Below are 56,174 nucleotides of genomic sequence, written 5' to 3'. Positions count from 1 at the left end.
CTGCAAGCTGGCCGGGCAGACCGGCGTGGAGATGGAGGCGCTGACCGCCGCCAGCGTGGCCGCGCTGACGATCTATGACATGTGCAAGGCTGTGGATAAAGGTATGGTCATCGAGCAAGTGCGCCTGCTGGAAAAACTTGGCGGCAAGAGCGGCCACTACAAGGTGGAGGCGTGATGAAGGTCAAAGTGATGTACTTCGCCCGTTACCGCGAACTGTTGGGCGTGGATGCCGAGCGGGTGGAGGGCGTGTTCAAGGTGCTCGATGATGTGCGCCAGGCCTTGGTGGCCAAGGGCGGGCAGTACGAAGTGCTGGCCGAGCAGAACCTGATGTGTGCGCGCAACGAAGAGCTGTGCAAGCTCGATGAGCCACTGGAAGAGGGCGATGAAATTGCGTTCTTCCCGCCGGTGACCGGAGGCTGAACATGGCTGTGCGAGTACAGGAAGGCGCGTTCGACCCGGGGGCCGAGACCAATGCCATGCATGCGGCCAATGTCGGCGTGGGCGCGGTGGTCGGTTTTGTTGGCTATGTGCGGGATTTCAACGATGGCCGTGAAGTGGCGGGGATGTTCCTCGAGCACTATCCGGGCATGACCGAAAAGGCCCTGGCCAAGATCGTGGTCGAGGCCGAGCAGCGCTGGCCGTTGCTCAAGGTGGAGGTGCTGCACCGCATCGGTGCACTGGGGCCGGGCGAGCCGATCGTGTTCGTTGGCGTGGCCAGTGCCCATCGACAGGCGGCGTTCGATGCCTGCAACTTCATCATGGACTACCTGAAGACCCGGGCGCCGTTCTGGAAGAAGGAAAATACCCAGGAAGGGGCAAGGTGGGTGGAAGGGAAGCAGAGTGACCAGGACGCCGCCGAGCGCTGGTAGATCCTTGTTTGATGGCCGGGGCGGAGCCCCGGTTCGCGGGTGAACCCGCTCCCACAGGGTCCCTGCTAATTCAATGAGTTATGTGCAGTTCTGTGGGAGCGGGTTTACCCGCGAAGAGGCCGGCACAGGTCAATGATGCTTGCGCGGCACCGGCTTCAGTAGTTCATCCGGCGGCATTTCGCATTTGATCTTGCGCCCCAGCAGCTCTTCGATCGCCGGCAGCTGGTACGAGTCATCCTCACCGGCAAAGCTGATCGACACACCACTGGTGCCCGCACGACCGGTCCGGCCAATGCGGTGCACGTAGTCGTCCGGGTCTTCCGGCAGGGTGAAGTTGATCACGTGGCTGATGCCATCGATGTGAATGCCGCGCCCGGCCACGTCGGTGGCCACCAGCACGGTGATTCGCCCTTCGCGGAAGTTTTCCAGGGTACGGATACGCTTGTGCTGCGGCACGTCGCCCGACAACTGCGCGGCATTGATGCCGTCGCGCACCAGTTTTTCCTCGATGCGCCGCACTTCGTCCTTGCGGTTGGCGAACACCATCACCCGTTCCCACTTGTTCTGGGTCACCAGGTTGTACAGCAGCTTGTACTTGTCACTGCCGGCCACCGCATACACGTGCTGCTCCACCGTTTCGCTGGCAACGTTTTCCGGCTCGATCTCGACGATGGCCGGGTTGGTGGTCCACTGCTTGGCCAGGTTCATCACGTCGTCGGTGAAGGTGGCGGAGAACAGCAAGGTCTGGCGCTCGCTTTTCGGCGGCGTTTGGCGAATGATCTGGCGCACCTGGGGAATGAAGCCCATGTCGAGCATGCGGTCGGCTTCGTCCAGCACCATCACCTCGACCATGTCCAGGTGCACCTCACCGCGCTGGTTGAAGTCCAGCAGGCGCCCCGGAGTGGCCACCAGGATGTCGCAGTGGCGCGCTTCCAGGGCCTTGAGTTGCTTGTCGAAGTCCATGCCACCGACGAAGCTCATCACGTTCAGGCCGGTGTACTTGGTCAGGGCGATGGCGTCCTTGGCGATCTGCACCACCAGCTCGCGGGTGGGCGCGATGATCAGTGCGCGTGGCTCGCCCATGTAGCGTTCCTTCGGCGGCGGTGTCTGCTGCAGTTGGGAAATGATCGAGATCAGGAACGCCGCAGTCTTGCCGGTACCGGTCTGGGCCCGGCCGATGGCGTCCTGGCCACGCAGGGTGTAACCCAGCACCTGTGCCTGGATTGGCGTGCAGTACGGGAAGCCCAGGTCGTGAATGGCGTGCATCAGCTCGTTGGACAGCTTGAAGTCGTGGAAGCGGGTCTTGCCTTCCTGCGGCTCGACCACGAAGTCTTCCGGTTTCCACAGGCTGGCCTGCGGTTTGGGCTTGCGTTCCCGACGCGGTTTGTCCTTGGCCGCCTTGTCGGCGGCTGGCGAAACGGCGGCAGGCTGTTCAGCCTGGGGGGCGGGGGTGGTGCGTGGGGCGGCCGGTTTTGCCGCAGGCCGGGCCTCGCTGGCGGGCGCGGGCGCAGGTGGCGTCACGCTGGCAGCAGGAGCGACGGCCTGTGGCGCGGCGTCTCCCTTGCCGAATATTTTCTTGAGTGCCTTGAGCACGATCGTCTCATCAACTGGTTAAGGAATGTACGCCGGGCAGTGTAATGCAAGATTCAGGTGCGGCGTAGTGGAATAGCCTTACAACTACAGGCGGCACTGGCTTATTGCAATTGCTTGCCAAGCCAGTCTTGGATGTCGTTCAACTCTTCCACCGCCACTTCATGCTCCATCGGGTATTCGTGCCAGCGGGCGGCGACACCCCAGGTATTCAGGTACTCGAAGGCGGTGCGGCCCATGGCAGGTATCACCACCGGGTCGTGCACGCCGTGCAGGCACAGGGCCGGGGTGCGTTGCTGGCAAGCGCTCAACTGATGTTGGTCATTGAAGGTGGGGGCGTAGGTGGACAGGGCGATCACGCCACCCAGCGCTTCTTGCCACTTTATATAGGCAGTGTGCAGCACTACCGCGCCACCCTGGGAGAAACCGGCCAGGAAGATCCGCGACAGGCTGATGCCTTTGGCCTGCTCGGCCTTGATCAGGGCAATGAGCTGCTCGGCCGATTCTTCCAGCTGCGCTTCGTCGATGGCGCGGGCCGGGGTCATGGCCTTGATGTCATACCAGCTGGGCATGGCGTAGCCGCCGTTGATGGTTACCGGGCGGGTGGGCGCCTGGGGCATGACGAAACGGGTGCTGAGCAGGCGCTCCTGCATGAATTCGGCCACTGGTAGGAAGTCGTAACGGTCGGCCCCCAGACCGTGCAACCAGATCACACAGGCGTCTGCGGTTTTCTGCGGTTCGAGAATCAGCGGGTTGGTCATGACTGCTCCGAAATTGTGCGGGTCTTGTTCTGACGTGCGTAAAAAGAAGGCGCTGGAAATGATTGTCTGAAAAAGAATGTCGCAACGATACAACTTTCCCTACTTGACGAGCGCTTAAACGCTACAGCCAGAAATTTTGGTACGCGCTTTGCAATTCAACCTGTGATGCAAAGGGCAGGCCGTGACGGTAACACCCTTTGCACGCGAAGGCTGTCACAGAACAGCCCATTGCGCCATTGACCCAATAACAAGCCAATACGGGTCGGACACGCCTCAAAAGGGTGCGGTGCAATTCCGGCTCGATACAACAAGAGCGATTTGGAGGTTGTGAATGAAGATGTTGAAAACCACCCTGGCAGTCCTGACCGCTGCCGCCGCGCTAGGCGCCGTGAGCAACGCCCAGGCCGGCGCCACCCTTGATGCGGTAAAGAAGAAGGGCTTCGTCCAGTGTGGCGTGAGCGACGGTCTTCCAGGCTTCTCGGTACCTGATGCGCAGGGCAAGATCGTTGGCATCGACGCCGACGTGTGTCGCGCTGTGGCCGCCGCCGTGTTCGGCGACGCCACCAAGGTCAAGTTCAGCCAGCTCAACGCCAAGGAACGTTTCACCGCCCTGCAGTCGGGCGAAGTCGACGTGCTGTCGCGCAACACCACCTGGACCAGCTCGCGTGATGCCGGCATGGGCCTGGTATTCGCCGGTGTTACCTACTACGACGGCGTTGGCTTCCTGGCCAACAAAAAGCTGGGTGTATCCAGCGCCAAGGAACTCGATGGCGCGACCATCTGCATCCAGGCCGGTACCACCACCGAGCTGAACGTGTCGGACTACTTCCGCGCCAATGGCCTGAAGTACACCCCGATCACCTTCGACACCTCGGATGAAAGTGCCAAGTCGCTGGAATCGGGCCGTTGCGACGTGCTGACCTCCGACAAGTCGCAGTTGTTCGCCCAGCGCTCCAAGCTGGCCGCGCCGACCGAGTACGTGGTACTGCCGGAAACCATCTCCAAGGAACCGCTGGGCCCGGTGGTGCGTAAAGGCGACGAAGAATGGTTCAGCATCGTCAAGTGGACCCTGTTCGCCATGCTTAACGCCGAAGAGGCGGGCATCACCTCGAAGAACGTCGAGGCAGAGGCCAAAGGTACCAAGAACCCGGACGTCGCCCGCCTGCTGGGTGCGGATGGCGAGTACGGCAAGGACCTCAAGCTGCCCAAGGACTGGGTAGTACAGATCGTCAAGCAAGTCGGCAACTACGGCGAAGTGTTCGAGAAGAACCTGGGCCAGAGCACCGACCTGAAGATCGACCGTGGCATGAATGCCCTGTGGAACAACGGCGGCATCCAGTACGCGCCACCTGTGCGCTGATGGCTGCACCCTGCGGCGGCATCCCGCCGCCGCAGGCTGTTCGGAACCCTACTGTCCGGGGCACTTCATGCAAAATCGAATCGGCGCACAAAAGGGGTTATCCCTGAGCGATCCACGTGTGCGCGCGTGGCTGTTCCAGATTCTCACGATAGTCTTCGTGGTCGGTCTGGGCTGGTATCTGTTCCACAATACGCAAACCAACCTGCAACACCGGGGTATCACCTCGGGCTTTGACTTCCTCGACCGCAGTGCCGGCTTCGGCATCGCCCAGCATCTGATCCCCTATGTGGAATCCGACAGCTATGCGCGGGTGTTCGTCATCGGCCTGCTCAACACCCTGTTGGTGACCTTCATCGGCGTGGTGCTGGCGACCATCCTCGGCTTCATCATCGGTGTGGCGCGACTGTCACCGAACTGGATGATCAGCAAGCTGGCGACCGTGTATGTGGAAACCTTCCGCAACATCCCGCCATTGTTGCAGATCCTGTTCTGGTACTTCGCTGTGTTCCTGACCCTGCCGGGACCGCGGGGCAGTATCAATATCGACGACACCTTCTTCATCAGCAACCGTGGCCTGAACATGCCCGGCGCGTCCATGGCCGAAGGCTTCTGGCCGTTCGTCGTTGCCGTGGTCCTGGCGCTGCTGGCCATCGTGGTAATGGTGCGCTATGCCAACAAGCGCTTCGACGAGACGGGCGTGCCGTTCCACAAGTTCTGGGTGGGGCTGGCGCTGTTCATCGCGATTCCGGGCGTTTGCGTATTGCTGTTTGGCAGCCCGGTGCACTGGGAAGTGCCGCAATTGAAAGGATTCAACTTCGTCGGCGGCTGGGTGCTGATCCCCGAGCTGCTGGCGCTGACCCTGGCGTTGACCATCTACACCGCTGCGTTCATCGCCGAGATCGTGCGCTCCGGTATCCGTTCGGTCAGCCATGGCCAGACCGAGGCCGCGCGCTCGCTGGGCCTGCGCGAGGGGCCGACCCTGCGCAAGGTGATCATCCCCCAGGCACTGCGGGTGATCATTCCGCCGCTGACCAGCCAGTACCTGAACCTGGCGAAGAACTCGTCGCTGGCGGCCGGTATCGGCTACCCGGAGATGGTCTCGCTGTTCGCCGGTACCGTGCTCAACCAGACCGGCCAGGCCATCGAGGTGATTGCCATCACCATGAGTGTCTATCTCGCCATCAGCATCAGCATTTCGTTGCTGATGAACTGGTATAACAAGCGCATTGCGCTGATCGAGCGGTGAGGATACGCCCGTGAATGCCCATGTTTTCAAACCCGACATGCCGCCACCGGTGAAAACCGTCGGCGTGCTCGCATGGATGCGTGCCAATCTGTTCTCCAGCTGGCTCAACACGCTGCTGACCCTGTTCGCCATCTACCTGGTGTGGCTGATCGTGCCACCATTGCTGCAGTGGGCGTTGCTTGACGCCAACTGGGTCGGCACCACCCGCGCCGACTGCACCAAGGAAGGCGCCTGCTGGGTGTTCGTGCAGCAGCGCTTCGGCCAGTTCATGTACGGCTACTACCCGGCGGAGTTGCGCTGGCGCGTGGACCTGACCGTATGGCTTGCCGTGCTCGGCGCCGCGCCACTGTTCATCAAGCGCTTCCCGCGCAAGGCCTTCTACGGCCTGGGCTTCCTGGTGCTGTACCCGGTGCTGGCCTACACCCTGCTGCATGGGGGGGTACTGGGCCTGGAAAACGTAGCGACCAGCCAGTGGGGCGGGCTGATGCTGACCTTGGTGATTGCCACCGTGGGTATCGTCGGCGCCTTGCCACTGGGCATCCTGCTGGCCCTTGGCCGGCGTTCACGGATGCCGGCGGTGAAGGTGGTGTGCGTGACCTTCATCGAGTTCTGGCGCGGCGTGCCGTTGATCACCGTGCTGTTCATGTCGTCGGTGATGCTGCCGTTGTTCCTGCCCGAGGGCATGAGCTTCGACAAGCTGCTGCGGGCGATGATCGGCGTGATCCTGTTCCAGTCGGCGTACATCGCCGAGGTGGTGCGTGGCGGTCTGCAGGCCATCCCCAAGGGCCAGTACGAAGCCGCCGCGGCCATGGGCCTGGGCTACTGGCGGGCGATGGGCCTGGTGATTCTGCCGCAGGCTCTCAAGCTGGTGATCCCCGGCATCGTCAACACCTTCATTGCCCTGTTCAAGGACACCAGCCTGGTGATCATCATCGGCCTGTTCGACCTGCTGAACAGCGTCAAGCAAGCCGCTGCCGACCCGGCCTGGCTGGGCATGGCTACCGAGGGCTACGTGTTCGCCGCCCTGGTGTTCTGGATTTTCTGTTTCGGTATGTCCCGCTACTCCATGCATCTGGAGCGCAAGCTGGACACTGGCCACAAGCGTTAGGAGTTTCGAAATGAGTGAAGCGATCAAGCAGCCTGCCGGCCCCGAAGGCATCATCCAGATGCAGGGCGTGAACAAGTGGTACGGCCAGTTCCATGTGCTCAAGGACATCAACCTGAATGTGCGTCAGGGCGAACGCATCGTGCTTTGTGGGCCGTCCGGTTCGGGCAAGTCCACCACCATCCGTTGCCTCAACCGCCTGGAAGAGCACCAGCAGGGGCGCATCGTGGTCGATGGTGTGGAGCTGACCAACGACCTCAAGCAGATCGAGGCCATCCGCCGCGAGGTGGGCATGGTGTTCCAGCACTTCAACCTGTTCCCGCACCTGAGCATCCTGGAAAACTGCACTCTGGCGCCGATGTGGGTGCGCAAGATGCCACGGCGCAAGGCCGAGGAAATCGCCATGCACTACCTGGAGCGGGTGCGTATTCCGGAGCAGGCGCACAAATACCCGGGGCAGTTGTCCGGTGGCCAGCAGCAGCGTGTGGCGATTGCCCGCGCATTGTGCATGAAGCCCAAGATCATGCTGTTCGACGAACCGACCTCGGCGCTGGACCCGGAAATGGTCAAGGAAGTGCTCGATACCATGGTGGGCCTGGCCGAGGATGGCATGACCATGCTCTGCGTGACCCACGAGATGGGCTTTGCCCGGACCGTGGCGAACCGGGTGATCTTCATGGACAAGGGCGAGATCGTCGAGCAGGCGGCACCGGATGACTTCTTCGACCGGCCGCGCAGTGACCGGACCAAGTTGTTCCTGAGCCAGATCCTGCATTGATGTAGCCGGGGGCCGCTTTGCGGCCCATTCGCAGCACAAGGCTGCTCCTACAAGGGAAATGCGATCTCCTGTAGGAGCAGCCTTGTGCTGCGAATGGGCTGCGAAGCAGCCCCAGACACCCGATCGCGGCCTTACTTCTCTTCCGTGGCGACTGCCGGCGCCGGTGGCGGCCGCAGTCCCACCTCGGCAATCAGCTTCAACTGCTGCCCATTGCGCATCACCTCGATGGTGATCTTCTCGTTGGGCTTGATCCGCGCCACCTGGTTCATCGACTTGCGCCCGTCACCGGCTGGCTCGCCGTTGATGCTCAGGATCACGTCACCCAGCTGCAGCCCGGCCTTCGCCGCCGGCCCTTCGCGGAAAATACCCGCTACCACGATGCCCGGGCGGTCCTTCATGCCGAACGATTCGGCCAGTTCCTGGCTCAGCGGTTGCACTTCGATGCCCAGCCAGCCACGGATCACCTGGCCATGCTCGACGATCGACTTCATCACCTCCAGCGCCAGTTTTACCGGAATGGCAAAACCGATGCCCTGCGAACCGCCCGACTTGGAGAAGATCGCGGTGTTGATGCCGATCAGGTTGCCGTTGGCATCCACCAGCGCACCACCGGAGTTGCCCGGGTTGATCGCCGCGTCGGTCTGGATGAAGTCTTCGTAGTTGTTCAGGCCCAGTTGGTTGCGGCCCGTGGCGCTGATGATGCCCATGGTCACGGTCTGGCCGACCCCGAACGGGTTGCCGATGGCCAGCGACACATCGCCGATGTGAATGTTGTCGGAACGGCCGATAGTGATCGCCGGCAGGTTCTTCAGGTCGATCTTCAGCACCGCCAGGTCGGTTTCCGGGTCGCTACCAATCACCCGGGCCAAGGTTTCGCGGCCATCCTTCAGGGCTACGACGATCTGGTCGGCGCCACTGGTGACGTGGTTGTTGGTCAGCAGGTAGCCCTCGGGGCTCATGATCACCGCCGAACCCAGGCTCGACTCCCAGCGGCGCTGCTTGGGCAGGTTGTCACCGAAGAAACGGCGGAATTGCGGGTCTTCGAACAGCGGGTGGGCGCTCTTGTTCACCACCTTGGTGGTGTACAGGTTGACCACCGCCGGGGCGGCCAGGGTCACGGCATCGGCGTAGGACACCGGGCCCTGCATGATCCGCGAGGTCTGCGGTGCCTGCTGCAGGTTGACGTCCTGGCTGGGCAGGCCGACCCATTGCGGGAAGCGCTGGATGATCAGCATGGCGATCAGTAGGCCGGTAAGCAGGGGCCAGCCAAAGTAACGCAAAGCCTTGAACATGAATGAATCCTGGAAAGAGCGGGGGACGTTGGCCGCGCGGTGGGGCTTGAGCGCGCGCGATCATACACCGGTTCCCCCAGTGCCGGCGACGGCTCATAATGGCCGGCATTATACGGGCGTTGCATGGGCGTTGTGCCCGAGAAAAACGCAGATTTCGAGGAGATTTTCATGGCCGTCGCTCTGAACACCCTGGTCGAGGAAGCCGAGCGTTACCTGGGCAGCGCGAGGATCCAGGATTATTGCCCCAACGGTTTGCAGGTAGAAGGCCGGCCGCAGGTCAGCCGCATCGTCAGCGGTGTCACCGCCAGCCAGGCGTTGCTGGATGCAGCGGTCGAAGCCGAGGCCGACCTGGTGCTGGTGCACCATGGTTATTTCTGGAAAGGTGAAAATCCGTGCGTCACCGGCATCCGGCAACGGCGGCTTAAGACCCTGTTGAGCAACGATATCAGCCTGCTGGCGTTCCACCTGCCGCTGGACGTGCACCCGGACGTGGGCAATAACGTGCAGCTGGCGCGGCAGCTGGACATCACCGTCGAAGGGCCGCTGGATCCGGAGAATCCCAAGGTGGTCGGGCTGGTCGGCTCGCTGGCCGAGCCAGTGACCGCGCGCGACTTCGCCCGACGGGTACGGGAGGTGCTGGGGCGTGAGCCGTTGCTGGTCGAAGGCGAGCAGATGATCCGCCGGGTCGGTTGGTGCACCGGCGGCGGGCAGGGCTACATCGACACGGCGATCGCGGCCGGGGTGGACCTGTACCTGACGGGCGAGGCATCGGAGCAGACCTACCATAGTGCCCGCGAGAATGGCGTCAGCTTCATTGCCGCCGGGCACCATGCCACCGAGCGCTATGGGGTGCAGGCGCTGGGTGATTACCTGGCGCGGCGGTTTGCCGTGGAGCACCTGTTCATCGATTGCCCGAACCCGATCTGAGATCGGCGTCAGCTTCTTCGCGGGCGCGCCCGCTCCCACAGGGGCAGTGTTGTTTCCAGGCCTGCGGGATCCCTGTGGGAGCGGGTTTACCCGCGAAGAGGCCAGGCCTGCTGGCCCAAACCCGCAGTCATATCGTTAGACTTTTTCGATCTAGCCGGCCTCCTAAATAGAAGCAGCCGCTGTGATAAAGTGGCTCGCTCGAACACGGCCCGCAGGCCGTCCATAAGATCGTTTTTCGTGAGTAGCCATGGTCGACAAACTGACGCACTTGAAACAGCTGGAGGCGGAGAGCATCCATATCATCCGCGAGGTGGCCGCCGAGTTCGACAACCCGGTGATGCTGTACTCGATCGGCAAGGATTCCGCCGTGATGCTGCACCTGGCGCGCAAGGCCTTCTTCCCGGGCAAGCTGCCGTTCCCGGTGATGCACGTCGACACCCAGTGGAAATTCCAGGAGATGTACAGCTTCCGCGACAAGATGGTCGAGGAGATGGGCCTGGAGCTGATCACCCACGTCAACCCCGAGGGTGTGGCGCAGGGCATCAACCCGTTCACCCATGGCAGCTCCAAGCACACCGACATCATGAAGACCCAGGGCCTGAAGCAGGCGCTGGACAAGCATGGTTTCGACGCCGCCTTCGGTGGCGCGCGCCGCGACGAAGAGAAGTCGCGGGCCAAGGAACGCGTCTACTCGTTCCGTGACAGCAAGCACCGCTGGGACCCGAAGAACCAGCGTCCCGAGCTGTGGAACGTGTACAACGGCAAGGTCAACAAGGGCGAGTCGATCCGTGTCTTCCCGCTGTCGAACTGGACCGAGCTGGACATCTGGCAGTACATCTACCTCGAAGGCATCCCGATCGTGCCGCTGTATTTCGCCGCCGAGCGTGAAGTGATCGAGAAGAACGGCACCCTGATCATGATCGACGACGAGCGCATCCTCGAACATCTCACCGATGAAGAAAAAGCGCGCATCGTCAAGAAGAAGGTGCGTTTCCGTACCCTCGGCTGCTACCCGCTGACGGGCGCCGTCGAATCGGAAGCCGAAACGCTCACCGACATCATTCAGGAAATGCTCCTGACGCGCACGTCCGAGCGCCAGGGCCGAGTCATCGACCACGATGGCGCCGGTTCCATGGAAGACAAGAAACGTCAGGGCTACTTCTAATTTTCAGGGTTACTCCATGTCGCACCAATCCGATTTGATCAGCGAAGACATCCTCGCTTATCTGGCTCAGCACGAGCGTAAAGAACTGCTGCGTTTCCTCACCTGCGGCAACGTCGACGACGGCAAGAGCACCCTGATCGGGCGCCTGCTGCACGACTCGAAGATGATCTACGAGGACCACCTCGAGGCCATCACCCGCGACTCGAAGAAGGTCGGCACCACCGGCGAGGAAGTCGACCTGGCGCTGCTGGTCGACGGCCTGCAGGCCGAGCGCGAGCAGGGCATCACCATCGATGTCGCCTACCGCTACTTCTCCACCGCCAAACGCAAGTTCATCATCGCCGACACCCCGGGCCACGAGCAGTACACCCGCAACATGGCCACCGGCGCGTCCACCTGCGACCTGGCGATCATTCTGGTCGATGCCCGCTACGGCGTGCAGACCCAGACTCGCCGCCACAGCTACATCGCCTCGCTGCTGGGCATCAAGCACATCGTGGTCGCGGTCAACAAGATGGACCTCAAAGGCTTCGACCAGGACGTCTTCGAGTCGATCAAGGCCGACTACCTGAAGTTTGCCGAAGCCATCAACCTGACCCCGAGCAGCCTGCATTTCGTGCCGATGTCGGCGCTCAAGGGCGACAACGTGGTCAACCACAGCGAGCGTTCGCCGTGGTACGCCGGCCCGACGCTGATGGAAATCCTCGAAACCGTCGAAGTGTCGGCCGACCGCAACTTCACCGACCTGCGGTTCCCGGTGCAGTACGTCAACCGTCCGAACCTGAACTTCCGTGGCTTCGCCGGTACCATCGCCAGCGGCGTGGTGCACAAGGGCGACGAAATCGTCGTGTTGCCGTCGGGCAAGAGCAGCCGCGTCAAGTCCATCGTCACCTACGAAGGTGAACTGGAAAACGCAGGCCCTGGCCAGGCCGTGACCCTGACCATGGAAGACGAGATCGACATCTCCCGTGGCGACCTGCTGGTGCATGCCGACAACGTCCCACCGGTAACCGACCAGTTCGACGCCATGTTGGTGTGGATGGCCGAGGAGCCGATGCTCCCGGGCAAGAAATACGACATCAAGCGCGCCACCAGCTACGTGCCGGGCTCGATTGCCAGCATCACCCATAAGGTCGATGTGAACACCCTGGAACAAGGTGCTGCCAGCGCGCTGCAGCTGAACGAGATCGGCCGCGTCAAGGTCTCCCTGGACGCCTCGATCGCCCTGGACGGTTACGACAGCAACCGCACCACCGGTGCGTTCATTGTCATCGACCGCCTGACCAACGGTACCGTCGGCGCCGGCATGATCATCGCCCCGCCAGTGCTGCCGCACGGCAGCACCGGCCATCATGGCAAGCTGTGCCATGTGGCCACCGAAGAGCGCGCCCTGCGCTTCGGCCAGCAGCCAGCCACCGTGCTTTTCAGTGGCCTGTCCGGCGCTGGCAAGAGCACCCTGGCCTACGCCGTGGAGCGCAAGCTGTTCGACATGGGCCGCGCGGTATACGTGCTCGACGGCCAGAACCTGCGCCACGACCTGAACAAGGGGCTGCCGCAGGATCGCGCCGGCCGCACCGAGAACTGGCGCCGCGCTGCCCATGTGGCGCGCCAGTTCAACGAAGCCGGCCTGCTGACCCTGGCTGCGTTCGTGGCCCCGGACGCCGAAGGCCGCGAACAGGCCAAGGCCTTGATCGGCAAGGAGCGGCTGGTGACTGTTTACGTTCAGGCCTCGCCGCTGGCCTGCCGCGAGCGTGATCCGCAAGGACTGTACGCTGCCGGTGGCGACAACATCCCGGGTGAAAGCTTCCCGTACGATGTGCCGCTGGACGCGGACCTTGTGATCGACACCCAGGCCACCAGCGTGGACGAGGGCGTGAAGCAGGTGCTGGATGTGCTGCGTCAGCGTGGCGCGATCTAAGCGCTAGCCTGCAAGAAAAAACCCGCTTCGGCGGGTTTTTCTCGTTCCCACAGGCCTGCATGGTCCCTTGCAGGAGCGCAAGTCGTTCAGATGTGTTTTTCCGATACCGGAATCACTCGCCGTTCCTTCACTGCCTTGTAGGAAAAACTCGAGTAGATCTCCTTCACCCCCGGCAACCGCTGCAGCACCTCACGGGTGAACTCCCCAAACGACTCCAGATCCCGCGCCAGGATCTCCAGCAAAAAATCATACCTGCCGGAAATATTGTGGCAGGCGACGATCTCGGGAATCTCCATCAGCCGCCGCTCGAACGCCAGTGCCATGTCCTTGGTATGTGAATCCATCATGATGCTGACGAACGCAGTCACGCCGAACCCCAGCGACTTGGGCGAGAGGATGGCCTGGTAGCCGGTGATGTAGCCGTTGTCCTCCAGCAGCTTCACCCGCCGCCAGCAGGGCGAGGTGGTCAGTGCTACCTGGTCGGCAAGTTCGGCAACGGTGAGGCGGGCGTTGTCCTGCAGGGCAGCGAGCAGGGCGCGGTCGGTGCGGTCGAGGCTTGAAGGCATTTTTTGCCCTCCTGGTCCGGGAATTATTGTTTTTGTTCCAGCAAGCACGCGGATGCGTGGGCAACTTTGGAAAAAATCGGGCAGCTCGTTGGCATAAGCTTATAGCAAACCACAAGAGGCTGTTGCCATGCGCGACTCCCATAACAACACCGGTTTTTCCACACGCGCCATTCACCATGGCTACGACCCGCTTTCCCACGGTGGCGCCCTTGTGCCGCCGGTGTATCAGACCGCTACCTATGCCTTCCCCACCGTGGAATACGGCGCTGCCTGCTTCGCCGGGGAGGAGCCGGGGCATTTCTACAGCCGCATCTCCAACCCTACCCTGGCCCTGCTGGAACAGCGCATGGCCTCGCTGGAGGGCGGCGAGGCGGGGTTGGCACTGGCGTCGGGCATGGGGGCAATTACCTCGACGATATGGACCCTGCTGCGGCCCGGTGACGAGCTGATCGTCGGGCGTACTCTGTACGGCTGCACCTTTGCCTTCCTGCATCATGGCATTGGCGAATTCGGGGTGAAGATCCGCCATGTCGACCTGAACGATGCCAAGGCTCTGAAGGCGGCGATCAACAGCAAAACGCGGATGATCTACTTCGAAACGCCAGCCAATCCCAACATGCAACTGGTGGATATCGCCGCAGTGGCCGAGGCGGTACGCGGGCATGATGTGCATGTGGTGGTCGACAACACCTACTGCACACCCTACCTGCAACGGCCGCTGGAGCTTGGGGCGGACTTGGTGGTGCATTCGGCAACCAAGTACCTTAGTGGCCACGGTGATATCACTGCGGGCCTGGTGGTGGGGCGCAAGGTGCTGATCGACCGCATTCGCCTGGAAGGGTTGAAGGACATGACCGGTGCGGTGCTTTCACCACACGACGCGGCGCTGCTGATGCGCGGGATCAAGACCTTGGCCCTGCGCATGGACCGCCATTGCGCCAATGCCCAGCAGGTGGCGGAGTTTCTGGCCCGGCAACCGCAGGTGGAGCTGATTCACTACCCAGGGTTGCCGTCCTTTGCCCAGTACGAGCTGGCGCAGCAGCAGATGCGTTTGCCGGGCGGGATGATCGCCTTCGAGCTCAAGGGGGGGATCGAGGCCGGGCGCAGGTTCATGAATGCCCTGCAACTGTTTGCCCGGGCGGTGAGCCTGGGCGATGCCGAGTCGCTGGCGCAGCACCCCGCGAGCATGACCCATTCCAGCTATACGGCGAAGGAGCGGGCGCATCACGGGATATCGGAGGGGTTGGTGCGCTTGTCGGTGGGGCTGGAGGATGTGGACGACCTGCTGGCGGATGTCGAGCAGGCATTGCAGGCTTGCAGCTAGGTTATCTGGGCTGCCCTCTTCGCGGGTAAACCCGCTCCCACAGCGCCAACCCTGTGGGAGCGGGTTCACCCGCGAAGAGGGCAGTGAATCCAGCGCACAAAAAAGGCCTCTTGCGAGGCCTTTGTCATGTTCGGCAGATCAACGCTTGAGCCCGTAGCTCTCGTCGAGCATGCCCGGCGAGTTCGGTGCTTTCGGCGCATAGTCGCGCGGCACTTCGGCGGTGTCCTTCGGCGGGGTCAACCGGTCACGTGGGCCCTGGCCGCCTTCGGAATGCAGGGCGGCAAGCAGGCGCTGACGAGTAACCTCATCAAGGGCCAGGCTGTTGGCGCCTTCGGCCAGGTGGTCCTGCACGTCCTGGTAGCTCTGGGTCAGCTTCTTGACCAGTACCGCAGTGCTGTTGAAGTGGGTGACCACTTCGTTCTGATAGCTATCGAAGCGCTTCTGGATGTCATCCAGCTGGCGCTGGGTACTGCTTGGCGCGGCATTAGGCAGCAGGCGAGCCACGACGAAACCAACCACCACACCGATGACCAGGGCCAGGGTCGGCAACAACCAAACAAGGAGCGAGAGTTCCACGAGTCCTTCCTCTATAAACGGCTTTGCTTTACGTTAACGGCTCAGACCTGCGCTGTATACCGCGAGCGATCGCAAATCAGAACAGAATTCCTCACCTAGACGAATCGACCCCTCCCGAGGTCACGGAGTAGTGCCTTGCTTGTCCGCGAAACCCCCTTGTTCATCGATGGCCCCAGCGGCCAGCTGGAAGCCTTGTACCTGGACGTGGCCGAACCCCGCGGCGCGGTACTGATCTGCCACCCCAACCCGGTCCAGGGTGGCACCATGCTCAACAAGGTGGTCTCTACCCTGCAACGCACCGCTCGCGACGCCGGTTATGTGACCTTGCGGTTCAACTACCGTGGCGTCGGCCAGAGCGCCGGTAACCATGACATGGGCGCTGGCGAGGTGGCCGATGCCGAGGCCGCCGCAGCCTGGCTGCGCGAAAAACACCCGGGCCTGCCCCTGGTGCTGATGGGCTTCTCGTTCGGCGGCTTCGTCGCCATCAGCCTTGCCGGCCGCCTGGAGGCCGCCGGAGTAGAGCTGCAGCAGCTGTTCATGATCGCCCCGGCGGTCATGCGCCTGACGGCGGAATTCCCGCTGCCGCAGCTCTGCCCGATAACTGTGGTGCAGCCGGACGCCGATGAAGTCGTCGCGCCGCAGCTGGTTTACGATTGGTCCCACAGCCTGTCGCGCCCCCATGAGCTACTGAAAGTGGCAGAATGCGGACACTTCTTCCATGGCAAGCTGACCGATCTGAAGGATCTGCTGCTGCCGCGCCTTTCGAACTGAGCCAAGCCTGAATAAGCGAACACCCATGACCACGCGCATTCTTACCGGTATCACCACCACCGGCACTCCGCACCTGGGCAACTACGCCGGCGCCATCCGCCCGGCGATCCGTGCCAGCCAGCAACCCGGTGTCGACTCGTTCTATTTCCTGGCCGACTACCACGCCCTGATCAAGTGCGACGACCCGCTGCGCATCCAGCGTTCGCGCCTGGAAATCGCCGCCACCTGGCTGGCCGGTGGCCTCGACCCGGACAAGGTGACCTTCTACCGCCAGTCCGACATCCCGGAAATCCCCGAGCTGACCTGGCTGCTGACCTGTGTCAGTGCCAAGGGCCTGCTCAACCGCGCACACGCCTACAAGGCCTCGGTGGACAAGAACCTGGAAAACGGCGAAGACCCGGATGCCGGCGTGACCATGGGCCTGTACAGCTACCCGGTGCTGATGGCCGCGGACATCCTGATGTTCAACGCCAACAAGGTGCCGGTCGGCCGTGACCAGATCCAGCACGTGGAAATGGCCCGCGACATCGGCCAGCGCTTCAATCACCTGTTCGGCCAAGGCAAGGACTTCTTCGCCCTGCCGGAAGCGGTGATCGAGGAGAGCGTGGCGACCCTGCCGGGCCTGGACGGGCGCAAGATGTCCAAGAGCTACGACAACACCATCCCGCTGTTCACCAGCGCCAAGGACATGAAAGACGCCATCTCGCGCATCGTCACCGACTCGCGCGCGCCTGGCGAAGCGAAAGACCCGGACAACGCGCACCTGTTCACCCTTTACCAGGCCTTCTCGACGCCGGAGCAATGCGCCGGGTTCCGTGAAGAACTGCTGCAGGGCCTGGGTTGGGGCGAGGCCAAGCAGCGGCTGTTCCAGCTGCTGGACGGCCAGTTGGCCGAGAAGCGAGAGTACTATCATCAGCTGATCGCCCGCCCGGCAGACCTGGAAGACATCCTGCTGGCTGGCGCCGCCAAGGCCCGCAAGATCGCCACACCGTTCCTCGAGCAACTGCGCGAGGCCGTTGGCCTGCGTTCGTTCCGTAGCAGCGTGCAGGCGAGCACCGAAGTGAAGAAGAAGGCCGCCAAGACCGCGCGTTTCGTCAGTTTCCGCGATGAAGACGGCAGCTTCCGCTTCCGCCTGCTGGCCGCCGACGGCGAACAACTGCTGCTGTCGCGCAGCTTTGCCGACGGCAAGAGCGCTGGGGCCGTGAGCAAGCAGTTGCAGCAAGGTGGTGAGGCGGATGTGCGTGTCGAAGGCCTGGGCTTCGGCCTGTGGCTGAACGGCGAGCAGGTTGCCGACGGGCCGCAGTTCGACAGCACCGAAGCCCGTGATGCGGCCATCGAAAGCCTGCGTGTAGCCCTGGCACCACAGCAGGACTGAAATATCGCACCCGCCTGTACTGGCCTATTCGCGGGTGAACCCGCTCCTACAGGTATTTCTCCTGTGGGAGCGGGTTCACCCGCGAACACCGGCAACGCCGGTGCCATACAGCGTAAATGAGGCATATTGACGCAAGTCGCATTGCCATTAAGCGGGCCTGTCGCTACAGTGACGGCCCGTTTTTTGTTGCCTCGCTAACGAATCATGACGCCCCTAGAACGATATCAAGCAGATCTGAAACGTCCCGACTTCTTCCATGACGCGGCGCAGGAAACTGCGGTGCGTCACCTGCAGCGCCTGTACGACGACCTAGTACACGCGCAGAACAACAAGCCGGGCGTGTTCGGCAAGCTGTTCGGCAAGAAGGAGCAGGCCCCGGTCAAGGGCCTTTACTTCTGGGGTGGGGTAGGGCGCGGCAAGACCTACCTGGTCGACACCTTCTTCGAGGCGCTGCCGTTCAAGCAGAAGATGCGCACGCACTTCCACCGCTTCATGAAGCGTGTGCACGAGGAAATGAAAACCCTCAAGGGCGAGAAGAACCCGCTGACCATCATTGCCAAGCGCTTCAGCGATGAAGCCAAGGTGATCTGCTTCGACGAATTCTTCGTGTCGGACATTACCGACGCGATGATCCTCGGCACTCTGATGGAAGAGTTGTTCAAGAACGGCGTATCGCTGGTGGCTACCTCCAACATCGTGCCGGACGGCCTGTACAAGGACGGCCTGCAGCGCGCGCGCTTCCTGCCAGCCATCGCCATGATCAAGCAGTACACCGAAGTGGTTAACGTCGACAGCGGGGTCGACTACCGCCTGCGTCACCTGGAGCAGGCCGAGCTGTACCACTACCCGCTCGATGACGCGGCGCATCAGAGCCTGCGCGCCAGCTTCAAGGCGCTGACCCCCGAGTGCACTCAGGCGGTCGAGAATGACGTGCTGATGATCGAGAATCGCCCGATCAATGCCCTGCGTACCTGTGACGACGTGGCCTGGTTCGACTTCCGCGCCCTGTGCGACGGCCCTCGCAGCCAGAACGACTACATCGAACTGGGCAAAATCTTCCATGCCGTGTTGTTGAGCAATGTGGAGCAGATGGGCGTCACCACCGACGACATCGCCCGTCGCTTCATCAACATGGTGGACGAGTTCTACGACCGCAACGTCAAGCTGATCATCTCGGCCGAGGTGGAGCTGAAGGACCTGTATACCGGTGGGCGCCTGGCCTTCGAGTTCCAGCGCACCCTGAGCCGGTTGCTGGAGATGCAGTCGCACGAATTCCTGGCGCGGGCGCACAAGCCGTAAGTTTTTTGGGGCCGCTTTGCGGCCCCATTGGCCTCAAGCCTCCTGCATGAACTGCTGCCGGTACTGGTTCGGCGACAACTCCGTATGCTGGCGGAACAGCCGCGCAAAGAAACTGGCATCGTCATAACCGACCTCGTAGCTGATGGTCTTGATGCTCTTGCGCGTGCTCGACAACAACCCTTTTGCCGTCTCGATCCTTAACCGTTGCAGGTAGTGCAGCGGTTTGTCACCCGTCGCGCCCTGGAAGCGGCGCATGAAGTTGCGGATGCTCATGCCGTGGTTGCGAGCCACGTCCTCGAAGCGGAACTTGTCGGCGAAGTGCTCCTCCAGCCAGTGCTGGATCTGCAGGATGATAAGGTCCTGGTGCAGCTTCTGCCCACCGAAGCCCATGCGCCCTGGGGTGTAGTTGCGCTGCACTTCGTAGAGGATGTCACGGGACACGGCGCGGGCCACGTTGGCGCCGCAGAAACGTTCGATCAGGTAGATGTACAGATCGCAGGCTGAAGTGGCACCGCCAGCACAATAGATATTGTCGGCATCGGTCAGGTGCTTGTCCTGGTTCAGGCGTATCTTCGGGAAGCGTTCGGCAAAGCTGGTGAAGAAGCGCCAGTAGGTGGTCGCTTCCTTGCCGTCGAGCAGGCCGGACTCGGCCAGCCAGAACACGCCACTGGCCTCGGCGCACAGCACCGCGCCACGGGCATGCTGTTCACGCAGCCACGGCAGCACCTGTGGATAACGTTGCAGCAGGTTGTCGAAGTCGTCCCAGAAGGCCGGGAGGATGATCACATCGGCGTCGTCCAGGCCGCCGTCGACCGGCAACTGCACATTGCTGAAGCTGTCCACGGGCTGGCCGTCCGGGCTCACCAGGCGGATCTCGAACATGGGCTGCAGGCCCAGGCCCAGCTGTTTGCTGTAGCGCAAGCTGGCGAGGTGGAAGAAGTCCTTGGCCTGCATCAAGGTCGAAGCGAACACCTTGTCAATGGCCAGGATGCTGACGCGCCGCAGCGACGCGGGGGATTGGGTAAACATCATTGTCATTGTTCTTATAGGGTAGAGTGGTCAATCACCGGCTGGATCGTCTTATTTTTTGGCGATTGTGTCTAGCCCGTGAAGCAGGGGCTGCAAAGCAGCCCCTTTCGGCTCAAGGCGCCGGGTTCGGCTGCTCCTGGTGAATCGCCTCGATCGCCGCCAGCAGTTCATCACTCAGGCTCAGCTCGAGGCTGGCCAGGTTGCTGTCCAGTTGCTCGAGGCTGGTCGCACCAATGATGTTGCTGGTCACGAACGGTTGCCGGGTGACGAAAGCCAGGGCCATCTGTGCCGGGTCCAGGCCATGCTCGCGGGCCAGTTGCACATAGCGGCTGCAAGCCGCCACGGTCTGTGGGTTTGAGTAGCGGGCAAAGCGGCTGAACAGGCTAAGGCGTGCCTTTTCCGGGCGTGCGCCGTTCTCGTACTTGCCGGAAAGCATGCCGAACGCCAACGGCGAATAGGCCAGCAGACCGCACTGCTCACGGATGGCCACTTCCGCCAGGCCCACTTCGAAGCTGCGGTTGAGCAGGTTGTACGGGTTCTGGATCGACACCGCTCGCGGCCAGCCGCGGCTTTCGGCCAGTTGCAGGAACTTCATGGTGCCCCACGGCGTTTCGTTGGACAGGCCGATGTGGCGGATCTTGCCCGCACGCACCTGTTCATCGAGCACTTCCAGGGTTTCTTCCAGCGGGGTGAAGTGGTCCTGTGGCAGGTGCTGGTAGCCCAGCTTGCCGAAGAAGTTGGTGCTGCGCTCGGGCCAGTGCAGCTGGTACAGGTCGATGCGGTCGGTCTGCAGGCGCTTGAGGCTCTCGTCCAGCGCCGCGACGATGTGCTGGCGGTTGTGCTTGAGCTGGCCGTCGCGGATGTGGCTGATGCCGTTGCCGGGGCCGGCGACCTTGCTGGCCAGCACCCAGTCGTCGCGATCGCCATTGTCACGGAACCAGTTGCCGATGATGCGCTCGGTGGCGGCGTAGGTTTCGGGGCGGGGCGGCACCGGGTACATCTCGGCGGTGTCGATGAAGTTGACCCCCGCGGCCTTGGCCCGGGCAATCTGCGCGAAGGCTTCGGCCTGGACGTTCTGCTCGCCCCAGGTCATGGTGCCCAGGCACAGGGCGCTGACAGTGAGGTCGGTACGGCCGAGCTGGCGGTATTCCATCGGGTAGACACTCCTTAGGCAAAGAAGCCCATCAAAGCAGGTTGAAATTTTTCGTGCAATCTGGATAATTCGGCACCTCTCCGTGTGGCGGAAGTGATGCACCGCCACGCAGGAAGAACCCCGTCGAACATTGGCGTGCCTGACCCGAGCCCCCAAAGCGTCAGCGTTCGGCTGCGCGCTTGCCCTTGGCAAGCTGTGCACTATCCAGTAAGATTCGCCGTCTATTTTTCGCTGGGCGGCCTCTGAGGCTTTAGAGAATGAAAACTTTTACTGCTAAACCGGAAACAGTAAAGCGCGAGTGGTTCGTAGTCGACGCCGCTGGCCAGACCCTGGGTCGTCTGGCTACCGAAATCGCTAGCCGTCTGCGTGGCAAACACAAACCAGAATACACCCCTCACGTTGACACCGGCGACTACATCGTCGTTATCAACGCTGAACAGGTTCGTGTGACTGGTGCCAAGTCTTCCGACAAGATGTACTACTCCCACTCCGGTTTCCCGGGCGGCATCAAGGAAATCAACTTCGAGAAGTTGATCGCCAAGGCCCCTGAGCGTGTTATCGAAACTGCGGTCAAAGGCATGCTGCCGAAGAACCCGCTGGGTCGCGACATGTACCGCAAGCTGAAAGTGTACGCGGGTGCTGCTCACCCACACACTGCTCAGCAGCCTCAAGAACTGAAGATCTAACGGGATAGTTCATTATGTCGGCGACTCAAAACTACGGCACTGGCCGTCGCAAGACCGCAACCGCTCGCGTATTCCTGCGTCCGGGTACTGGTAACATTTCCATCAACAACCGTTCTCTGGACGTGTTCTTCGGTCGCGAAACCGCTCGCATGGTTGTTCGTCAGCCGCTCGAGCTGACCGAAACCGTCGAGAAGTTCGACATCTACGTCACCGTTTCCGGTGGTGGTGTCAGCGGTCAAGCCGGTGCGATCCGTCACGGTATCACCCGCGCTCTGATGGAATACGACGAAACCCTGCGTGGCGCTCTGCGTCGTGCTGGCTACGTCACCCGCGACGCTCGTGAAGTCGAGCGTAAGAAAGTGGGTCTGCGTAAAGCGCGTAAGCGTCCTCAGTACTCCAAGCGTTAATACCGCTTCGGCAGTCGAAAAAAGCCCGGTTCCCTGGAACCGGGCTTTTTTTATGTCTTGAACTAACCTGTCAGCATGTCAGTGCCCACTTGTCGCATAGACGCAGATCAAGCAAAGCGCGGGTAGTCGCCCCTGTCCGGGGTAATCACCTTGTCAGTGTGTGGATTTGTTTCTTACCATGGCGGCCAATTTTTAGTGCCACTGACACAACCTAAGTACAGGGTCTGGTTCAACAGGCCAAGCAAGCTGATGGGAGAGGACTGAATGAGCAATGACGGCGTCAACGCAGGCCGGCGCCGCTTCCTCGTAGCCGCGACATCTGTTGTCGGGGCAGCGGGGGCAGTGGGGGCTGCGGTACCGTTCGTGGGGTCATGGTTTCCCAGTGCCAAGGCGAAAGCCGCGGGTGCACCGGTGAAGGTCAATATCGCCAAGGTCGAGGCCGGGCAGCAGATGGTGGCTGAGTGGCGTGGCCAGCCTGTGTTCATCGTGCGGCGAACGGACGAGATCCTCGGTAACCTGAAAAAAGTCGTCGGTGACCTGGCTGACCCTGAGTCCAAGGCCTCGGTACAGCCGAACTACGTCGATCCGCAGGTTCGTTCGATCAAGCCGGAAATCCTCATCCTCGTCGGCCTGTGCACGCACTTGGGCTGCTCGCCCACTTTCCGTCCGGAAGTCGCACCCGCCGACCTCGGCCCGAAATGGGTCGGTGGCTATTTCTGCCCATGCCACGGCTCTCACTACGACCTGGCTGGGCGTGTCTACAAGTCGCAGCCGGCGCCTCTCAACCTGCCCGTGCCACCGCACTCTTACGAGTCGGACGAGATCGTCGTCATCGGCGTTGACCAGGAGAACGCATGATGAGCAAGTTCATGGACTGGATTGATGCTCGCTTCCCCGCCACCAAGATGTGGGAAGACCACCTGAGTAAGTATTACGCGCCCAAGAACTTCAATTTCCTGTACTTCTTCGGCTCCCTGGCGCTGCTGGTGCTGGTCAACCAGATCGTCACCGGTGTATGGCTGACCATGAGTTTCACGCCCTCGGCGGAAGAGGCGTTCGCCTCGGTCGAGTACATCATGCGTGACGTGGAATACGGCTGGATCCTGCGCTATCTGCACTCCACCGGTGCATCGGCGTTCTTCATCGTTGTCTACCTGCACATGTTCCGCGGCCTGCTTTACGGCTCCTACCAGAAGCCGCGTGAGCTGGTGTGGCTGTTCGGCATGCTGATCTACCTGGCGTTGATGGCTGAAGCCTTCATGGGCTATCTGCTGCCGTGGGGCCAGATGTCGTACTGGGGTGCCCAGGTGATCATCTCGCTGTTTGGTGCCATCCCGGTGATCGGTGGCGACCTTACCCAGTGGATCCGCGGTGACTATCTGATCTCGGGTATCACCCTGAACCGCTTCTTCGCCCTGCACGTAGTCGCCCTGCCAATCGTGATTCTCGGCCTGGTGGTGCTGCACATCCTCGCCCTTCACGAAGTGGGTTCGAACAACCCCGATGGCGTCGATATCAAGAAGAAAAAGGACGAAAACGGTATCCCGCTGGACGGTATCCCGTTCCACCCGTACTACACCGTCAAGGACATTGTCGGTGTGGTTGTGTTCCTGTTCGTGTTCTGCGCCGTAGTGTTCTTCTTCCCGGAAATGGGCGGTTACTTCCTGGAGAAGCCGAACTTCGAGCAGGCCAACGCCTTCAAGACCCCCGAGCACATTGCGCCTGTGTGGTACTTCACGCCGTTCTACGCGATCCTGCGTGCGGTGCCTGACAAGCTGATGGGTGTCATCGCCATGGGGGCTGCCATTGCCGTGCTGTTCGTGCTGCCCTGGCTTGACCGCAGCCCGGTGCGTTCCATGCGCTACAAGGGCTGGATCAGCAAGCTCTTCCTGCTGGTGTTCTGCGTGGCCTTCGTCATTCTCGGCGTGCTGGGCGTACTGGCGCCGACACCTGGGCGTACCTTGCTGTCGCAGGTGTGCACGGTGTTGTACTTCGCCTACTTCCTGCTGATGCCGTTCTACACAAGGCTCGAGAAGACCAAACCGGTTCCGGAAAGGGTGACTGGCTGATGAAAAAGTTGATTGCAGTATTTTTGCTGGCAGTGATGCCTGCCTTTTCCTTCGCGGCCGAAACAGGTCTGGAGCTGGACAAGGTTGATATCGACCTGACTGACAAGGCCGCCATGCAGGACGGTGCGCGTACGTTTGCCAACTATTGCATGGGTTGCCACAGTGCCAAGTTCCAGCGTTACGAGCGGGTGGCTGATGACCTGGGTATCCCCCACGAGCTGATGCTCGAGAAGCTGGTGTTCACGGGTGCCAAGATCGGTGACCACATGCAGATCGGCATGAAGCCCAGTGATGCCAAGACCTGGTTCGGCGCTGCACCGCCCGACCTGACCCTGGTGGCCCGGGTGCGCGGTACCGACTGGTTGTACACTTACCTGCGCAGCTTCTATGAGGACCCGTCGCGGCCTTATGGGGTTAACAACAAGGTGTTCCCGAACGTTGGCATGCCTAACGTGCTGGTCGGCCTGCAAGGCAACCAGGTGGTCGGCTGCAAACAGGTGCAGACCGTGACCGATGGCAAGAAGCAATTCGACCCGTTGACCGGCACCCCGATCACCCATGAAGCCTGCGACCAGCTGACCATTACGCCGAATTCCGGTACCCTGACGACCGAGCAGTTCGACGAGAAGGTCAAGAACCTGGTGACCTTCCTGGCCTATTCGGCCAACCCGGTCAAACTGGAAAGCCAGCGCATCGGTACCTACGTGTTGCTGTACCTGGCTTTCTTCTTCGTATTCGCCTACTTGCTCAAGCGTGAATACTGGAAGGACGTGCACTGATCACGCAGTAGTTTCTGGTTGTTGAACGCGCCCGTGGTGGCCTGGCAGATCTGCCAGGTCGCCACGGGCGCGTTTTCATTTACAGTTGCACAAGCATCTCGTGCGAGGAGCCGCTACATGGGCGCAACCAACAGGTTAGCCTGCTATTCCGATCCCGCTGATCACTATTCTCATCGGGTACGCCTAGTGCTGGCCGAGAAGGGGGTCAGCGTGCAGGTCATCGATGTCGACCCCGCCCGCCTGCCGCTGAAACTGGCTGAGGTCAACCCATACGGCAGTGTGCCGACCCTGGTCGACCGTGACTTGGCGTTGTATGAATCGACCGTGGTGATGGAATACCTCGAAGAGCGTTACCCGCACCCGCCGCTGATGCCGGTTTACCCGGTTGCGCGCGGCAACAGCCGTCTGCTGATGCACCGCATTCAGCGCGACTGGTGTGCCCTGGCCGATACCGTGCTCGATTCGCGCAGCAGCGAGGCTGCCCGCACCGAGGCGCGCAAGGCCCTGCGCGAAAGCCTGACCGGCGTTTCGCCGCTGTTCAATGAATTCGCCTGCTTCATGAGCGATGAGCAAAGCCTGGTGGATTGTTGTCTACTGCCCATACTCTGGCGTTTGCCGGTGTTGGGCATCGAGTTGCCGCGGCAAGCCAAGCCGCTGCTGGATTACATGGAGCGGCAGTTCGCCCGCGAGCCTTTCCTGGCGAGCCTGTCCTCCGTAGAACGTGAAATGCGCAAGCTTTAAGGAGCCGTTGATGAACTCCAGTCGCCCCTATCTGGTTCGAGCACTGTACGAGTGGATCGTCGACAACGATTGCACGCCCCATATGCTGGTCAATGCCGAATTCCCTAAGGTCCAGGTGCCGGATGGTTTCGCCAGTGATGGCCAGATTGTGCTGAACATCTCGCCAAGCGCTGTGCGCAGCCTGCACATGGACAACGACGCGGTCAGCTTCGAGGGCCGCTTCGGTGGCGTGGCTCATTCGCTGTTCGTGCCGGTTGGCGCCATCCTGGGTATCTACGCCCGAGAAAATGGCCAGGGTATGGTCTTCGAGTTGGAGCCGCCCCTGGATGACGATGAGCAGCAGGACGATGATGTGCAGCCGGATGACGATGGTCCGCCAGAGGGTGGTGGCCAGCCGCCACGTCCGACTGGCCGACCAAGCTTGAAAGTGGTCAAGTAACAAAAAAGGCGATCCAACCGGATCGCCTTTTTCTTTACTGCCAACCCTGGCTTACAGGTCGCTGATGGTGCGAACCTGGTCCTTGTTGATGCGGGTACGTTTGCCGTCGAGTTGCTGGAACTCGTAGAAACCGGAGTCGGCGTCGAATTCCGGTACGTCGACCGTCTGGATTTCACGGCCGTCGTTGAGGATGATCTGGCTAGGGGTGGAGCAGCCGGCCAGGGTGGCGACGGTGCCGAACAGCAGGGCTGGCAGCAGAAGCTTTTTCATGCGGTGTTTCCTGGGTTTACGAAAGGTGGGGCAGTGTTTTTGCCTGTGCTGGCCTCTTCGCGGGTAAACCCGCTCCCACAGGAATATAACGAGCCTCGAGAGCTGTGAAATCCCTGTGGGGGCGGGTTTACCCGCGAAGAGGCCGGCACAGGCAATCAGTGAATCAGTCGATGTACTCGAACAGCTTGACGATCTTCTGTACGCCCGAAACGCCCTGTACCACGGCAGTGGCCGAGTTGGCCTCCTGCTGGGTTACCAGGCCGAGCAGGTAGACGATGCCATTCTCGGTAATTACCTTGATGCGCGAGCTGGGCACGGCATTGTCGGTCAGCATCTGGGCCTTGATCTTGGTGGTCAGCCAGGCGTCGTTGTTGCGCGCCAGGATGGAGGAGGGCTGCATAACCTGCAGCTCGTTGTGCACTTTCTTGACCCGCTGCACCTGGCTGGCGGTTTGCTCGGCGAGGCTCTTGAGGTCGGCGCGCGGGGTCTGGCCGGCCAGCAGGACGATGCCGTTATAGCTGCTGACAACGATGTGCGAACCTTTGTCCAGGTCAGGGCTGGCCTTGGCGATATTGACCGAGGCCTTGGTTTCGATCAGCGAATCGTCGATCTTGCTGCCGATGGTGCGCGTGCCGCGATCATCTTCGATCGGTGAATTGCGGGTAGAGGTCAGTACCGAGCTGCAACCAGTGACGCTCAGGCACAGGGTCAGGGCCATAAGGCCGAGGCGCATAGGGGTCATTCTTCACTCCCGAACAGTTGGCTGTCGATCAGATCACACAGGCAGTGGATCGCCAGCAGGTGGACTTCCTGGATGCGTGCGGTAACCGCCGAAGGTACGCGTATTTCCACGTCTTCGGGCAGCAGCAGCGAAGCCATGCCGCCGCCATCGCGCCCAGTCAATGCTACGACAATCATTTCGCGGTCATGTGCGGCCTGGATCGCCTGGATCACGTTGGCCGAATTGCCGCTGGTGGAGATCGCCAGCAGAACGTCGCCAGGCTGGCCCAGGGCGCGGATCTGCTTGGAAAAGACTTCGTTGTAGCTGTAGTCGTTGGCGATCGAGGTCAGGGTCGAGCTGTCGGTGGTCAGCGCGATGGCCGGCAGGCTCGGGCGTTCACGCTCGAAGCGGTTGAGCAGCTCCGAGGAAAAGTGCTGGGCATCACCGGCCGAGCCGCCGTTGCCGCAGGCGAGCATCTTGCCCTCGTTGAGTAGCGCGTTGACCATGACCAGGCTGGCCTGCTCGATGTGCGGTGCCAGGATGTCCATTGCCTGTTGCTTGGTATCGATGCTGGCCTGGAACAGCCGGCGAATTCGGGTTTGCATGTCCATCTGGTGACCTTAAGTGGGGCGGTGGCCGGCGCTACGCGCAACAATGACCAGCCCGCAAACATAGAGCAAAAAAATCGGAGTGGGTTCAGCATTCGAAGGCGTTTTTCAGCCATTGAAGCGGTCTGCCTGCATGGTGGCTGCCCTGCAGGGCGACTACGTCGAAGCGGCAGGGGTGGTTGCCCCAGTGGGGTTCCTTCTGCAGGAACAGGCTGGCGGCTAGCACCAACCGTTTCTGCTTGCGCCCGTCGATACTGCCGAGGGCGCCACCGAAGCCCGCGTGTAACCGGTAGCGGACCTCGACGAATACTACTGTATCGGCGTCGAGCATGACCAGATCAAGCTCGCCGCCTTTGCATCGCCAGTTGCGTGCCAGCAGCTGCAGGCCCTGCCCTTGAAGGTACTCAAGGGCCTGGGTTTCTGCTGCCTGCCCGGCGCTGGTGGGCGACGCTGCTGCCATCAGCGGACGGTGTCAGGCAGGCGCCGGACCTGGCCGCCGGCGAACTCAGCCCAGGGCAACTGGCGCTCGACACGCTGGTTGGCGTTCATGCTCAGGCTGCCCGAAAGGCCCAGCACGCGGTTGTCCGGCAGCGCTTTCAGCTGGCCCAGACGCGGCGCCAGGCTGTAGGCATCGATGCCCATGGCATACAGGCGGCCCAGGCTGCCGGCGGCTTGCGGCCACTGCTGCACGACCTGCTGGCGCAAGCTGTTGCTGGTGTCGAGCAGCCAGGGCGTTTCGCAGAAGCGGATGCCATTCATGTCGTTGTACTGGTTGACGTCACCACTGGCGCTGTACAGGTTCGAGGTGGCGTAGACCGGTACGTCACCGGCGTACTGGAAGTTCAGGGTCGGTTTGATCTGCTGGGCCTGTTGCGGGGTCGAGGCGAGGAAGATGAAGTCGATGTCCTGGCGGCGCGACGGCTGTGCAGCAATGCTGCCGCCGACGGTGCTCTGCAGGCTCTTCGCGCGGCCTTCGCTCTGGCGTAGCTGGAACAGGTCGGCGATCTGCTGGGCCAGGGCTACCGGCTGGGCGATGCGCTCGGCAGCGAGCAGGGTGCCACCGTTGCCTTCCCATTCCTGGCGGAAGGCGGCAAGCACGCGGTCGCCCCATTCGCCGCTCGGCACCAGGGCCACGGCGCGGACCATGCCATCGGCGCGCGCGCGACGGGCCACTTCACGGGCTTCGTCTTCGGCAGCCAGGCCGAACTGGAACAGCTGTGGCGGAGCCTTCTGGCCGGCGTCGGCGTAGTTCAGGGCCAGGGTAGTGATCGGCAGTTGTGGCTTGGCGGCCAGCTGCTTGACCAGTGGTTTTTCCAACGGGCCGATGACCAGCTGTACGCCAGCGGCCTGGGCCTGGCGATAGAAGTCATCGAGCGAGCCGATGCGCGAGCTGTCGAATACCTGTACGGCTGGCGCCTGCTGGCCGGCTTGCTGGGCCTGGAAGTGCGCAGCCATGAAACCGTCACGCAGGGCGCGGGCAACACCGGCCAGCGGGCCTTCCTGAGGCAGCAGCAGGGCAATCTTGGTCAGCGGCTGGCTGGCCAGCTCCTTGAGCTTGGTCAGCGCCAGCGGCAGCTGCTGGGCGGCCGGGTGGTCCGGGTGCTGCTTGATCCAGGCCTCGATAGCCGCTTGCTGTTGCTCCAGGGTGCCGGCGCTTTTTACCGCGAAGGCCAGGCTGGTCCAGCCGGCCAGGGTCAGGTCGTTGCCTGGCCGCTGCAGTTGCTCTGCCGGCAGCGAGGCGACCAGGGCCCAGATGGCGTCATTGTTGGCGCTTGCGGCCTGACCGCTGAGCAGCGGGGCCAGCAGCACGCGCTGTTGCGCAGCGGCCAGGGCCTGGCCATCGGCTTCGAGAGCGGCTGCATGCACGCTGTAGGTGCGCACTTGCTGTTCTTCCGGCAGTTCGGCGACGCGCTGCAGGCTGGGGTGGGCCAGGGCGGTCAGGGCAGCCTTGGGCTGGTTGCGGCTCATCGCAAGCTCGGCACCGAGGGTGCTGGCGAATACTTGCTGGGCCGGTTTGAGCGTGTCCAGCGGCACCTGCTCGAGGATGCGTGCGGCGCGCGGGAAGTCCTTCTGCTTGTAGGCCAGGTCGGCTGCGCTCAGGCGCAGCAGGGCGGCGTCTTCCGCGGACTTGCTGGAAGCAGCCTTTTCGAGCAGTTGCTCGATGCTGGCGTCCGGGGTGCGTGGCAGTTCGCCCAGGCTGGATGAGGGCGAGCTGGCGCAGGCTGCCAGCAGGGCAGCAAGGCAGAGGGCTGTGAACAGCCGCAGGCAAGCGATCATGTAAAGGTCCTGTTACTCGATCAAGGTGGCCGGCAATTGTACCCAAGCGCTGGCCGGGGCGCGATGTTGCCGTGTCGATCCTTCACTATAGGTTGCCTGCCATCGGTCGCAGGCGAACTTCTTTGCGCCCTGTTGCAGGCGCTCGGGCTACAATGGCGCCTTTGATCCGAATGACAGGTGTGCGCAGTGACTGATGTGGCAGGGGCTTCGAAATCCACCGTGGGGACGCTGTATGTGGTCGCAACCCCCATCGGCAACCTCGACGACATGAGCGCTCGGGCGCTGAAGGTGCTGGCGGACGTGGCCCTGATTGCGGCGGAAGATACTCGTCATTCGATCCGCCTGCTGCAGCACTTTGGCATCGACACGCCGCTGGCGGCCTGCCATGAGCACAACGAGCGTGACGAGGGCGGGCGTTTTCTCACCAAATTGCTGGCGGGTGAGAACGTGGCGTTGGTCTCCGATGCCGGCACGCCGCTGATTTCCGATCCGGGCTACCACCTAGTGCGCCAGGCACGGGCTGCGGGGGTGAACGTGGTGCCGGTGCCAGGGGCCTGCGCTCTGATCGCCGCACTGTCGGCGGCCGGCCTGCCGTCGGACCGCTTCATCTTCGAAGGTTTCCTGCCGGCCAAGGCGGCAGGGCGCCGGGCACGCCTGGAGCAGGTAAAGGAAGAGCCGCGTACGCTGATCTTCTATGAGGCCCCGCACCGTATCCTGGAATGCCTTGAAGACATGGAGGCGGTATTTGGTGGCGAGCGCCCGGCGCTGTTGGCGCGCGAGCTGACCAAGACCTTCGAGACCCTGAAGGGTCTGCCCCTGGCCGAGCTGCGGGCGTTCGTTGCCGGTGACAGCAACCAGCAGCGCGGTGAATGCGTGGTGCTGGTCGGTGGCTGGAGCGCGCCGGAGGGCGAGCAGGCGATCAGTGCCGAGGCTCAGCGGGTGCTCGACCTGCTGCTGGCCGAGCTGCCGCTCAAGCGGGCGGCGGCGCTGGCTGCGGAAATTACCGGAGTGCGCAAGAACCTGCTGTACCAACTTGCCCTGGAAAAGCAGAAAGCCGAGTAGTGGCAAATTGATATAAATACCGGTATTGCTTGTTCTCCGGCGCCTGTGTCGTTAATCTTGGCGGCGGAGAGTCGATCGGACAGTCGCTGCCTGCTTTTGTTCCACAACAGCAGGGGGAGGAAAGTCCGGGCTCCATAGGGCAGAGTGCCAGGTAACGCCTGGGAGGCGCGAGCCTACGGAAAGTGCCACAGAAAATAACCGCCTAAGCACTTCGGTGCCGGTAAGGGTGAAAAGGTGCGGTAAGAGCGCACCGCACGGCTGGCAACAGTTCGTGGCTAGGTAAACCCCACTCGGAGCAAGACCAAATAGGGTTCCATCAGGCGTGGCCCGCGTCGGAACCGGGTAGGTTGCTAGAGGCGTCCAGTGATGGCCGTCGTAGAGGAATGACTGTCCTCGACAAAACCCGGCTTACAGATCGACTCTCCACCTTTCCTTCCCTGCTTGATTCGATAGCAGATGCTCTCTGGTAATACCGAAAAAATCTTACTCTTGATAAATCACTTTAACTTCGAACTCCATTCGCTTGAGTGGATTTGATTTTTCTCGTGTTTTTTTCTCCCTGGTAGTCCTTCCGCATTCCTTTATTGCGCTAAATCTCGGTCCTGTAAGGCTTTTCCTTCCGAACGTGCCTTGACGGTGCTGCGGGCGGATTCCTATAGTGTGCGCAAGTGGCAGAAAGTGGGATGAAGTGGGTTTTCTGGCACAAAAAAGCTAACATTGTGGGGAATCGCAGCCGTGTTCCGCGGAGCCAACGCCGTCAGCCTCGATGCCAAGGGCCGTCTCGCCATGCCGAGCCGGTACCGTGACGAGCTCGATTCGCGTTGCAATGGTCAGCTGATCGTGACCATCGACGCCGTAGACCCCTGCTTGTGTGTTTATCCCCTCGATGAGTGGGAACAGATAGAAGCCAAGTTGCGTGCCTTGCCATCGTTGCGTGAGGAAAACCGCCGCCTGCAGCGTTTGCTGATCGGTAATGCGGTTGACCTGGAGCTCGATGGCAGTGGGCGTTTCCTGGTGCCGCCCCGCCTGCGCGAGTACGCCAAGCTCGACAAGAAGGCGATGCTGGTGGGGCAACTGAACAAATTCCAGCTGTGGGATGAAGATGCCTGGAACGCGGTTTCGGCAGCCGACCTTGCAGCTATTCAACAACCGGGCGCCATGCCCGACGAATTGCGTGACCTGATCCTGTGACCATAGATAGCGGCTTCAACCACATTACCGTTCTGCTCGACGAAGCTGTCGAGGCATTGGCCCTGCGCGCCGACGGTTGCTATCTGGACGGCACCTTCGGCCGTGGCGGGCACAGCCGGCTGATTCTCAGCAAACTCGGGCCGCAAGGGCGGCTGCTGGGTTTCGACAAAGATCCACAGGCGATTGCCACGGGGCAAGCGCTGGCGGCCGAAGACGGCCGCTTTGTCATTGTGCAGCGCAGCTTTGCCGAGCTGGGCGCGGAAGTGGCCGAGCGCGGCCTGGATGGCAAGGTCAGCGGCGTATTGCTGGACCTGGGCGTGTCCTCGCCGCAACTGGATGACCCTGAGCGGGGCTTCAGCTTCCTCAACGATGGCCCGCTGGACATGCGCATGAACCCGGACCAGGGCATCAGTGCCGCCGAGTTCATCGCCACTGCGCCTGAAGAAGAAATCGCCCGCGTGTTCAAGGAGTACGGCGAAGAGCGTTTCGCCAAGCGCATGGCCCGCGCCGTGGTGCAGCGCCGCGAACAGCAACCGTTCACTCGCACCGGCGACCTCGCCGAGGTGCTGAAGGTGGCCAACCCGGCCTGGGAGAAAGGCAAGAACCCGGCGACCCGCGCCTTCCAGGGGCTGCGTATTCACGTCAACAACGAACTGGGTGACCTCGAGGCGGGCCTCGAAGCCGCGATCGATGCGCTGGAAGTGGGTGGCCGCCTGGCGGTGATCAGCTTCCACTCGCTGGAAGACCGCATCGTCAAACTGTTCATGCGCAAACTGGCCAAGGGCGAGGCTGACAACCTGCCGCGCAACCTGCCGGTACAGCACAAGGTCTTCGAGCCGAAAATCAAGCTCATCGGCAAGGCTCAGTTCGCCTCCGACGAAGAGCTCAAGGCCAACCCGCGGGCGCGCAGCGCCGTGATGCGGGTGGCGGAGAAGCTGCGGTGAGCAGGCTGTTTGCCAAACCCTTGCCAGGCGGGAGCTTCCTGATGCTTCTGCTGTTCGTTGCCGTGCTGATTTCGGCCATCGCGGTGTCCTACAGCGCGCACTGGAACCGTCAGTTGCTCAATACCCTGTATGGCGAGTTGAACGAGCGCGACAAGGCCCAGGCCGAGTGGGGTCGGTTGATCCTCGAGCAAAGCACCTGGACCGCCGCCAGCCGCATCGAAAACCTGGCTTCCGAGCAACTGAACATGCGCGTGCCTTCGGCTGACGAAGTAAGGATGGTGGCGCCATGATGAAGCTCGAAGGCGCTCTCTACCCGTGGCGTTTCCGCGTGGTGATCGGCTTGCTGGCGCTGATGGTCGGTGCCATCTGCTGGCGCATCATCGACCTGCAGGTGGTCGACCGTGACTTCCTCAAGGGCCAGGGCGATGCGCGCAGCCTGCGTCACATCCCTATCCCGGCGCACCGCGGTCTGATCACCGATCGTAACGGCGAGCCGCTGGCGGTCAGTACGCCGGTCACCACCCTGTGGGCCAACCCCAAGGAAATGCAGGCCTCCAAAGACCGCTGGCCACAGCTGGCCGCAGCGTTGGGGCAGAACCCGCAGCAGCTGACCGAGCGCCTGACCCAGCAGGCCAACAAGGAGTTCATCTACCTGGTCCGCGGCCTGACCCCGGAGCAGGGTCAGCATGTACTCGACCTGAAGGTGCCGGGCGTTTACGGCCTGGAAGAATTCCGCCGCTTCTACCCGGCCGGTGATGTCACCGCGCACATGGTCGGCTTCACCGACCTCGACGACCACGGTCGCGAAGGGGTGGAACTGGCCTATGACGAGTGGCTGGCCGGTGTACCCGGCAAGCGGCAGGTGATCAAGGACCGGCGCGGCCGGCTGATCAAGGACATTCAGGTAACCAAGAACGCCAAGGCCGGGAAGACCTTGGCGTTGTCGATAGACCTTCGCCTGCAGTATCTGGCCACCCGCGAGTTGCGCAACGCCATTGCCGAACAGGACGCCAAGGCCGGCAGTCTGGTGATCATGGACGTCAAGACCGGTGAGGTCCTGGCCATGGTCAACCAGCCGACCTACAACCCCAACAACCGTCGCAGCATGTTCCCGGCCGCCATGCGTAACCGCGCGATCATCGATGTGTTCGAACCGGGTTCCACGGTGAAACCGATTTCCATGAGCGCGGCGCTGCAGAGTGGGCGCTGGAAGCCGACTGACAAGGTCGAGGTGTACCCGGGCAGCCTGCAGATTGGCCGCTACACCATCAAGGACGTTTCCAAGAGCGAAGGCCCGATCCTCGACCTGACCGGCATCCTGATCAACTCCAGTAACGTCGGCATGAGCAAGATCGCCTTCGACATCGGCGGCGAGGCCATCTACCGGGTCATGTCCCAGGTCGGCCTGGGCCAGTACACCGGCCTTGGCTTCCCAGGCGAGCGCGTCGGCAACCTGCCCAACCACCGTGAGTGGCGCAAGGCCGAGACCGCGACCCTCTCCTATGGCTATGGCGTGTCGGTGACCGCCCTGCAGCTGGTGCATGCCTACGCGGCGCTGGCCAACGACGGCAAGATGGTGCCGCTGTCGATTCTCAAGGTCGACAAGGCCCCGGAAGCTGTGCAGGCCATTCCGAAGGAAACCGCCGAAACCGTTCAGGGCATGCTGCAGCAGGTGATCGAAGCACCGCGCGGCGTGTTCCGCGCCCAGGTACCGTTCTATCACGTGGCGGGCAAGTCCGGTACCGCGCGTAAAGCCACCGTGGGCTCCAAGGGTTACACCGAAAACGCCTACCGCTCGCTGTTCGCGGGCTTCGGGCCGATGAGCGACCCGCGCTACGCCATCGTCGTGGTGATCGACGAGCCTGGCAAGGGCGGTTACTTCGGTGGCCTGGTTTCGGCGCCGGTGTTCAGCAAGGTCATGTCCGGCACCCTGCGCCTGATGAACGTGCCGCCAGACAACCTGCCGCCACCAGCACCCGTCGAACAATCGCAAGTCAATGCAGCAGCAACCGCCAAGGGAGGGCGTGGATGATGACAATGCCATTGAGCAAGCTTTTCGCTCACGCCAGCCGTGACCCGCTGATCCGTGAGCTGACCCTGGACAGCCGCAATGTGCGCCCGGGTGACCTGTTCCTGGCCGTGCCGGGTGCCAAGGTCGATGGCCGCGAGCATATTGCCGATGCCCTGGCCCGTGGCGCTGCCGCTGTGGCCTATGAAGAGCAAGGGGCGAGCGTCCTGCCAATCACCGACGTGCCGCTCATCCCGGTCAAGGGGCTGATCGCCCAGCTTTCGGATATCGCAGGTCGCTTCTATGGCGAACCGAGCCGCCAGCTGAACCTGGTGGGCGTGACCGGTACCAACGGCAAGACCAGCGTCACCCAGCTGGTAGCCCAGGCGCTGGACATGCTTGGCCAGCGTTGTGGCCTGATCGGCACCCTGGGTACCGGCTTCTATGGCGAGCTGCAGAGCGGTCGCCTGACCACGCCCGACCCGATCGCCGTGCAGTCGACCCTCAACGACCTCAGGAAAGGCGGCGCCAAGGCAGTGGCCATGGAGGTTTCCTCCCATGCCCTGGAGCAGGGGCGTGTCGCCGCGCTGGAGTTCGACATCGCGGTCATGACCAACCTGTCCCGCGACCATCTGGACTACCACGGCAGCATGGAGGCCTACGAGGCCGCCAAGACCAAGCTGTTCGCCTGGCCGGGCCTGCGTTGCCAGGTGGTCAACCTGGACGACGACTTCGGCCGTCGCCTGGCCGCCGACTTTGCCCGCCGCCCGAGTGCCGACCATATCGAGACCCGGTTGCTCAGCTACAGCCTGGAGAGCCCGGAGGCTTCGCTGTTCTGTCGTGAGGCCGTGTTCAATGACGATGGCGTGCGCGCCACCCTGGTCACCGCCCAGGGTGAGCGTACCCTGCGCAGCCAGTTGCTGGGCCGCTTCAACCTGAGCAACATGCTCGCCGCCGTAGCGACGCTGCTGGCGCTGGACTATGCGCTGGATGAAATCCTCAAGGTCACCCCGCAGCTGCAGGGGCCGGTCGGCCGCATGCAGCGCCTGGGCGGTGGCGACAAGCCACTGGTGGTGGTCGACTACGCGCACACCCCGGACGCCCTGGAGAAAGTGCTCGAAGCCCTGCGCCCGCATGCGCACGGCAAGCTGCTGTGCCTGTTCGGCTGCGGCGGCGACCGTGACCGCGGCAAGCGTCCGCTGATGGCCGCAGTGGCCGAGCGCCTGGCCGACCGCGTGCTGGTCACCGATGACAACCCGCGTAGCGAAGATCCTCTGCGCATCTTTGAAGACATCCGCCCGGGTTTCGCCAAGCCTGCCGAGGTCGAGTTCGTTGCCGGTCGTGGCGAAGCCATCGCGCACCTGATCGCCACCGCTGCTGCCAACGATGTGATCGTGCTGGCCGGCAAGGGGCACGAGGATTACCAGGAGATCAATGGCGAGCGCCATGACTTCTCCGATTTGACCGAGGCCGAAAAGGCACTTGCAGCCTGGGAGGCTCCACATGCTTAAACCGATGTCACTCAGCCAGCTGACCACAGCACTGAGTGGTCGACAAGTCGGTGCCGACGCCACGTTCACCGGCGTCAGCATCGACAGCCGCAGCGTAGGCTCCGGGCAACTGTTCGTCGCCCTGGCCGGCCCGCGCTTCGATGGCCACGACTTCCTGGCCGACGTGAAGGCCAAAGGCGCTGTCGCGGCCCTGGTCGAGCGTGAAGTAACCAATGTCGACCTGCCGCAGCTGCTGGTCGCCGATTGCCGCCTGGCCCTCGGCCAGCTCGGCGCGCTGAACCGTGCTGCCTTTGACAAACCAGTGGTGGCCATTACCGGTTCCAGCGGCAAGACCACGGTCAAGGAGATGCTCGCCAGCATTCTGCGCACCCGTGGCCTGGTGCACGCCACCCGCGGCAACCTGAACAACGACCTCGGCGCGCCGCTGACCCTGCTGGAGATCGCCCCCGAGCACAGCGCCGCGGTGATCGAACTGGGCGCCTCGCGCATCGGCGAGATTCGCTACACCGTTGGCCTGACCCGGCCTCAGGTGGTCATCATCAACAACGCCGGTACCGCCCACGTTGGCGAGTTCGGCGGCCCGGAAAAGATCGTCGAAGCCAAGGGCGAGATCCTCGAAGGCCTGGGCGAGGGCGGCACCGCCATCCTCAACCTGGCCGACAAGGCCTTCGATATCTGGCGCAAGCGTGCCGGCAACCACCGCATCTTCAGCTTTGCCCTGGACAACCCGCAGGCTGACTTCCATGCCAGCGACATCGGCCGTGATGCCCGTGGTTGCCCGTCGTTCACCCTGCATGGGCCTGATGGCAAGGTGGCGGTGCAGTTGAACCTGCTGGGTACCCATAACGTCAGTAACGCCCTGGCTGCCGCCGCCGCTGCCCATGCCGTTGGTCTGAGCCTGAGCGGCATCGCCGCCGGCCTGGCTGCCGTGCAACCGGTCAAGGGCCGCACAGTGGCGCAGATCGCGCCAAACGGTGTGCGCGTGATTGATGACAGTTACAACGCAAATCCCACCTCCATGTGCGCAGCCATTGATATACTCGCCGGCTTTTCCGGGCGCACCATCCTGGTGCTTGGGGATATCGGCGAACTGGGGCAATGGGCGGAAGAAGGCCACCGTCAGGTGGGTGACTACGCGCGGGGCAAGGTGGACGCCCTGTACGCAGTGGGTTCCAACATGACACACGCGGTCAAGGCGTTCGGTGCCAATGGCCGCCATTTCGCTACTCAAGCTGAGCTTATCGAAGCCGTTGGCGCCGAGAATGCCAGCGACACCACTATCTTGATCAAGGGCTCGCGCAGCGCTGCGATGGAAAACGTCGTGGCGGCATTGTGCGGTGCCAGCGGGGAGAAACATTAATGCTGCTGCTGTTGGCCGAGTATCTGCAACAGTTCCACAAAGGCTTCGCGGTCTTCCAGTACCTGTCCCTGCGCGGGATCCTGGGTGTGCTGACCGCGTTGTCCCTGGCGCTGTGGCTGGGGCCGTGGATGATTCGTACCCTGCAAATTCGCCAGATCGGCCAGGCCGTGCGTAACGACGGCCCGCAATCGCACTTGTCCAAGTCCGGAACCCCGACCATGGGTGGGGCGCTGATCCTGTCTGCCATCGCCGTCAGCACCCTGCTGTGGGCCGACCTGACCAACCGCTACGTGTGGGTTGTGCTGATCGTTACCCTGGCGTTCGGTGCCATCGGCTGGGTCGACGACTACCGCAAGGTGATCGAAAAGAACTCGCGTGGCCTGCCGAGCCGCTGGAAGTACTTCTGGCAGTCGGTATTCGGCCTGGCTGCAGCCATCTTCCTGTACAAGACTGCACCGACCAGCGTCGAAACCACGCTGATCCTGCCGTTCGTCAAGGATGTCACCATTCCGCTGGGCATCGGTTTCGTCGTGCTGACTTACTTCGTCATTGTCGGTTCGAGCAACGCGGTCAACCTCACCGACGGCCTCGACGGCCTGGCGATCATGCCGACGGTGATGGTCGGCGGTGCCCTGGGCATCTTCTGCTACCTGTCGGGCAACGTGAAGTTCGCCGAATACCTGCTGATTCCCTATGTGCCGGGCTCGGGCGAGCTGATCGTGTTCTGCGGCGCGCTGATCGGTGCCGGCCTGGGCTTCCTGTGGTTCAACACCTACCCGGCGCAGGTGTTCATGGGTGACGTCGGCGCGCTGGCGCTGGGCGCCGCGCTGGGCACCATCGCCGTGATCGTCCGCCAGGAAATCGTGCTGTTCATCATGGGTGGCGTGTTCGTCATGGAAACCCTGTCGGTGGTGATCCAGGTTGCCTCCTTCAAGCTGACCGGCAAGCGCGTGTTCCGCATGGCGCCGATCCACCACCACTTTGAACTCAAGGGCTGGCCAGAGCCACGGGTGATCGTCCGCTTCTGGATCATCACCGTGATCCTGGTGCTGATCGGCCTTGCAACCCTGAAACTGAGGTAGATGAGCGTGTCTTTGATCGCTTCCGACCAATTCCGCATCGTTGTCGGCCTCGGCAAGAGCGGCATGTCCCTGGTTCGCTTCCTGGCGAGCCGGGGCATTGCCTTTGCGGTCGCCGACACCCGCGAGCAACCGCCGGAACTGGACACCCTGCGCCGTGATTACCCGCAGGTGGAAGTGCGCTGTGGTGAACTGGACGTGGACTTCCTGTGTCGCGCCAGCGAACTGTACGTAAGCCCTGGCCTGGCCCTGGCTACCCCGGCCCTGCAGCAGGCGGCCGCGCGTGGTGTGAAGCTGTCTGGCGATATCGAACTGTTCGCCCGCTACGCCAAGGCCCCGATCATTGCCATCAGCGGCTCCAACGCCAAGAGCACCGTCACCACCCTGGTCGGCGAAATGGCCGCCAAGGCGGGCAAGCGCGTGGCGGTGGGCGGCAACCTCGGTACCCCGGCGCTGGACCTGCTGGCCGATGACGTCGAGCTGTACGTGCTGGAACTGTCCAGCTTCCAGCTGGAAACCACGGACCAGCTCAACGCTGAAGTGGCCACCGTGTTGAACATCAGCGAAGACCACATGGACCGCTACAGCGGTCTGCCGGCCTACCACCTGGCCAAGCACCGGATCTTCCGTGGTGCCCGCCAGGTCGTGGTCAACCGCCAGGACGCGCTGAGCAGGCCGCTGCCGGTGGAAGGCCGACCGTGCTGGACCTTCGGCCTCAACCAGCCGGACTTCAAGGCTTTCGGCCTGCGCGAAGTGGACGGCGAGAAATACCTGGCGTTCGAGTTCCAGGCGCTGATGCCGGCGCGTGAACTGAAGATCCGTGGCGCCCACAACCAGAGCAACGCCTTGGCGGCGTTGACCCTGGGGCACGCTGCCGGCCTGCCGTTCGAACCGATGCTCGAGGCGCTGCGCGAGTTCGCTGGCCTGGCCCATCGTTGCCAGTGGGTGCGCGAGCGCAACGGCGTAAACTGGTACGACGACTCCAAGGCCACCAACGTCGGCGCTGCCCTGGCCGCTATCGAAGGCCTGGGTGCCGACATCGAGGGCAAGCTGGTGCTGATCGCCGGTGGCGATGGCAAGGGCGCCGATTTCGCCGCGCTGCGTGAGCCGGTCAAGCGCTTCTGCCGCGCCGTGGTACTGCTTGGTCGTGATGCCGAGCGCCTGGCCGAAGCTCTGGGCGATGGGGTGCAACTGGTACGCGTGAAAACCCTCGACGACGCCGTGCAACAGTGCGCCGAACTGGCCCGTGCGGGTGATGCCGTGCTGCTGTCGCCGGCATGCGCCAGCCTCGACATGTTCAAGAACTTCGAAGAACGCGGGCGCCTGTTTGCCCAGGCAGCGGGAGGCCTTGCATGATCTTCGGCATCCTCAAGCCTTACCCGTCGCCGCTGATCAGCGGCCGTGGCATCGACCTGGACTTTCCAATGCTCGCCGGCTGCCTGGCATTGCTGGGCCTGGGCCTGGTGATGATCACCTCGGCGTCCTCGGAAGTGGCTGCGGTGCAGTCGGGCAACCCGCTTTACCACATGTTCCGCCACCTGGTGTACGTGTTCCTCGGCCTGGTTGCCTGTGGCGCCACCATGCTGGTGCCGATCGCCACCTGGCAGCGCATGGGCTTCCTGATGCTGCTGGGTGCCTTCGGCCTGCTGGTGCTGGTGCTGGTGCCCGGCATCGGTCGTGAAGTGAACGGCTCCATGCGCTGGATCGGTTTCAGCTTCTTCAACGTCCAGCCTTCGGAAATCGCCAAGGTGTTCGTGGTCATCTACCTGGCCGGCTACCTGGTACGCCGGCAGACCGAGGTGCGCGAAACCTGGATGGGCTTCTTCAAACCCTTCATCGTGCTGCTGCCCATGGCTGCCCTGTTGCTGATGGAGCCGGACTTCGGTGCCACCGTGGTGATGATGGGCGCGGCCGCGGCCATGCTGTTCCTTGGCGGGGTGGGGCTGTTCCGCTTCAGCCTGATGGTGGTGCTGGCGGTGGTCGCGGTGTTCGTCCTGGTGCAGGCGCAGCCGTACCGCATGGCGCGCCTGATCACCTTTACCGACCCCTGGTCCGACCAGTTCGGTTCGGGCTACCAGCTGACCCAGGCGCTTATTGCCTTCGGCCGTGGCGAGTGGCTGGGCGTTGGCCTGGGCAACAGTGTGCAGAAGCAGTTCTACCTGCCTGAAGCACACACCGACTTCGTGTTCTCGGTACTGGCCGAAGAACTCGGCGTGGTCGGCTCGTTGCTGACCATCGCGCTGTTCGTGTTCGTGACCGTGCGTGCCCTGTATATCGGCCTGTGGGCCGAAAAAGCCAAGCAGTTCTTTGCCGCCTATGTCGCATTCGGGCTGGCATTCCTGTGGATCGGCCAGTTCCTGATCAACATCGGCGTGAACGTCGGCCTGCTGCCGACCAAGGGCCTGACCCTGCCGTTCCTCAGCTATGGGGGCAGTTCGTTGGTGATCTGCTGTGCCTGCGTGGGGCTGTTGCTGCGTATCGAGTGGGAAAGCCGCACGCACCTTGGCAGCGAGGAACACGAATTCAGCGAAAGCGATTTTGCCGAGGAGACCAATCATGGCCGCTGACGGCAAGAACGTACTGATCATGGCGGGCGGTACCGGGGGCCACGTGTTCCCGGCCTTGGCCTGCGCCCGTGAATTCCAGGCACGCGGTTACAGCGTGCACTGGCTGGGCACCCCGCGTGGCATCGAGAACGAACTGGTGCCCCAGGCTGGCCTGCCGTTGCACCTGATCCAGGTAAGCGGCCTGCGAGGCAAGAGCAAACTGTCGTTGCTCAAGGCGCCGTTCACCCTGGTCAAGGCCGTGCTGCAGGCGCGGCGCATCATGCGCCAGCTCAAACCGGTGTGCGTGCTCGGCTTCGGTGGCTACGTGACCGGCCCCGGCGGTGTGGCTGCGCGGTTGTGCGGCGTGCCGCTGGTCATCCACGAGCAGAACGCCCGGGCCGGTACCGCCAATCGGTTGCTGGTGCCACTCTCTGCGCGGGTCTGCGAAGCTTTCCCGAACACCTTCGAGGCAAGCGACAAACGTCGCACCACCGGCAACCCGGTGCGCCAGGAGCTGTTCATGGACGCGCAACGCGCGCCCCTGGTCGAGCGCCGTGCACGTCTGTTGGTGCTCGGTGGCAGCCTGGGTGCGGAACCATTGAACAAATTGTTGCCTAAGGCCCTGTCCGAAGTGCCTGCTGCGCTGCGGCCAGAGGTGTTCCACCAGGCTGGCAAGCAGCACGCGCCGATCACCGCCGAGCGTTATCAAGAGGTGGGCGTCGAGGCTCAGGTAGAGCCCTTCATCAAGGACATGGCCCAAGCCTATGGCTGGGCCGACCTGGTGGTGTGCCGTGCCGGCGCCCTGACCGTCAGCGAGCTGGCGGCAGCGGGCCTGCCTTCGGTGCTGGTGCCATTGCCCCACGCGATCGACGATCACCAGACCCACAACGCCCAATATCTGGCCCGGGAAGGCGCTGCCTTCCTGATGCCACAAGCGACGACTGGCGCAGCGCAGCTCGCTGAACGCCTGAACGAGGTGCTGATGCAACCCGAGAAACTCAACGTCATGGCAGGCACCGCACGGCGCCTGGCCAAACCTGCCGCAACCAGCACCGTGGTCGATATCTGCCTGGAGGTGGCCCATGGTTGAGAGCCAGAAAGCCATGCCCCAGCCGAAGATGGGCCGTATCCGTCGTATCCACTTCGTCGGTATCGGCGGCGTGGGCATGTGCGGAATTGCCGAAGTGTTGCTGAACCTGGGCTATGAAGTGTCCGGTTCCGACCTGAAAGCCTCGCCGGTCACCGAGCGCCTGGAATCGTTCGGCGCCGAGATCTTCGTCGGCCACCGCGCCGAGAATGCCGCCACCGCCGATGTGCTGGTGGTGTCCAGCGCCATCAACCCGGCCAACCCGGAAGTCGCCACCGCCCTCGAGCGGCGCATTCCGGTGGTGCCGCGTGCCGAGATGCTCGCCGAGCTGATGCGCTACCGCCATGGCGTGGCCGTTGCCGGTACCCACGGCAAGACCACCACCACCAGCCTGCTGGCCTCGGTGTTCGCCGCCGGCGGTCTGGACCCGACCTTCGTCATCGGTGGCCGCCTGACCGCTGCCGGCACCAATGCCCAGCTCGGCACCAGCCGCTACCTGATTGCCGAAGCGGACGAGAGCGATGCCAGCTTCCTGCACCTGCAGCCGATGGTGGCCGTGGTCACCAACATCGATGCCGACCACATGGCGACCTACGAAGGTGACTTCAACAAGCTGAAGAAAACCTTCGTCGAGTTCCTGCACAACCTGCCATTCTACGGCCTGGCCGTGATGTGCCTGGACGACCCGGTGGTGCGCGAGATCCTGCCACAGGTCAAGCGCCCGACCGTGACCTACGGCTTCAGCGAAGAGGCCGACGTACGCGCCATCAACGTACGCCAGCAGGGCATGCAGACCCATTTCACCGTGCTGCGCCGTGACCGCGAGCCGTTGGAGGTGTCGGTGAACATGCCCGGCAACCACAACGTGCTCAACGCCTTGGCCACCATCGCCATCGCTACCGACGAAGGCATCACTGACGAGGCCATCGTCCAGGGCCTGTCCGGCTTCCAGGGCGTCGGCCGTCGCTTCCAGGTATACGGCGAACTGCCGGTCGAAGGCGGTAGCGTGATGCTGGTTGACGACTACGGCCACCACCCGACCGAAGTGGCCGCGGTGATCAAGGCCGTGCGCGGTGGCTGGCCAAGCCGCCGTCTGGTGATCGTCTACCAGCCGCATCGCTACAGCCGAACCCGCGACCTGTACGACGATTTCGTCCAGGTGCTGGGCGATGCCAATGTGCTGCTGCTGATGGAAGTCTACCCGGCCGGCGAAGAGCCGATCCCCGGTGCCGACAGCCGCCAGCTGTGCCACAGCATCCGCCAGCGCGGCAAGCTGGACCCGATCTACATCGAACGTGGCGTCGACCTGGCGCCGTTGGTCAAGCCACTGCTGCGCGCTGGCGACATCCTGATTTGCCAGGGTGCCGGCGATGTCGGCGGCCTGGCCCCGCAATTGATGAAAAGCCCGCTGTTCGCAGGCGCCAAGCAGGAGAAGTCGAAATGACAAGTGCCTACGACAAGCTGCACTCGACCCTGGACGTCAAGGCGTTCGGCCGCGTCGCGGTGCTGTACGGTGGCAAGAGCGCCGAACGTGAAGTATCGCTCAAATCCGGCGCCGCAGTGATCGACGCACTGACCACCGCCGGTGTCGACGTGGTCGCCATTGACGTGGGTGACGACCTGCTCGACCGCCTGCAAAGCGAGAAGATCGACCGTGCCTTCATCATCCTCCACGGCCGTGGCGGTGAAGACGGCAGCATGCAAGGCCTGCTCGAGTGTCTGGGCATCCCCTACACCGGTAGCGGCATCCTTGCCTCGGCACTGGCCATGGACAAGCTGCGCACCAAGCAGGTGTGGCAGAGCCTGGGCATTCCGACCCCACGCCACGCTGTGCTGGCGAGCGAAAGCGATTGTTTGCTGGCCGCTACGGAACTGGGCTTCCCGCTTATCGTCAAACCGGCCCATGAAGGTTCCAGCATCGGCATGGCCAAGGTGAATAGCGCCCAGGAGCTGGTCGCCGCCTGGCAGGATGCCGCTAGATACGATTCCCAGGTATTGGTGGAGCAGTGGATCCACGGGCCGGAGTTCACTGTCGCGGTATTGCGTGGCCAGGTGCTGCCGCCGATCGCCCTGGGTACGCCGCACGTGTTCTACGACTACGACGCCAAGTACATCGCCAACGATACCCAGTACCGCATTCCGTGCGGCCTGGACAGCGTCAAGGAACAGGAACTGATCGACCTGACCGCGCGTGCCTGCGATGCCATCGGCATCGAAGGCTGGGGGCGGCTGGACGTGATGCAGGACGAGCAGGGCCGGTTTTGGCTGCTCGAAGTCAACACCGCACCCGGCATGACCGACCATAGCCTGGTGCCCATGGCAGCTCGCGCGGCCGGCCTGGACTTCCAGCAACTGGTGCTGGCGATCCTGGCCGAAAGCGTGGCAACGCGAGGTTAACAACCATGCAAGGCGCGATGATACGTCAGCAGCAACCCGTTACCGGCCGTAGCAAGCCGGTGCCGCGTGGTGCCAGCAGGCTGGTGGCCGACGAGCCCGTATCGGCGCGCCTGCCGCGGCCAAGCCTGGGTGGCCTCAAGCGCCTGCTGTGGCCGGCGCTGCTGGTGGCGGCCGGGTTCGGCGCCTACGAGGGCGCCATTCGGCTGATGCCATACGCGGACCGGCCGATAACCAAGATCGACGTGCAGGGCGACCTCAGCTATATCAGCCAGCAGTCGGTGCAGCAGCGTATCGCGCCCTACGTGGCGGCGAGCTTCTTCAGCGTCGACCTGCCGGCGATGCGTGCAGAGCTCGAGCAGATGCCGTGGATCGCCCATGCCGAAGTGCGCCGGGTATGGCCCGACGAAGTGGTGATCCGCCTGGAAGAACAGTTGCCGGTGGCACGCTGGGGTGATGAGGCCTTGCTCAACAACCAGGGCCAGGCCTTCACCCCGCGCGAGCTGGCCAACTACGAGCACCTGCCGCAGCTGGCCGGGCCGCAGCGTGCTCAGCAACAAGTGATGCAGCAGTATCAGGTATTGAGCCAGATGCTGCGCCCCCTGGGCTTTTCCATCGCTCGCCTGGAGCTGCGCGAGCGAGGCAGTTGGTTCCTGACCACAGGCGCGAGCAGCGCCGGGCCGGGTATCGAGCTGCTGCTGGGGCGCGACCATCTGGTGGAGAAAATGCGCCGTTTCATTGCCATATACGACAAAACACTCAAAGACCAGATCACCACTATCGCCCGCATTGATCTGCGTTACTCCAACGGACTTGCCGTTGGTTGGCGGGAACCGATTGCACCGACGACGGCCCAACCCGCCGTTGCGAAGAATTAGAGAGAGGCAGGACCATGGCAAACGCGCATAGCGGCAAAATGATCGTCGGGCTGGACATCGGCACCTCCAAGGTGGTGGCGCTGGTGGGCGAAGTGGGCGAGGACGGCACCCTGGAAATCGTCGGGATCGGTACCCATCCGTCCCGCGGCCTGAAAAAAGGCGTGGTGGTGAACATCGAGTCCACCGTGCAGTCGATCCAGCGCGCCGTGGAAGAGGCACAGCTGATGGCCGGCTGCCGTATCCACTCGGCCTTCGTCGGCGTGGCAGGCAATCACATCCGCAGCCTGAACTCTCACGGCATCGTCGCCATCCGCGACCGCGAGGTCAGCCTGGCCGACCTGGAACGCGTACTTGACGCCGCCCAGGCCGTGGCCATCCCGGCCGACCAGCGCGTGCTGCATACCCTGCCGCAGGACTACGTGATCGACAACCAGGAAGGCGTGCGCGAGCCGCTGGGCATGTCTGGCGTACGTCTGGAAGCCAAGGTCCACGTGGTCACCTGCGCGGTCAACGCGGCGCAGAACATCGAGAAATGCGTCCGCCGCTGCGGCCTGGAAATCGACGATATCATCCTCGAGCAGCTGGCCTCGGCCTACTCGGTGCTGACCGACGATGAAAAAGAGCTGGGCGTGTGCCTGGTGGACATCGGTGGCGGCACCACCGACATCGCCATCTTCACCGAGGGCGCGATCCGTCACACCGCGGTGATCCCGATTGCGGGCGACCAGGTGACCAACGACATCGCCATGGCCCTGCGTACTCCTACCCAGTACGCCGAAGAAATCAAGATCCGCTATGCCTGCGCCCTGGCCAAACTGGCTGGCGCGGGCGAGACCATCAAGGTGCCGAGCGTGGGTGATCGCCCACCGCGCGAGCTGTCGCGCCAGGCCTTGGCCGAGGTGGTGGAGCCACGTTACGACGAGCTCTTCACCCTGATTCAGGCCGAACTGCGCCGCAGCGGCTACGAGGACCTGGTGCCGGCCGGCATCGTCCTCACCGGCGGCACCGCGAAGATGGAAGGCGCCGTGGAACTGGCCGAGGAAATCTTCCACATGCCGGTACGCCTGGGCGTACCGCACAGCGTTCGGGGGCTTAGCGACGTGGTTCGCAACCCGATCTATTCCACCGGCGTGGGCTTGCTCACCTACGGCCTGCAGAAGCAGACCGAAGACCTGCCCCTGACCGGTAACAGCAGCAACAACAGCTATGGCGATGAACCGAAGGCTCCAGTGCTTGAACGCTTCAAGCGCTGGGTCCAGGGCAACTTCTAAGTTTCAAAGCAGTAGTGGTAGGCGCGACAACTAGAGAACTGTAAGGAGAGGGAAAATGTTCGAGCTCGTAGACAACATCCCGCAAAGCCCGGTCATCAAGGTGATCGGTGTTGGCGGTGGTGGCGGCAACGCCGTCAACCACATGGTCAAGAGCAGCATCGAAGGCGTGGAATTCATCTGCGCCAACACCGATGCCCAGGCGCTGAAAAACATCGGCGCGCGCACCATCCTGCAATTGGGCACTGGCGTGACCAAGGGCCTGGGTGCCGGCGCCAATCCGGAGGTCGGCCGTCAGGCCGCACTGGAAGACCGTGAGCGCATCGCTGAAGTGCTGCAGGGCACCAACATGGTGTTCATCACCACTGGCATGGGCGGTGGTACCGGCACCGGTGCAGCGCCGATCATCGCCGAAGTGGCCAAGGAAATGGGCATTCTCACCGTTGCCGTGGTGACCCGTCCGTTCCCGTTCGAAGGCCGCAAGCGCATGCAGATCGCCGATGAAGGCATCCGCATGCTGGCCGAAAGCGTCGACTCGTTGATCACCATCCCCAACGAGAAGCTGCTGACCATCCTGGGCAAGGATGCCAGCCTGCTGTCCGCCTTCGCCAAGGCTGACGACGTACTGGCCGGTGCCGTGCGCGGTATCTCCGATATCATCAAGCGCCCGGGCATGATCAACGTCGACTTCGCCGACGTGCGTACCGTGATGGGTGAAATGGGCATGGCCATGATGGGTACTGGCTGCGCCAGTGGCCCGAACCGTGCGCGTGAAGCCACCGAGGCAGCGATCCGCAACCCGCTGCTGGAAGACGTCAACCTGCAGGGCGCCCGCGGCATCCTGGTGAACATCACCGCGGGCCCGGACCTGTCGCTGGGTGAGTACTCCGACGTGGGTAGCATCATCGAAGCCTTCGCCTCCGACCACGCCATGGTCAAGGTCGGCACCGTGATCGACCCGGACATGCGTGACGAGCTGCACGTGACCGTAGTGGCCACTGGCCTGGGCGCGCGCATCGAGAAGCCTGTGAAGGTGGTCGACAACACCCTGCAGACTGCCCAGCAGGTGTATGAGGCGTCCAACCCGGCGCCGGTTCGCCAAGAGCAGCCTGCGGTCAACTACCGTGACCTGGAGCGCCCGACCGTAATGCGCAACCAGGCCCATGCAGGTGCTGCCGCAGCCGCTAAACTGAACCCTCAGGATGACCTGGACTACCTCGATATCCCGGCATTCCTGCGTCGTCAGGCTGATTAATGGAATTTATCAGGGGTATAAAGGTGATTGGTATTCATCAAAGGTTGGGTCTGTTATCATCCCCAGCCTTTGTTGATACCTGTTCGCAATTTGCGCTGAAGCGGCCAATGCCATGATTAAACAACGCACCCTGAAGAATACCATCCGTGCCACAGGTGTCGGTCTGCACTCCGGGGAGAAGGTTTACCTGACCCTCAAGCCTGCACCTGTTGACACCGGCATCGTCTTCCGCCGCGCCGACCTCGACCCTGTGGTCGAAATCCCGGCGCGCGCGGCCAACGTCGGCGAGACAACCATGTCGACGACGCTGGTCAACGGTGACGTCAAGGTCGATACGGTCGAGCACCTGCTCTCCGCCATGGCGGGCCTGGGCATCGATAACGCCTACGTCGAGCTCTCCGCCTCGGAAGTGCCGATCATGGATGGCAGCGCCGGACCCTTTGTATTCCTGATTCAGTCTGCCGGCCTGGAAGAACAGGACGCAGCCAAGAAGTTCATCCGCATCCTGCGTGAGGTAACTGTGGAAGAGGGCGACAAGCGCGCCACTTTCCTGCCTTTCGACGGCTTCAAGGTGAGCTTCGAGATCGACTTCGATCATCCGGTGCTTCGCAACCGGACCCAGAGCGCCAGCGTCGACTTTTCCAGCACCTCGTTCGTGAAGGAAGTCAGCCGCGCGCGTACTTTCGGTTTCATGCGTGACATCGAGTACCTGCGCAAGCACAACCTTGCGCTGGGTGGCAGTGTCGAGAACGCCATCGTGGTCGATGAGGACGGCGTGCTCAACGAAGACGGCCTTCGTTACGAAGACGAATTCGTCAAGCACAAGATCCTCGACGCCATCGGCGACCTCTACCTGCTGGGCAACAGCCTGATCGGCGAGTTCAAGGGCTACAAGTCCGGACACGCGCTGAACAACCAGCTGCTGCGCAAGCTGATCGCAGAGAAAGACGCCTGGGAAGTGGTCACTTTCGAAGATGCCAGCACGGCACCGATCTCGTACATGCGCCCTGTTGCGGCCGTGTAAGTTCGAACACTCTCTAGTTCATTGAGGCCACCTTCGGGTGGCCTTTTTTATGGTTTGTCCTGGGCGTGGGCCGCCAATCGTTCCAGTGCTGCGCGCAGCTTGGGGTCAGTGATGCCATCGGCGGTGTCGCGCAGGCTTTCGGCGGCGCTGCGGGACAATTCGGCAGCATGCCCGCCGCGCTTGGCCGGCACCAGCGGCGGCTGCACCTTGTACAGGATACGCCTGAGGTTGCCGAAGGCTTCCATGGCCTGTAATGCTGCCAGCAAGCGTTTCTGCTGATAGCGCAGGCGGGTGGCCCAGTGGCCGTCGGTTACCACCAGCAACAATGTGCCATCGCGCCACGACGCCACATGGCAGTGCTCGCGGGCGGCCGGTTGCAGCTGGCTTTCCAGCAGACGCTGCAGGTGCTCCAGGCGTTCGGCCTGGTTCAGCAGCAGGCGCAGCGGGCGGACCTGGCGGAGCAGGGCCGAGGGCGGCTGGGCGGGGGAGGGTTTGTAGGCCATGGGGGTACGCATGAGGTTACATGGTCCGCAGTCTAACATCTCTATAGCCTGTACTGGCCTCTTCGCGGGTGAACCCGCTCCCACAGGTACGGCACTGCCCTTGATGTGTAGGTGATCCTGTGGGGGCGGGTTTACCCGCGAAGAGGCCGGCGCAGATAACAAAAGACAAGACTCATTCTCGATACGTTTCATCTTCCCGAACCTTGAACTCAGGGAAAATGCCCCTATCTAAATCAGGCCCCCGCCAAAACGCTGTACAAGCATCGTGGAAATCCACCACTTTCCTCTCCATCGTTTCCGGGTAGAATGCTCGTTCGCATGCGGCCTCAGGGCTGCACGGGCGACTCATGGGGCCGCCCTCCATCCCTACGTGTGGAAGATCCTGCCGATATGTTTGCGCCTTTGTTAAAAAAACTTTTTGGAAGCAAGAACGAGCGTGAAGTTAAACGCATGCTCAAGACGGTGAACATCGTCAATGCTCTCGAAGAGAAGATGGTGGCCCTCTCCGACGAGCAACTGCGGGGCAAGACCGCAGAGTTCAAGGAACGCCTGGCCAAAGGCGAGACACTGGACCAGTTGCTGCCTGAAGCCTTCGCCGTGGCCCGTGAGGCCGGCAAGCGCGTGATGGGCATGCGCCACTTCGACGTGCAGCTGATCGGTGGCATGACCCTGCACGAGGGCATGATCGCAGAAATGCGTACTGGTGAAGGCAAGACCTTGGTCGGTACCCTGGCCGTGTACCTCAACGCACTGTCTGGCAAGGGCGTGCACGTGGTCACCGTCAACGATTACCTGGCCCGCCGTGACGCCAACTGGATGCGCCCGCTGTACGAGTTCCTTGGCCTGTCGGTCGGCATCGTCTCGGCCTTCCAGCCGCCGGAAGAAAAGCGCGCCGCCTACGCATCCGACATCACCTACGGCACCAACAACGAATTCGGTTTCGACTACCTGCGCGACAACATGGCGTTCAGCCAGGAGGAGAAGTTCCAGCGTGAACTGAACTTCGCCGTGATCGACGAAGTCGACTCCATCCTCATCGACGAAGCGCGTACTCCGCTGATCATCTCCGGCCAGGCCGAGGACAGCTCCAAGCTGTACATCGAGATCAACCGCCTGATCCCGCGCCTGAAGCAGCACATCGAGGAAGTGGAAGGCCAGGTCACCCAGGAAGGCCACTTCACCATCGACGAGAAGAGCCGTCAGGTCGAGCTGAACGAAGCCGGTCACCAGTACATCGAGGAAATGCTCACCCAATCCGGCCTGCTGGCCGAGGGCGAGAGCCTGTACTCGGCGCACAACCTGAGCCTGCTGACCCACGTCTACGCCGGCCTGCGGGCGCACAAACTGTTCCACCGCAACGTCGAGTACATTGTCCAGGACGGCCAGGTACTGCTGATCGACGAACACACGGGCCGTACCATGCCCGGCCGTCGCCTGTCCGAAGGCCTGCATCAGGCCATCGAGGCGAAAGAAAACCTGAACATCCAGGCCGAGAGCCAGACCCTGGCATCGACCACCTTCCAGAACTACTTCCGCCTGTACACCAAGCTGTCCGGCATGACCGGTACTGCCGACACCGAAGCGTTCGAGTTCGCCCAGATCTACGCCCTCAACGTGATGGTCATTCCGCCGAACAAGCCGTTGGCGCGCAAGGACTTCAACGACCTGGTGTACCTGACCGCCGACGAGAAATACGCCGCGATCATCGCCGACATCAAGGAAAGCATGAAGCAGGGCCGCCCGGTGCTGGTAGGTACGGCGACCATCGAAACGTCGGAGCACATGTCCAACCTCCTGAAAAAGGAAGGTATCGACCACAAGGTGCTCAACGCCAAGTACCACGAGAAGGAAGCCGAGATCATCGCCCAGGCGGGTGCGCCAGGCGCGCTGACCATCGCCACCAACATGGCCGGCCGTGGTACCGACATTCTGCTGGGCGGTAACTGGGAGGCCGAAGTGGCGGCCCTGGAAAGCCCCACCGCCGAGCAGATTGCCCAGATCAAGGCCGACTGGCAGAAGCGTCACCAGCAAGTGATCGAGTCGGGTGGCCTGCACGTGATCGCTTCCGAGCGCCACGAATCGCGCCGTATCGACAACCAACTGCGTGGCCGCTCCGGCCGTCAGGGTGACCCGGGTTCCAGCCGCTTCTATCTGTCGCTGGAAGACAGCCTGATGCGTATCTTCGCCTCTGACCGGGTGAAGAACTTCATGAAGGCGCTGGGCATGCAGTCGGGCGAGGCCATCGAGCACCGCATGGTCACCAACGCCATCGAGAAGGCCCAGCGCAAGGTCGAAGGCCGCAACTTCGACATCCGTAAACAATTGCTCGAATACGACGACGTGGCCAACGAGCAGCGCAAGGTGATCTACCACATGCGCAACAGCCTGCTGGCCGCCGAGAACATCGGCGAAACCATCGTCGAATTCCGCAAGGAAGTACTGGACGCTACCATCAGCCAGCACATTCCGCCGCAGTCGCTGCCCGAGCAGTGGGACGTGGCCGGTCTGGAAGCTTCGCTGGCCAGCGATTTCGCCATGAAACTGCCGATCCAGCAGTGGCTCGACGAGGACGATCACCTCTACGAAGAGACCCTGCGCGAGAAGCTGCTGAACGAGATCACCAGCGCCTACACCGAGAAGGAAGACCAGGCCGGTATCGAAGCCCTGCGTACCTTCGAGAAGCAGATCCTGCTGCGTGTGCTGGACGACCTGTGGAAAGACCACCTGTCGACCATGGACCACCTGCGTCACGGTATTCACCTGCGTGGTTATGCGCAGAAGAACCCGAAGCAGGAGTACAAGCGCGAATCCTTCAGCCTGTTCCAGGAACTGCTCGAGTCGATCAAGCGCGACACCATTCGTGTGTTGTCGCACGTTCAGGTGCGCCGCGAAGACCCGGCCGAAGAGGAAGCCCGCCTGCGTCGCGAGGCCGAGGAACTGGCCAGCCGCATGCAGTTCCAGCACGCCGCTGCTCCGGGGCTGGAAAGCGAGCAGCTGAGCGAGGAGGGTGCTGAAGTGGCCGTCGCCTCGGCACCGGTGCGCAACGAGCAGAAGCTGGGCCGCAACGAGCCGTGCTGGTGTGGTTCGGGCAAGAAGTTCAAGCATTGCCACGGGCAGATCGAGTGATCTGACCAGGCTGTTGTAACCTGAAACATCCGGGGCCGCTTTGCGGCCCATTCGCGGCACAAGGCCGCTCCTACAGGGACCGCGCCAGCCCCAATGGTTGCGATGTCCTTGTAGGAGCGGCCTTGTGCCGCGAATGGGGCGCGAAGCGGCCCCGCTCTTCCATCACCTGTTCACCGTATTTTCTAGGAGCGCTCTAATGGCTGTTGGTCTTGGTCCTTTGCCCACCCTGCACCCGGTTCCGGGTTTTGAACTCGGTATCGCTTCTGCCGGCATCAAGCGCCCGGGGCGCAAGGATGTGGTGGTCATGCGCTGTGCCGAAGGCTCCAGCGTGGCGGGCGTGTTCACCCTCAATGCCTTCTGCGCAGCGCCGGTGATCCTGTCCAAGCAGCGTGTGCAGGGCACCGTGCGCTACCTGCTGACCAATACCGGTAACGCCAACGCCGGCACCGGCGCGCCAGGCCTGGCCGCCGCCGAGCGCACCTGCGCCAAGCTGGCCGAACTGGCCGGCGTACCGGCCGAGTCGGTACTGCCGTTCTCCACTGGCGTAATCGGCGAGCCGCTGCCGGTCGAGAAGATCGAAGGCGCGCTGCAGGCTGCCCTGGATAACCTGTCGGAAAACCACTGGGCCGAAGCCGCCACCGGCATCATGACCACCGACACCCTGCCCAAGGGTGCCAGCCGCCAGTTCCAGCACGATGGCGTGACCGTTACCGTCACCGGCATCAGCAAGGGTGCAGGCATGATCCGCCCGAACATGGCCACCATGCTCGGCTACATCGCCACCGACGCCAAGGTGGCACCAAAGGTGCTCAAGGACCTGATGCTGGACGGCGCCAACAAGTCGTTCAACCGCATCACCATCGATGGCGACACCTCGACCAACGACTGCTGCATGCTGATCGCCACCGGCAAGGCCAATCTGCCGGAAGTCACCGAAGCCAGCGGCCCGCTGTTCGAAGCGTTGAAGAAGGCGGTGTTCGAAGTTTGCATGGAAGTGGCCCAGGCCATCGTCCGTGACGGCGAAGGCGCTACCAAGTTCGTTACCGTGCAGGTCAATGGCGGTGGCAACCACCAGGAGTGCCTGGACGTCGGCTACGCCGTGGCCCACTCGCCGCTGATCAAGACTGCGCTGTTCGCCTCCGACCCGAACTGGGGCCGTATCCTCGCCGCCGTTGGCCGTGCTGGTGTACCGGAGCTGGATGTGAGCCTGATCGATGTGTACCTGGACAGCGTGTGCATTGCCAGCAAAGGCGGCCGCAGCCCGAGCTACACCGAAGACCAGGGCGCCAAGGTCATGGCCCAGGAAGAGATCACCATCCGTATCGAACTGGGCCGTGGCCAGTGCAGCGAAACCATCTGGACTACCGACCTGTCCCACGAGTACGTGAAGATCAACGCCGAGTACCGTACCTGATGTAATTGGGGCCGCTTTGCGGCCCTTTCGCGACACAAGGCCGCTCCCACAAGGTCCAGCGTACACCGCCCCATGTGGGAGCGGCCTTGCGTCGCGATGGGCTGCAAGGCAGCCCCAAAATTCCCAAACGATGGAGCCGAACCATGAGCTATCACCTGATCATCGGCGACAAGCTGTATTCCTCCTGGTCGCTGCGTGGCGCCCTGGCCCTCGAGCTGGCTGGCGTGCCTTACGAAGAAACCCTGATCAAACTCAACCAGCCTGACACCCGACAGCGCATCCTCGCCTTCTCTGCCACCGGCAAGGTACCGCTGCTCAAGACCGGGCACGGTGTGATCGCCGACTCCTTGGCCATCGCCGAATATCTCAACGAACAGCACCCCGAAGCCCAGCTATGGCCTGCCGACGTAGCGGCCCGTGCCCAGGCGCGTTCGGCCTGCGCACAAATGCACAGTGGCTTCCTCGCACTGCGCGGCGCCATGCCGTTCGACCTGTCGCGTGATCAGGCGCTGGACAGCGTGCCGCTGGAGGTACAAATCGATATAGACCGTATCGTTGCGCTGTGGTCCGAATGCCGTCTGGTGGCCAAGGACAGTGGCCCGTTCCTGTTCGGCAAGCCGAGCCTGGCCGATGCCTTCTTCGCCCCGGTGGCTGTGCGCCTGCGCACCTACCGCGTCGAAGTGCCTGCGGAGGCGGCGGCCTATATCGAAACCATTTACCGGTGGCCGGCCTTCCAGGCCTGGCAGCGGGCTGGTCTGACGGAGCGTGAAGGGTGAAACGGATTCATGTTGTAGCCGCTGTCATTCGCGGTGCTGATGGCCGCATTCTGATCGCACGCCGTGCCGATACCCAGCACCAGGGCGGCCTGTGGGAATTCCCGGGCGGCAAGGTGGAAGAGGGTGAGGGCGTCGAGGCAGCGCTGGCCCGCGAACTGCGTGAGGAGCTGGGCATCGAGGTAAGCCGTTCGCGCGCGTTGATCAAGGTCAGCCACGACTATCCGGACAAGCAGGTGCTGCTGGATGTGCGCGAAGTCGAGGCATTCACCGGCGAGCCGCATGGCGCCGAGGGCCAGCCGCTGGAATGGGTTGCCCCCCGCGATTTGCCCCAGTACGAATTCCCCGAGGCCAATAAACCGATCGTTGCGGCCGCGCGCCTGCCAGACCAGTACCTGATCACCCCAGATGGCCTGGAAGTGCCGCAGATGCTCAAGGGCATCCAGAAGGCGGTGGCCAGCGGCATTCGCCTGATCCAGTTGCGTGCCCCGGACATGTATGACCCCAAGTACCGCGATGTGGCGGTGGATGCGGTCGGCCTGTGCGCGGGCAAGGCGCAGCTGATGCTCAAGGGGCCGTTGGAGTGGCTGGGTGACTTCCCTGCCGCCGGTTGGCACCTGACGGCTGCACAACTGCGCAAGTATGCCGCC

Annotated in this window: 55 protein-coding genes and 1 other RNA gene (2 of these 56 running past the window's edge); 43 read left to right on the top strand and 13 right to left on the bottom strand. The window is 62.6% G+C overall.

Annotated features, from left to right (window positions below):
- The 3 genes in view from moaC to moaE are tightly spaced (at most 2 nt apart) and all read left to right on the top strand, a layout consistent with a single transcriptional unit that may run on beyond the window.
- Positions 1-175, top strand: partial view of a cyclic pyranopterin monophosphate synthase MoaC gene (gene moaC / locus CAY82_RS06660; protein WP_087500465.1) — the end only. Its footprint begins 296 nt before the window's first position; 175 of the gene's 471 nt are visible here — the last part of the coding sequence; its start codon lies beyond the left edge, outside the window; its stop codon occupies positions 173-175.
- Positions 175-420, top strand: coding sequence for a molybdopterin converting factor subunit 1 (moaD, locus tag CAY82_RS06655; protein ID WP_087500464.1), 246 nt, complete (start codon positions 175-177; stop codon positions 418-420). Before moaC ends, moaD begins: the two co-directional genes overlap by 1 nt.
- A gap of 2 nt (positions 421-422) precedes the next feature.
- Positions 423-869, top strand: coding sequence for a molybdopterin synthase catalytic subunit MoaE (moaE, locus tag CAY82_RS06650; protein ID WP_087500463.1), 447 nt, complete (start codon positions 423-425; stop codon positions 867-869).
- 129 nt (positions 870-998) lie between these two features.
- On the opposite strand, the gene rhlB is transcribed toward moaE, so the two are convergent.
- Complete coding sequence (rhlB, locus tag CAY82_RS06645; protein WP_087500462.1) at positions 999-2,462, bottom strand: ATP-dependent RNA helicase RhlB; 1,464 nt, start codon at positions 2,460-2,462, stop codon at positions 999-1,001.
- A 101-nt stretch (positions 2,463-2,563) separates the two neighbouring features.
- On the bottom strand, positions 2,564-3,220 hold the full coding sequence (locus CAY82_RS06640; RefSeq protein ID WP_087500460.1) for an alpha/beta hydrolase: 657 nt from the start codon (positions 3,218-3,220) through the stop codon (positions 2,564-2,566).
- 331 nt (positions 3,221-3,551) lie between these two features.
- On the opposite strand from CAY82_RS06640, the gene CAY82_RS06635 reads away from it, so the two are divergent.
- From CAY82_RS06635 to CAY82_RS06620, 4 genes are all read left to right on the top strand, one after another.
- Complete coding sequence (locus tag CAY82_RS06635; RefSeq protein WP_087500459.1) at positions 3,552-4,580, top strand: amino acid ABC transporter substrate-binding protein; 1,029 nt, start codon at positions 3,552-3,554, stop codon at positions 4,578-4,580.
- 67 nt (positions 4,581-4,647) lie between these two features.
- Positions 4,648-5,826, top strand: a complete 1,179-nt coding sequence (locus CAY82_RS06630; protein ID WP_087500457.1) for an amino acid ABC transporter permease — start codon at positions 4,648-4,650, stop codon at positions 5,824-5,826.
- A gap of 10 nt (positions 5,827-5,836) precedes the next feature.
- On the top strand, positions 5,837-6,934 hold the full coding sequence (locus CAY82_RS06625; RefSeq protein ID WP_063913329.1) for an amino acid ABC transporter permease: 1,098 nt from the start codon (positions 5,837-5,839) through the stop codon (positions 6,932-6,934).
- A 10-nt stretch (positions 6,935-6,944) separates the two neighbouring features.
- Positions 6,945-7,709: an amino acid ABC transporter ATP-binding protein gene (locus CAY82_RS06620; RefSeq protein ID WP_003251792.1), complete on the top strand. Its 765-nt coding sequence runs from the start codon at positions 6,945-6,947 to the stop codon at positions 7,707-7,709.
- Positions 7,710-7,840: 131 nt separating this feature from the next.
- On the opposite strand, the gene algW is transcribed toward CAY82_RS06620, so the two are convergent.
- Positions 7,841-9,001 carry a Do family serine endopeptidase AlgW gene (gene algW / locus CAY82_RS06615; RefSeq protein WP_087500456.1) on the bottom strand — a complete coding sequence of 387 codons (1,161 nt, stop codon included), beginning with the start codon at positions 8,999-9,001 and terminating at the stop codon, positions 7,841-7,843.
- A 168-nt stretch (positions 9,002-9,169) separates the two neighbouring features.
- On the opposite strand from algW, the gene CAY82_RS06610 reads away from it, so the two are divergent.
- From CAY82_RS06610 to cysN, 3 genes are all read left to right on the top strand, one after another.
- Positions 9,170-9,928 (top strand): Nif3-like dinuclear metal center hexameric protein, encoded by a 759-nt coding sequence (locus tag CAY82_RS06610; protein ID WP_087500454.1) that lies wholly within the window; start codon positions 9,170-9,172, stop codon positions 9,926-9,928.
- A gap of 247 nt (positions 9,929-10,175) precedes the next feature.
- A complete protein-coding gene (gene cysD / locus CAY82_RS06605) occupies positions 10,176-11,093 on the top strand; it encodes a sulfate adenylyltransferase subunit CysD (protein ID WP_013974136.1) in 918 nt (305 codons plus the stop codon).
- 16 nt (positions 11,094-11,109) lie between these two features.
- Positions 11,110-13,011 carry a sulfate adenylyltransferase subunit CysN gene (gene cysN / locus CAY82_RS06600; RefSeq protein WP_085592155.1) on the top strand — a complete coding sequence of 634 codons (1,902 nt, stop codon included), beginning with the start codon at positions 11,110-11,112 and terminating at the stop codon, positions 13,009-13,011.
- 86 nt (positions 13,012-13,097) lie between these two features.
- Here cysN and CAY82_RS06595 read toward each other — a convergent pair whose 3' ends face one another.
- Complete coding sequence (locus tag CAY82_RS06595) at positions 13,098-13,577, bottom strand: Lrp/AsnC family transcriptional regulator (protein WP_085626497.1); 480 nt, start codon at positions 13,575-13,577, stop codon at positions 13,098-13,100.
- A 127-nt stretch (positions 13,578-13,704) separates the two neighbouring features.
- On the opposite strand from CAY82_RS06595, the gene CAY82_RS06590 reads away from it, so the two are divergent.
- Complete coding sequence (locus CAY82_RS06590) at positions 13,705-14,901, top strand: methionine gamma-lyase (RefSeq protein ID WP_087500453.1); 1,197 nt, start codon at positions 13,705-13,707, stop codon at positions 14,899-14,901.
- Between the two features lie 138 nt (positions 14,902-15,039).
- Here CAY82_RS06590 and CAY82_RS06585 read toward each other — a convergent pair whose 3' ends face one another.
- A complete protein-coding gene (locus CAY82_RS06585; RefSeq protein WP_087500452.1) occupies positions 15,040-15,477 on the bottom strand; it encodes a YhcB family protein in 438 nt (145 codons plus the stop codon).
- Positions 15,478-15,612: 135 nt separating this feature from the next.
- Here CAY82_RS06585 and CAY82_RS06580 point away from each other — a divergent pair, with 135 nt between their 5' ends.
- The 3 genes from CAY82_RS06580 to zapE all read left to right on the top strand — a co-directional run bounded on the left by CAY82_RS06580 (position 15,613) and on the right by zapE (position 18,922).
- The gene (locus CAY82_RS06580) at positions 15,613-16,248 is read left to right on the top strand and encodes an alpha/beta hydrolase (RefSeq protein WP_087500450.1); all 636 of its coding nucleotides are present in this window, start codon (positions 15,613-15,615) and stop codon (positions 16,246-16,248) included.
- Positions 16,249-16,273: 25 nt separating this feature from the next.
- Positions 16,274-17,623, top strand: a complete 1,350-nt coding sequence (locus CAY82_RS06575; protein WP_087500449.1) for a tryptophan--tRNA ligase — start codon at positions 16,274-16,276, stop codon at positions 17,621-17,623.
- Positions 17,624-17,827: 204 nt separating this feature from the next.
- Positions 17,828-18,922, top strand: coding sequence for a cell division protein ZapE (zapE, locus tag CAY82_RS06570; protein WP_087500448.1), 1,095 nt, complete (start codon positions 17,828-17,830; stop codon positions 18,920-18,922).
- Between the two features lie 33 nt (positions 18,923-18,955).
- Here the strand turns inward: zapE and CAY82_RS06565 are convergent, their stop codons facing one another.
- On the bottom strand, positions 18,956-19,876 hold the full coding sequence (locus CAY82_RS06565; RefSeq protein WP_170931038.1) for a GlxA family transcriptional regulator: 921 nt from the start codon (positions 19,874-19,876) through the stop codon (positions 18,956-18,958).
- 187 nt (positions 19,877-20,063) lie between these two features.
- Positions 20,064-21,104: an NADP(H)-dependent aldo-keto reductase gene (locus CAY82_RS06560; RefSeq protein ID WP_087500447.1), complete on the bottom strand. Its 1,041-nt coding sequence runs from the start codon at positions 21,102-21,104 to the stop codon at positions 20,064-20,066.
- A 257-nt stretch (positions 21,105-21,361) separates the two neighbouring features.
- Here CAY82_RS06560 and rplM point away from each other — a divergent pair, with 257 nt between their 5' ends.
- The 7 genes from rplM to CAY82_RS06525 all read left to right on the top strand — a co-directional run bounded on the left by rplM (position 21,362) and on the right by CAY82_RS06525 (position 26,225).
- The gene (gene rplM / locus CAY82_RS06555; RefSeq protein ID WP_003260798.1) at positions 21,362-21,790 is read left to right on the top strand and encodes a 50S ribosomal protein L13; all 429 of its coding nucleotides are present in this window, start codon (positions 21,362-21,364) and stop codon (positions 21,788-21,790) included.
- Between the two features lie 14 nt (positions 21,791-21,804).
- Positions 21,805-22,197: a 30S ribosomal protein S9 gene (gene rpsI / locus CAY82_RS06550; protein ID WP_003260797.1), complete on the top strand. Its 393-nt coding sequence runs from the start codon at positions 21,805-21,807 to the stop codon at positions 22,195-22,197.
- Between the two features lie 264 nt (positions 22,198-22,461).
- Positions 22,462-23,055 (top strand): ubiquinol-cytochrome c reductase iron-sulfur subunit, encoded by a 594-nt coding sequence (gene petA / locus CAY82_RS06545; RefSeq protein ID WP_087500446.1) that lies wholly within the window; start codon positions 22,462-22,464, stop codon positions 23,053-23,055.
- Positions 23,055-24,266 carry a cytochrome bc complex cytochrome b subunit gene (locus CAY82_RS06540; RefSeq protein WP_025340560.1) on the top strand — a complete coding sequence of 404 codons (1,212 nt, stop codon included), beginning with the start codon at positions 23,055-23,057 and terminating at the stop codon, positions 24,264-24,266. Before petA ends, CAY82_RS06540 begins: the two co-directional genes overlap by 1 nt.
- Complete coding sequence (locus tag CAY82_RS06535) at positions 24,266-25,045, top strand: cytochrome c1 (protein ID WP_087500445.1); 780 nt, start codon at positions 24,266-24,268, stop codon at positions 25,043-25,045. Before CAY82_RS06540 ends, CAY82_RS06535 begins: the two co-directional genes overlap by 1 nt.
- A 117-nt stretch (positions 25,046-25,162) precedes the next feature.
- A complete protein-coding gene (locus CAY82_RS06530) occupies positions 25,163-25,786 on the top strand; it encodes a glutathione S-transferase N-terminal domain-containing protein (RefSeq protein ID WP_087500444.1) in 624 nt (207 codons plus the stop codon).
- Positions 25,787-25,796: 10 nt separating this feature from the next.
- Complete coding sequence (locus tag CAY82_RS06525; protein ID WP_087500443.1) at positions 25,797-26,225, top strand: ClpXP protease specificity-enhancing factor; 429 nt, start codon at positions 25,797-25,799, stop codon at positions 26,223-26,225.
- A 51-nt stretch (positions 26,226-26,276) separates the two neighbouring features.
- Here the strand turns inward: CAY82_RS06525 and CAY82_RS06520 are convergent, their stop codons facing one another.
- The 5 genes from CAY82_RS06520 to CAY82_RS06500 all read right to left on the bottom strand — a co-directional run bounded on the left by CAY82_RS06520 (position 26,277) and on the right by CAY82_RS06500 (position 30,101).
- Positions 26,277-26,495 carry a YgdI/YgdR family lipoprotein gene (locus CAY82_RS06520; protein ID WP_085626507.1) on the bottom strand — a complete coding sequence of 73 codons (219 nt, stop codon included), beginning with the start codon at positions 26,493-26,495 and terminating at the stop codon, positions 26,277-26,279.
- Positions 26,496-26,658: 163 nt separating this feature from the next.
- Positions 26,659-27,237 carry a BON domain-containing protein gene (locus CAY82_RS06515; protein ID WP_063913315.1) on the bottom strand — a complete coding sequence of 193 codons (579 nt, stop codon included), beginning with the start codon at positions 27,235-27,237 and terminating at the stop codon, positions 26,659-26,661.
- Positions 27,234-27,827, bottom strand: coding sequence for a phosphoheptose isomerase (locus CAY82_RS06510; RefSeq protein WP_087500442.1), 594 nt, complete (start codon positions 27,825-27,827; stop codon positions 27,234-27,236). The genes CAY82_RS06515 and CAY82_RS06510 overlap by 4 nt, the downstream gene beginning before the upstream one ends.
- Positions 27,828-27,912: 85 nt before the next feature.
- Positions 27,913-28,284, bottom strand: coding sequence for a YraN family protein (locus tag CAY82_RS06505; protein ID WP_013974121.1), 372 nt, complete (start codon positions 28,282-28,284; stop codon positions 27,913-27,915).
- Positions 28,284-30,101: a penicillin-binding protein activator gene (locus tag CAY82_RS06500; protein WP_087500441.1), complete on the bottom strand. Its 1,818-nt coding sequence runs from the start codon at positions 30,099-30,101 to the stop codon at positions 28,284-28,286. The genes CAY82_RS06505 and CAY82_RS06500 overlap by 1 nt, the downstream gene beginning before the upstream one ends.
- 186 nt (positions 30,102-30,287) lie before the next feature.
- On the opposite strand from CAY82_RS06500, the gene rsmI reads away from it, so the two are divergent.
- The 18 genes from rsmI (at position 30,288) to lpxC (ending at position 49,708) form a co-directional block, all read left to right on the top strand.
- A complete protein-coding gene (rsmI, locus tag CAY82_RS06495) occupies positions 30,288-31,163 on the top strand; it encodes a 16S rRNA (cytidine(1402)-2'-O)-methyltransferase (protein ID WP_043935900.1) in 876 nt (291 codons plus the stop codon).
- A gap of 67 nt (positions 31,164-31,230) precedes the next feature.
- Positions 31,231-31,590, top strand: an RNA gene (rnpB, locus tag CAY82_RS06490) — RNase P RNA component class A.
- Between the two features lie 308 nt (positions 31,591-31,898).
- Complete coding sequence (gene mraZ, locus CAY82_RS06485; RefSeq protein ID WP_004575120.1) at positions 31,899-32,354, top strand: division/cell wall cluster transcriptional repressor MraZ; 456 nt, start codon at positions 31,899-31,901, stop codon at positions 32,352-32,354.
- Between the two features lie 2 nt (positions 32,355-32,356).
- Complete coding sequence (rsmH, locus tag CAY82_RS06480) at positions 32,357-33,298, top strand: 16S rRNA (cytosine(1402)-N(4))-methyltransferase RsmH (protein ID WP_087500546.1); 942 nt, start codon at positions 32,357-32,359, stop codon at positions 33,296-33,298.
- Entirely contained in the window at positions 33,295-33,588 is a 294-nt protein-coding gene (gene ftsL / locus CAY82_RS06475) for a cell division protein FtsL (protein ID WP_087500440.1), read from the top strand. The genes rsmH and ftsL overlap by 4 nt, the downstream gene beginning before the upstream one ends.
- Positions 33,588-35,330: a penicillin-binding protein 2 gene (locus CAY82_RS06470; RefSeq protein WP_170931037.1), complete on the top strand. Its 1,743-nt coding sequence runs from the start codon at positions 33,588-33,590 to the stop codon at positions 35,328-35,330. The genes ftsL and CAY82_RS06470 overlap by 1 nt, the downstream gene beginning before the upstream one ends.
- Positions 35,327-36,817 carry a UDP-N-acetylmuramoyl-L-alanyl-D-glutamate--2,6-diaminopimelate ligase gene (locus CAY82_RS06465; RefSeq protein WP_170931032.1) on the top strand — a complete coding sequence of 497 codons (1,491 nt, stop codon included), beginning with the start codon at positions 35,327-35,329 and terminating at the stop codon, positions 36,815-36,817. Before CAY82_RS06470 ends, CAY82_RS06465 begins: the two co-directional genes overlap by 4 nt.
- Positions 36,810-38,177, top strand: coding sequence for a UDP-N-acetylmuramoyl-tripeptide--D-alanyl-D-alanine ligase (gene murF / locus CAY82_RS06460; RefSeq protein WP_087500438.1), 1,368 nt, complete (start codon positions 36,810-36,812; stop codon positions 38,175-38,177). The genes CAY82_RS06465 and murF overlap by 8 nt, the downstream gene beginning before the upstream one ends.
- Positions 38,177-39,259 carry a phospho-N-acetylmuramoyl-pentapeptide-transferase gene (gene mraY / locus CAY82_RS06455; RefSeq protein WP_063913308.1) on the top strand — a complete coding sequence of 361 codons (1,083 nt, stop codon included), beginning with the start codon at positions 38,177-38,179 and terminating at the stop codon, positions 39,257-39,259. Before murF ends, mraY begins: the two co-directional genes overlap by 1 nt.
- 6 nt (positions 39,260-39,265) lie before the next feature.
- Positions 39,266-40,612, top strand: coding sequence for a UDP-N-acetylmuramoyl-L-alanine--D-glutamate ligase (gene murD, locus CAY82_RS06450; protein WP_087500542.1), 1,347 nt, complete (start codon positions 39,266-39,268; stop codon positions 40,610-40,612).
- On the top strand, positions 40,612-41,823 hold the full coding sequence (gene ftsW / locus CAY82_RS06445; protein WP_170931036.1) for a putative lipid II flippase FtsW: 1,212 nt from the start codon (positions 40,612-40,614) through the stop codon (positions 41,821-41,823). Before murD ends, ftsW begins: the two co-directional genes overlap by 1 nt.
- Entirely contained in the window at positions 41,813-42,892 is a 1,080-nt protein-coding gene (gene murG, locus CAY82_RS06440; RefSeq protein WP_087500436.1) for an undecaprenyldiphospho-muramoylpentapeptide beta-N-acetylglucosaminyltransferase, read from the top strand. Before ftsW ends, murG begins: the two co-directional genes overlap by 11 nt.
- Complete coding sequence (gene murC / locus CAY82_RS06435; protein ID WP_087500435.1) at positions 42,885-44,333, top strand: UDP-N-acetylmuramate--L-alanine ligase; 1,449 nt, start codon at positions 42,885-42,887, stop codon at positions 44,331-44,333. The genes murG and murC overlap by 8 nt, the downstream gene beginning before the upstream one ends.
- Positions 44,330-45,286 (top strand): D-alanine--D-alanine ligase, encoded by a 957-nt coding sequence (locus CAY82_RS06430; RefSeq protein WP_087500434.1) that lies wholly within the window; start codon positions 44,330-44,332, stop codon positions 45,284-45,286. Before murC ends, CAY82_RS06430 begins: the two co-directional genes overlap by 4 nt.
- Positions 45,287-45,291: 5 nt before the next feature.
- Entirely contained in the window at positions 45,292-46,161 is an 870-nt protein-coding gene (locus CAY82_RS06425) for a cell division protein FtsQ/DivIB (RefSeq protein ID WP_087500433.1), read from the top strand.
- A 14-nt stretch (positions 46,162-46,175) separates the two neighbouring features.
- Positions 46,176-47,432 carry a cell division protein FtsA gene (ftsA, locus tag CAY82_RS06420; protein ID WP_015271706.1) on the top strand — a complete coding sequence of 419 codons (1,257 nt, stop codon included), beginning with the start codon at positions 46,176-46,178 and terminating at the stop codon, positions 47,430-47,432.
- Positions 47,433-47,487: 55 nt separating this feature from the next.
- Entirely contained in the window at positions 47,488-48,684 is a 1,197-nt protein-coding gene (gene ftsZ, locus CAY82_RS06415; protein WP_063913303.1) for a cell division protein FtsZ, read from the top strand.
- Between the two features lie 112 nt (positions 48,685-48,796).
- Complete coding sequence (gene lpxC / locus CAY82_RS06410) at positions 48,797-49,708, top strand: UDP-3-O-acyl-N-acetylglucosamine deacetylase (protein ID WP_063913302.1); 912 nt, start codon at positions 48,797-48,799, stop codon at positions 49,706-49,708.
- Positions 49,709-49,755: 47 nt separating this feature from the next.
- Here the strand turns inward: lpxC and CAY82_RS06405 are convergent, their stop codons facing one another.
- Positions 49,756-50,211 carry a DUF721 domain-containing protein gene (locus CAY82_RS06405; RefSeq protein ID WP_087500540.1) on the bottom strand — a complete coding sequence of 152 codons (456 nt, stop codon included), beginning with the start codon at positions 50,209-50,211 and terminating at the stop codon, positions 49,756-49,758.
- A 390-nt stretch (positions 50,212-50,601) separates the two neighbouring features.
- On the opposite strand from CAY82_RS06405, the gene secA reads away from it, so the two are divergent.
- From secA to CAY82_RS06380, 4 genes are all read left to right on the top strand, one after another.
- Positions 50,602-53,337, top strand: a complete 2,736-nt coding sequence (gene secA, locus CAY82_RS06395; RefSeq protein ID WP_087500431.1) for a preprotein translocase subunit SecA — start codon at positions 50,602-50,604, stop codon at positions 53,335-53,337.
- A gap of 196 nt (positions 53,338-53,533) precedes the next feature.
- The gene (argJ, locus tag CAY82_RS06390; RefSeq protein WP_087500430.1) at positions 53,534-54,751 is read left to right on the top strand and encodes a bifunctional glutamate N-acetyltransferase/amino-acid acetyltransferase ArgJ; all 1,218 of its coding nucleotides are present in this window, start codon (positions 53,534-53,536) and stop codon (positions 54,749-54,751) included.
- A gap of 143 nt (positions 54,752-54,894) precedes the next feature.
- Positions 54,895-55,527 (top strand): glutathione S-transferase family protein, encoded by a 633-nt coding sequence (locus CAY82_RS06385; protein ID WP_087500429.1) that lies wholly within the window; start codon positions 54,895-54,897, stop codon positions 55,525-55,527.
- Positions 55,524-56,174, top strand: the 5' portion of a protein-coding gene (locus tag CAY82_RS06380) for a Nudix family hydrolase (RefSeq protein WP_087500428.1). 294 nt of this gene lie beyond the right edge of the window; 651 of the gene's 945 nt are visible here — the first part of the coding sequence; the start codon lies at positions 55,524-55,526; the stop codon falls past the right edge of the window. Before CAY82_RS06385 ends, CAY82_RS06380 begins: the two co-directional genes overlap by 4 nt.

Source organism: Pseudomonas sp. SID14000 (assembly GCF_002165135.1).
Classification (GTDB): domain Bacteria; phylum Pseudomonadota; class Gammaproteobacteria; order Pseudomonadales; family Pseudomonadaceae; genus Aquipseudomonas.
Note: the sequence above shows the minus strand (reverse complement) of the source record. Positions and strands in the feature narration are given on the sequence as shown.

Coding starts and splice junctions, on each gene's coding strand:
- CAY82_RS06500 (WP_087500441.1), bottom strand. CDS start 30,101: ATGATCGCTTGCCTGCGGCTGTTCACAGCCCTCTGCCTTGCTGCCCTG.
- lpxC (WP_063913302.1), top strand. CDS start 48,797: ATGATTAAACAACGCACCCTGAAGAATACCATCCGTGCCACAGGTGTC.
- CAY82_RS06620 (WP_003251792.1), top strand. CDS start 6,945: ATGAGTGAAGCGATCAAGCAGCCTGCCGGCCCCGAAGGCATCATCCAG.
- CAY82_RS06525 (WP_087500443.1), top strand. CDS start 25,797: ATGAACTCCAGTCGCCCCTATCTGGTTCGAGCACTGTACGAGTGGATC.
- moaE (WP_087500463.1), top strand. CDS start 423: ATGGCTGTGCGAGTACAGGAAGGCGCGTTCGACCCGGGGGCCGAGACC.
- CAY82_RS06385 (WP_087500429.1), top strand. CDS start 54,895: ATGAGCTATCACCTGATCATCGGCGACAAGCTGTATTCCTCCTGGTCG.
- ftsZ (WP_063913303.1), top strand. CDS start 47,488: ATGTTCGAGCTCGTAGACAACATCCCGCAAAGCCCGGTCATCAAGGTG.
- CAY82_RS06470 (WP_170931037.1), top strand. CDS start 33,588: ATGAAGCTCGAAGGCGCTCTCTACCCGTGGCGTTTCCGCGTGGTGATC.
- zapE (WP_087500448.1), top strand. CDS start 17,828: ATGACGCCCCTAGAACGATATCAAGCAGATCTGAAACGTCCCGACTTC.
- CAY82_RS06465 (WP_170931032.1), top strand. CDS start 35,327: ATGATGACAATGCCATTGAGCAAGCTTTTCGCTCACGCCAGCCGTGAC.
- petA (WP_087500446.1), top strand. CDS start 22,462: ATGAGCAATGACGGCGTCAACGCAGGCCGGCGCCGCTTCCTCGTAGCC.
- CAY82_RS06590 (WP_087500453.1), top strand. CDS start 13,705: ATGCGCGACTCCCATAACAACACCGGTTTTTCCACACGCGCCATTCAC.
- CAY82_RS06610 (WP_087500454.1), top strand. CDS start 9,170: ATGGCCGTCGCTCTGAACACCCTGGTCGAGGAAGCCGAGCGTTACCTG.
- CAY82_RS06425 (WP_087500433.1), top strand. CDS start 45,292: ATGCAAGGCGCGATGATACGTCAGCAGCAACCCGTTACCGGCCGTAGC.
- moaD (WP_087500464.1), top strand. CDS start 175: ATGAAGGTCAAAGTGATGTACTTCGCCCGTTACCGCGAACTGTTGGGC.
- CAY82_RS06505 (WP_013974121.1), bottom strand. CDS start 28,284: ATGGCAGCAGCGTCGCCCACCAGCGCCGGGCAGGCAGCAGAAACCCAG.
- rplM (WP_003260798.1), top strand. CDS start 21,362: ATGAAAACTTTTACTGCTAAACCGGAAACAGTAAAGCGCGAGTGGTTC.
- CAY82_RS06640 (WP_087500460.1), bottom strand. CDS start 3,220: ATGACCAACCCGCTGATTCTCGAACCGCAGAAAACCGCAGACGCCTGT.
- murG (WP_087500436.1), top strand. CDS start 41,813: ATGGCCGCTGACGGCAAGAACGTACTGATCATGGCGGGCGGTACCGGG.
- CAY82_RS06565 (WP_170931038.1), bottom strand. CDS start 19,876: ATGCAGGCCAAGGACTTCTTCCACCTCGCCAGCTTGCGCTACAGCAAA.
- CAY82_RS06520 (WP_085626507.1), bottom strand. CDS start 26,495: ATGAAAAAGCTTCTGCTGCCAGCCCTGCTGTTCGGCACCGTCGCCACC.
- CAY82_RS06575 (WP_087500449.1), top strand. CDS start 16,274: ATGACCACGCGCATTCTTACCGGTATCACCACCACCGGCACTCCGCAC.
- cysD (WP_013974136.1), top strand. CDS start 10,176: ATGGTCGACAAACTGACGCACTTGAAACAGCTGGAGGCGGAGAGCATC.
- murC (WP_087500435.1), top strand. CDS start 42,885: ATGGTTGAGAGCCAGAAAGCCATGCCCCAGCCGAAGATGGGCCGTATC.
- CAY82_RS06430 (WP_087500434.1), top strand. CDS start 44,330: ATGACAAGTGCCTACGACAAGCTGCACTCGACCCTGGACGTCAAGGCG.
- CAY82_RS06595 (WP_085626497.1), bottom strand. CDS start 13,577: ATGCCTTCAAGCCTCGACCGCACCGACCGCGCCCTGCTCGCTGCCCTG.
- secA (WP_087500431.1), top strand. CDS start 50,602: ATGTTTGCGCCTTTGTTAAAAAAACTTTTTGGAAGCAAGAACGAGCGT.
- algW (WP_087500456.1), bottom strand. CDS start 9,001: ATGTTCAAGGCTTTGCGTTACTTTGGCTGGCCCCTGCTTACCGGCCTA.
- CAY82_RS06405 (WP_087500540.1), bottom strand. CDS start 50,211: ATGGCCTACAAACCCTCCCCCGCCCAGCCGCCCTCGGCCCTGCTCCGC.
- argJ (WP_087500430.1), top strand. CDS start 53,534: ATGGCTGTTGGTCTTGGTCCTTTGCCCACCCTGCACCCGGTTCCGGGT.
- murF (WP_087500438.1), top strand. CDS start 36,810: ATGCTTAAACCGATGTCACTCAGCCAGCTGACCACAGCACTGAGTGGT.
- CAY82_RS06510 (WP_087500442.1), bottom strand. CDS start 27,827: ATGGACATGCAAACCCGAATTCGCCGGCTGTTCCAGGCCAGCATCGAT.
- CAY82_RS06540 (WP_025340560.1), top strand. CDS start 23,055: ATGAGCAAGTTCATGGACTGGATTGATGCTCGCTTCCCCGCCACCAAG.
- CAY82_RS06530 (WP_087500444.1), top strand. CDS start 25,163: ATGGGCGCAACCAACAGGTTAGCCTGCTATTCCGATCCCGCTGATCAC.
- CAY82_RS06535 (WP_087500445.1), top strand. CDS start 24,266: ATGAAAAAGTTGATTGCAGTATTTTTGCTGGCAGTGATGCCTGCCTTT.
- CAY82_RS06560 (WP_087500447.1), bottom strand. CDS start 21,104: ATGGAATACCGCCAGCTCGGCCGTACCGACCTCACTGTCAGCGCCCTG.
- ftsA (WP_015271706.1), top strand. CDS start 46,176: ATGGCAAACGCGCATAGCGGCAAAATGATCGTCGGGCTGGACATCGGC.
- CAY82_RS06635 (WP_087500459.1), top strand. CDS start 3,552: ATGAAGATGTTGAAAACCACCCTGGCAGTCCTGACCGCTGCCGCCGCG.
- mraY (WP_063913308.1), top strand. CDS start 38,177: ATGCTGCTGCTGTTGGCCGAGTATCTGCAACAGTTCCACAAAGGCTTC.
- CAY82_RS06630 (WP_087500457.1), top strand. CDS start 4,648: ATGCAAAATCGAATCGGCGCACAAAAGGGGTTATCCCTGAGCGATCCA.
- rpsI (WP_003260797.1), top strand. CDS start 21,805: ATGTCGGCGACTCAAAACTACGGCACTGGCCGTCGCAAGACCGCAACC.
- CAY82_RS06515 (WP_063913315.1), bottom strand. CDS start 27,237: ATGACCCCTATGCGCCTCGGCCTTATGGCCCTGACCCTGTGCCTGAGC.
- cysN (WP_085592155.1), top strand. CDS start 11,110: ATGTCGCACCAATCCGATTTGATCAGCGAAGACATCCTCGCTTATCTG.